Consider the following 57,105-nt stretch of genomic DNA (forward strand, 5'->3'; position numbering starts at 1 on the left):
CAGTCTTTGGGCTTCCGGCCCGCCATACAGTTATCGAGAGCCCTCCGGGGAGGCTTCTGCTCGTACACATCAGAGAGTGGTCAACTATCCACTCGTGACAGGTTCAGCCCTTCAGCTCTTGGTTAGAGAGCCTAATATGGCCTCTGCTGACTCCTGTTCGCCCATCCCGACACCTCACGGTGTCGGTAGCCAGTGGCAGGCGAACAGGCCTCCCAGGGTAAGGCGCGCGACCTTCCTCCCATCTACCCGCCGCATCTACTTCCACATCTTCTGGATAGCTATTGGGCTTCGAGTTTCATGGCCCTCTCGCCCAGATGTGGCTGCCTCATATGCGGTTCCTGTTCGTCGGGCCAGGAGTTTGCCTACAGCTTCCTTCAGATTCCGCCTCACGACGAACACCCTTGCTGTTCAGCTAACGGTTCCCGCTATCAGGGTCCGTAGGGGACTTTCACCCCCAAGTCATCCAGCCAACCACCACGGCGGACCGGATAGCGCCTAATTGGCGCTGCGCGCCATGCCTGGCGCACCACAAAAAAGCCCAGCAGAGTTATCTGCAGGGCTTTTGCGACGCTAGCTTAAAGTATCTGAATGATGCTTTAGCGGTAATAAGCGTTTGTCGTGTCGGTATGGTCAGTCACGTCACGGATGCCTGCCAGTTCGGGGATGCGATCCATTAGCGTCTTCTCTACGCCATCTTTAAGCGTGAGATCCACCGCTGCGCACCCCTGACAACCGCCGCCGAACGCTAGAATCGCCACGCGGTCTTCTGTCAGCTCGACGAGCTTAATCTCGCCACCGTGAGCCGCCAATCCAGGATTGATTTCACTGTAGAGCGTATAGTTGATACGGTCTTCCAGCGGGCTGTCTGCATTCACCTTGGGCATTTTAGCGTTGGGTGCTTTAATCGTCAGCTGTCCACCCATACGGTCGGCGTTAAAGTCGACAACCGCTTCCTCTAAAAACGCCAAGCTGTTTTTGTCGAGAAATACACCAATTTTCTCAAGCTCAAGCTTAACGTCGGTGGGCTCTTCTTCCCCAGGACGGCAATAGGCTAAGCAGGTTTCTGCATAGGGCGTACCGGGCTGAGTAATGAAGATACGGACAGCGATGCCTTCAACGTTCTGCTTTTCCAGCAGTTCCGCTAAGTAGTCTTGTGCGCTGTCGGTAATGTTAATGCCGGGCGCTTCGATAGTCGTGGTCATAAGGGATGTTATCCTCCCGTGGTAGTGGCAGTGCCACTTCACATGTCATTTATGCCTATGGTAAGCAAAACCGCGTGCCGACACAATCCCGAGTGTTTTAGTCGGCTATTGCTCTCGCCTATGAGTGCGGCTAATAAGGATGCTGCAATAACTTCACGCCCACGCTTGCTGCCCTATGGGGCGCCCTTTGGTATGATAGCCGCCGCTCAACTAATGACGACGACGATAAAAATATCCTTTCTGACTGAGACGCTGGAGATTTCCCCCTGCCATGGCTGCTAGTGATTTGACTGCTTCCCTCACCCAACGCCTTGCCCAACGCATCCTGATTCTGGATGGCGGCATGGGCACCATGCTGCAGAATGCTCAGCTCAGCGAGGATGATTTCCGCGGTGAACGCTTCCGCGATTGGCCGTCGGATTTAAAAGGTAACAATGACCTACTAGCGCTGACCTGCCCGGATGTCGTCGCTCGTATTCACCGCGATTATCTGGAAGCTGGCGCGGATATCCTGGAAACCAACACGTTTAACAGCACCCGGTTATCCCAGGCCGATTACGGCATGGAAGACCTGGTGCCCGAGCTTAACCGCGAATCGGCACGCTTGGCACGCGAAGTGTGCGATGCGGTTGCCGCCGAGACCGATATTCCACGTTACGTGGCCGGGGTGCTAGGCCCAACGTCACGCACGGCATCACTCTCTCCAGACGTTAACGACCCTGCAAAACGTAACGTGACGTTTGATGCGCTGCGCGAAAACTACTACGAAGCGGCCAGTGCCCTGATCGAAGGCGGCGCTGACCTGATCATGATCGAAACGATCTTTGATACGCTTAACGCTAAAGCCGCTATCTATGCGCTTGAAGAGCTGTTTGAGGATCTTGGCCGCCGCCTGCCGGTGATGATCTCCGGCACGATTACCGATGCCTCCGGGCGCACGCTTTCCGGGCAAACCACAGAAGCCTTCTGGAACTCCGTGCGTCATGCCAACCCGCTCTCCGTGGGCTTGAACTGCGCGCTGGGTGCTGAAGAACTCCGCCCCTATTTAGAAGAGCTCTCCACCAAAGCCGATACGTTTGTGTCTGCTCACCCCAATGCGGGCTTGCCTAATGAGTTTGGTGAGTACGACCAAACGCCTGAAGAGATGGCCGCCATCGTCAGCGAGTTTGCCCAGAGTGGTTTAGTCAACATTATTGGTGGCTGCTGCGGGTCAACGCCTGAACATATCCGTGCCATTGCCGATGCCGTGCGCTCTATGGCGCCCCGCAAAATACCCGAGCGCAGCAAAGCGTGCCGCCTGTCAGGTCTTGAGCCGTTTAATATCGAAGCCGACTCCCTGTTTGTTAACGTTGGTGAACGTACCAACGTGACTGGGTCGGCACGTTTTAAGCGCTTGATCGTTGAAGAAGATTTCACCACGGCGCTGGAAGTGGCCCTAGAGCAGGTTGAGAACGGCGCGCAAATTATCGACATCAACATGGATGAGGGCATGTTGGAGTCGAAGGAAGCCATGGTGCGCTTCCTAAATCTGATTGCAGGCGAGCCGGACATTGCCCGCGTGCCTATCATGATCGACTCCTCAAAGTGGGACATCATCGAAGCGGGCCTGAAGTGCGTTCAGGGCAAGGCAGTGGTCAACTCGATCTCGCTCAAGGAGGGGGAAGCCGCCTTCCGCGAACAGGCCACCAAGTGCCGTCGTTTTGGCGCCGCCATTGTCGTCATGGCGTTCGACGAAGAGGGCCAGGCCGATACGTTTGCGCGCAAGACCGAGATCTGCGAGCGCGCCTACCGGCTGCTCGTCGACGAGATAGGCTTCCCGCCGGAAGACATCATTTTCGATCCCAACATCTTTGCCATTGCCACGGGTATTGAAGAGCACAACAACTACGCCGTCGATTTTATCGAAGCCACCCAGTGGATTCGTGAGCACCTGCCCCATGCCATGATTTCCGGCGGTGTTTCCAACGTGTCGTTCTCGTTCCGGGGTAACAACCCTGTTCGCGAAGCGATCCATTCGGTGTTCCTCTACCACGCCATTCGTGCCGGACTCACCATGGGTATCGTCAATGCGGGCCAGCTCGCGGTCTACGACGACCTGCCCGCCGAGCTGCGTGAAGCGGTAGAAGACGTCGTGCTCAACCGCCGCAGCGATGGCACCGAACGCCTTCTCGATATTGCCGACAAGTATAAAGGCGATGGCAGCGGTGCCGCCAAGAAGGAGGATCTGGAGTGGCGCAACTGGCCGGTTAACAAGCGGATTGAGCACGCACTGGTCAAAGGCATCACCGCCTACATCGAAGAGGATACGGAAGAAGCACGTGCCCAGGCAGCCCGCCCCATCGAGGTGATCGAAGGCCCGCTGATGGACGGCATGAACGTGGTGGGCGACCTGTTTGGCGCTGGCAAAATGTTTCTGCCCCAGGTGGTCAAGTCGGCTCGCGTTATGAAACAGGCCGTGGCCTACCTGATTCCCTATATCGAAGCGGAAAAGAGCGAAGACACCCAGGCCAAAGGCAAAATTGTCATGGCTACCGTCAAGGGTGATGTACACGACATCGGTAAAAATATCGTCGGTGTCGTGCTGCAGTGTAATAACTACGAAGTGATTGACCTTGGCGTGATGGTGCCCACCGAAAAAATCCTCCAGGCAGCCATTGAACACAAAGCCGACATCATCGGCCTTTCCGGGCTGATCACCCCGTCGCTGGATGAGATGGTGCACGTGGCCAAAGAGATGCAGCGCCGCGGTATGAATCTGCCGCTGCTGATTGGCGGTGCCACCACCTCAAAAGCGCACACGGCAGTTAAAATCGAACCGCAGTACGAGCACCCCGTTATTTACGTGACGGATGCTTCCCGCGCGGTAGGCGTGGCCGGTAAGTTGCTGGCCCCCAATTTGAAATCTGCTTACGTGGCCGAGATTCGCGAAGAGTACGAAAAAGTACGCGAGCGTAACGCCAAGCGCCGCCCGAAAGCCGCCGACCTGGATTACACCCAGGCACGTAAACGGCGCTTTCGCACCGACTGGAATAGCCACACGCCGACGAAGCCGAACACACTTGGCCTGATGACGTTTGACGATTATGACCTTGAAGAGCTGGTAGAACGCATTGACTGGACGCCTTTCTTTATGAGCTGGCAGCTCACCGGGAAGTATCCAAAAATCCTCAATGACGAAGTGGTAGGTGAAGCCGCACAGAACCTATTTGCCGACGCCCAAGTGATGCTACGCAAACTGATTGATGAAAAGCGCGTGCAAGCGCGCGGCGTGATTGGTTTATGGCCCGCTAACAGCGTGGATGACGATGTCATCGAAGTTTACGCTGACGAAAGCCGCACCGAGGTAGTCGAGCGCTTACACCATATTCGCCAGCAAACCACTAAAGGTCGAGATGGCATCTGCTACAGCCTAGCCGACTTTATTGCTCCTAAAGAGAGCGGCAAAGCGGACTGGATTGGGGGCTTTGCGGTGACCACCGGGCATGGCGTGGATGAACTCTCCAAGGCCTACGAGGCCGCCGGTGACGATTACAACGCCATCATGGTACAGGCGCTGACCGATCGGCTAGCCGAAGCCTTTGCCGAGCGCATGCACGAGCGGGTGCGTAAAGAGTTTTGGGGCTACGTGCCCGAAGAGGCGCTGGATAACGATGCGCTGATTGCCGAGAAATATCAGGGTATTCGCCCTGCCCCCGGCTATCCTGCGTGCCCTGACCATACTGAAAAAGCGACGTTGTTCCGCCTGTTAAACGCCACGGAGAATACTGGCCTGACGCTCACGGAAAACTTTGCCATGTGGCCAGCGGCCGCCGTGTCGGGCTGGTACTTTGCGCACCCCCAGTCGAAGTACTTCTCTACCGGCAAAATTACTCGCGACCAAGTCGAAGCGCTGGCTGAGCGTAAGCAGATGCCGCTGGAGGAGATGGAGCGCTGGCTATCGCCGATACTCTCTTACGACCCTAGCTAAACCAGTCTAGCGTATGTCGCCGGTGGTTCGTCGTCAGGGAAAGGTCATGCGCTTGGCCTTCCCCATTATGTTGGGCATGCTCTCCCAGAGCGTGCTCAACCTTATTGATGCTGCTCTGGTAAGTCACTTAGGCCAGGAAGCACTGGCGGGGGTCGGTATCGGCGGCTATGCCATGTTTATGATGACGGCACTGGTTTTCGGGCTCTCCTCCAGCGTGCAGTCGCAAACCGCCCATGCTTCAGGTGCTGAAAAAGCCTGCACTGCCCAGCCGCTTCGAGCTGGCTTAATGATTAGCTTAGCCATTGGCCTGCCGCTCTCTTGCCTTGCTTGGTGGCAAACGCCCGCCCTCATTCAACTAATGGCACCTTCGGATGCAGTGACTCAGATCGCCCTTGAGTACTTCCGCTGGCGCGTTGTAGCGCTCACGGTGATTGCACTGACTCTTTGCCTGCGCGGCTACTGGAATGGATTGCAACAAACGCACCTTTATCTGCGTATTATCGTGTTCGTGCATGTTGTGAACGTCGCCCTCAGCGCGGCGCTGATTTACGGTATTGGGGGGTTACCAGCATTAGGTGTGAACGGCGCCGCTATCGGCACCACTCTGTCGCTTCTGCTCGGGTTATTCATCTGGGCTGTCATTACGTGGCGGCAAAGCCCCCCGCTTACTCGCCTCTTACCTTCATGGCATGGCGTGAAGGTTACTCTGAAGCTCGCGCTTCCCCACTCGTTACAGCAGTTATGGTTTGCCGCAGGCTACATGGTGCTGTTTTGGCTGCTGGGCCAGTTGGGTACATCCAGCGTGGCCGTGGGCCATGTGCTGGTGAATTTATCTCTCTTACTGATTTTGCCAGGGGTCGGCGTTGGCGTGGCCGCCATGAGCCTTGTAGGCGAGGCCCTAGGCCGTGACGATCAGCAGGCCGCCCACCGCTGGGGCATTGACGCGTTAAGTGTTGCCGGTATGCTGCTGACTGTTTTAGCGTTACCCATGCTTGTTATGCCCGAGCCCATTTTAAGCATCTTCTTTACCGATGAGTCGCTGGTGCAGTTGGGGAGACTGCCGCTGCAAATCACCGGCTTGATGATTGTGCTTGATGCTGCCGCACTGGTGCTGGCGCAGGCATTGATGGGCGCAGGTGCCCAGCGTACCGCCATGCTGCTGACGCTGGGCATGCAGTGGCTACTCTTTTTGCCGCTGGCCTGGTGGGTGGGCATTTGGCTTGGCTATGGCCTTGTAGGTGTATGGTTGACGCAGCTCTTTTACCGGCTACTCAACTCCAGCAGCTTTTTGTGGGTATGGCAGCGACGCCGCTGGCTAGCCCACGGCTTTAAAATTGACGCTTCTAAATAGCATTTAACGATAAAAAGATAATTATATATTCTTTTGTAGAATATGACGCCCGCGTTAAGGTGACGGTACATTACCGTCCGTCTCGACGTGACCATTTCGCTTTTAGCAGGATCGTGCCCCATGTACCGTTATGATATTCACGACCAAACGCTGGTTGACGAGCGCGTAGCTCAGTTCCGCGATCAGATGGAACGCTACCAAGCTGGACGTTTGGGAGAAGAAGAGTTTCGCCCGCTACGGCTGCAAAACGGCCTGTATATTCAAAAGCACGCGCCGATGCTGCGCATTGCCATCCCATACGGGATGCTAGCAGGCGCCCAACTGCGTGCACTGGCCGATATCACCCGCCGCTACGACCGCGGCTACGGTCATTTTACGACGCGCCAAAACCTGCAGCTCAACTGGCCTGCGCTGGAAGACGTGCCAGATATCTTAGCTGAGCTGGCCAAAGTACAGATGCACGCTATTCAAACCAGCGGCAACTGTATTCGTAACACCACTAGCGACCAGTTTGCTGGTATTGCCAACGATGAAGTGGAAGACCCACGCCCCTGGTGCGAGCTTATTCGTCAGTGGTCTACCCTGCATCCGGAATTCGCCTATCTGCCACGCAAATTCAAAATTGCCGTGAGCGGTGCTGCCCAAGATCGCGCGGCTATTCAAGTGCACGATATTGGCCTGCGCCTGTGGCGCAACGATGACGGCGAGCTGCGCATTAAAGTGCTGGCCGGTGGTGGTCTGGGCCGCACGCCCATGATTGGCGATGTGGTGCGCGAAGACCTGCCCTGGCAGCACCTGCTGACGTATCTTGAAGCCTGCGTACGGGTTTACAACCAGTTCGGCCGCCGGGACAACAAGTTCAAGGCGCGCATTAAGATATTGGTGAAAGCGCTAGGCATTGAAGAATTCCGCCGCCGGGTTGATGAAGAGTGGGCCTACCTGAAAGATGGCCCGCAGACCCTTAACCAAGCAGCGGTCGAGGCAGCCAAGGTGCACTTCCCTGAACCCGAGCGTCGCCCGGTAGCAGCGAGCGCCACGGAAGATTTCGACAAGCTACGCAGTGAAAACCGCAGCTTTGCGCGCTTTGTGACCAATAACGTGACCGACCACAAAGTGCCGGGCTACAAAGCCGTCACGCTGTCGCTGAAGCGCCGTGAGCACGCACCGGGGGATGTCACCGCTGACCAGATGGAAGCCGTTGCTGATTTGGCTGACCGCTACAGCTTTGGTGAAGTGCGTGTTACTCACGAGCAGAACTTGGTGCTATCAGATGTGCCGGTTGACGAGCTAGAAGCGCTGTGGAAAGAGCTGGACGCGCTCGGCATGGCCAACCCCACGGTTGGCACGCTGAACGACATTATCTGCTGCCCCGGTGGCGACTACTGCGCCCTTGCCAATGCGGTCTCTATTCCAATTGCCCAGGCGCTTCAAGAGCGGTTTGAAGACTTAGACTTCCTTTACGACCTTGGCCCGCTGGACCTGAACATTTCAGGCTGCATGAACGCCTGTGGTCACCACCACGTCGGCCACATTGGTATTTTGGGGGTCGATAAGAAAGGCGAAGAGTACTACCAAATCTCGATTGGCGGTAACTCCACCGATGATGCCTCACTGGGTAAAATCTTGGGCCCCTCTTTCTTCCGTGAAGACGTGCCGGGCGTGGTTGAGAAAGTGCTGGAAGTCTACGTGGCCGAGCGTCACGAAGATGAGCGTTTCTTGGATACTTATCGCCGCATTGGCCTAAAACCCTTTAAGGAGCGTGTTTATGCCCAGCAATGACACCCAAACCGAAGTGGTTGAACAACCCCCGGTTCATGTAGATCATTTAATTGAAAACGGTGAGCTGGCCGCTGAAAATGCCTGGTGTGTCTCATACGATGCCGAGGCGCTACCCGAGCAGCGCCCTGCGTTTGTTCCACTGGCGCTATGGCAGGCGAACCAGGACGACAACGAACTCGCCCCTCTGCTCACGAGTGACACTGAACTCACTACCGAGCTTGGCAGCACGTTGAAAGGCGCTTCTGCCATTGCCGTAGACTTTCCTGCATTCACCGATGGTCGCGGCTACACCATCGCTCGCCTGCTGCGCGAGCGTTATGGCTATACAGGCGAAATTCGTGCGGTTGGCGATGTGCTGGTGGATCAGTTGGATTACATGCGCCGCTGTGGTTTCTCCACCATGGCACTGCGTGATGACCAGCATCCAGAGGATGCCCTTCGCGCTCTGAACGCCTTTAGCGTACGTTACCAAACCGACGTTGAAGAGCGCCAAGCGCTATTTGAAAAGCGTTTAACGGCTAGCCATTAAACCGCTCTACTGCACTACAAACGCCGACAGGGGGCCAGCCCTTGTCGGCGTTTTTGCGTTTAACCACGCCGTTTCTGCTGGCGCTCGCGATTATTGGCTTTGGCGCGATCACTTTTACGCAGCATCACCCAGGTTGCGCCTAATCCCCCTTCGGAGGGCTGAGCCGATACATAGGCTTGCACCTCATCAAACTGAGTGAGCCACTTGGCAATATAAGAGCGCAGTACGTTGGCCGGGCTATCCAGCTCCCGCCCACGGCCGTGAACGACTAATACCGAGCGCAGGTCGTGCGCATAGGCCTCTTGGATGAAGGGAAACAGCATTCGCCGGCACTCTGCCAGCGGGCGCCGTAGCATGTGTAGTTGCGCCTGCACACTGTAGCCACCGTGCTTTAATTTATCGACGACCCCTTGTTGAATGCCCTCTCGGCGAAACTCAATAGGATCAAACGGGGGCAGCAGATCAACAAAGTCGTCCGATAAAAAATTACGCTCATCTAAGCGCTCTGCAGCGCTTTCACGTCTGGCCAGCTGGGCTTCTGAGGGCCGCTGACGTTGGGGGCCTGTGTCTGCACGGTTACGCTGGGGAAGTGGCTTCACATCGCCAACGAGTGCGCGGAAATCCATCTCATCACGAAGTGACTGGCTCATAACAGGCTCCTCCGATAGGGTCCGATGCTTAGTCTAATGCCTAAGCGACGATGCTTATCGTAGCAAAATCACCGACACTGCTTAAGACTTGTCTTACGGCGGTCAGTTCTTCACCCTAGATAGCCATTCGTTGCCTAGGACATCAGCATGATTTGGTTAAAGCAGTTAGTGGTAGTCTCGCTACTCTGCCTAATGGGAGTGGCCACTTGGCTATGGTTGACCATGCTTAGCCCATGGTTCTACGAACGCCCGGAAGAGCTGCCGGACATCGAACAGCGCACGCACCAGGTCTTTGTTTATGGCACGCTACGTTACTTGCCCATTCGATGGGTGGTGATGGGCACCTCAGGCTCGCCTAAGCCTGCGCGCCTAGACGGATTTGAACGCCAAGGGCTGGATCTTTCCCGCAACGCAGACAGTCATGTCGATGGCCTACTGCTGACCGTTTCGCCCGAGGCCTTGCAGCGGCTGGACCGCTACGAGCGGCTGGGCATTCGCTATGAACGCGTTGAACAGACACTCGCGGATGGTAGTACTGCCTGGGTATACGTGCGACTCCCCATGGTAAGTGAACTCGACATCCACCCTCCTGCCCACCGGATAGCTCTGGTAACATACGACTAGTTTTTTGTGGCCGTAGAGTCCCACCGACGGTCGCCCCCTCTACTGTTTAGGACACGCCATGAGTGAAGCCACGCCGTACGTATTAATTCTGTATTACTCCCGTTCAGGAGCCACTGCAGACATGGCACGCCAACTAGCTGCGGGCGTTGAAAGCATCCCTGGTATTGAGGCGCGCTTGCGCACCGTGCCAGCTGTGTCGCCAACCTGTGAAGCGGTGGATCCAGAGATCCCAGAGGAAGGGGCTGTTTATGCAGACCTGGATGACTTGCGCCACTGCAGCGCGCTAGCGTTAGGTAGTCCGACGCGGTTTGGCAATATGGCAGCACCGTTAAAGTATTTTCTCGACACCACCAGTAGCCTCTGGATGAACGGTGCGTTAATTGATAAACCCGCCAGCGCCTTCACCTCCACGTCCAGCTTGCATGGCGGCCAAGAAAGCACGCTATTGACGATGCTGGTACCGCTACTCCATCACGGCATGGTGTATGCGGGCATTCCCTACAGTGAAACCGAGCTGCTGAACACTCAGCACGGCGGCACGCCTTACGGGGCTAGCCATGTGGCAGGGGCGCGCAGTGATCGCCCGGTAGACGAGCACGAACGGGCTCTGTGCAAGGCACAAGGTAAACGGCTCGCGAAACTAGCGCTGGCAATGCACAAGATGCGCCTGGAGGAAACACCATGAGGCAGTGGTTAGAGGGGCTTGAGGAGAAACACGGGCTCGATAAATTAACTCGACAAGCTCGACAGTTAGTGATCATCAGCTTTGTGCTGCTACTACTACTGGTGATTTATCGTGGCTTCTTTGTACAGGGCGATACGTTTAACTGGCGGCCAGTCGTGGCGTTTGTGCTTCCACTGGTGCTGTTCTTGCCGTCTATTATTGGCCAGAGAGCTCGTGGGCACGCTTGGCTTGCGTTCGTCAGCCTGCTCTACTTCACCCAAGGCGTTATGTTAGCCACGCTACCGGGGCAAGGTATGCGTGGCGTTCTGGAGGCCTTAGTCGCCCTGGCGCTGTTTGCGGGCTGCATGGGCTATGCGCGCTTTCGTAGCCGCCAGCAGCGCCTTAACGGCTAATAAAACCAGAGCCAGCCACTCACGCCTGCTGCTACCAGCAACGCGCCAATCGCATAGCGCTTTTGTGCCCGGTAAGCGGCAGGCTTTTCATCGGCTGGCACGTTTGAAAAATGCTTCACACCCGTCAGCATAGCGGGCACTAAGCGTTCGCCCTGCAGGGTATGCCAAACCAAACCCACCAGATGTAAACCAATCAATATCAGCAACAGGTCGCTATTCAACGAATGCAGCCGGGCTAGAACATCACCTACTGCAGGGCCCAAAAGCCCATAAAGCGGCGCCTGAAAGAAAATATCGTCGCTCAGAAATAGTCCGCTGAGCGCTTGAAAACCCAGTGACACTAGTAGTAGCACCACCATCCACCCGCCTACCGGGTTATGGCTTGCATAGTGCGGTGCACGCCGTGTCATCAGCGCTTTGGCGTACTCGGCTGTCTTCTTCGGGCCGTATAAAAAAGTGCTAAACCGAGCGTAGGGCGAGCCTACCAACCCCCAAATAAAACGAAATACCAACAGGCCAATAATGATGTAGCCTGATTGAGCATGCACTTCGATAGGAAATAAAAACGGCTGCCCCGTGGTTTTGGTGGTGTAAAACGAAATCACCACCGCCGCCAACAGGGACCAGTGAAACAAACGAATTAACTTATCCCATACGGCTATGCGTGTCGTGCAACTCTGCATCAAGCTATCCTCTAACGTCATACTGGTAGAGTTTCTCATTTATTGCTGTTTTCTCATAGAACGATTCAGCGCGCCTGCTAACTCTTTGCTACTGCTCTTATCGTTTGCAACCACAAACTGAACAACACTTGAGCTTTATCGGTAGACCAGCGAACATGACAATAATGCAACTTATCACTGCAAGGGAGCTTCACCGATGACACGAAAAATTGCCGACGTCAGGCGTGACTATGAGGGTGGGCGTTTAGAAGAAGCGCAAACCCCAGATAACCCGTTTGTCATGTTTGATGAGTGGTTCAGCTTAGCGCTGGAAAGCGAAGGCAAGGATGGCAATGCCATGACCCTCGCCACGGTGGACAGCCAGGGTCGTCCTCATGCACGCGTTGTGCTGCTTAAGGGATTCGATGAGCAGGGCATGGTGTTTTTCACCAACTACCATAGCTATAAAGGTAGCGAGTTAAACAACGTGCCTTATGCTGCCTTGACGTTCTGGTGGCCCTCCTTATCACGCCAAGTACGCATCGAAGGCCCAGTGGAGCAAGTGTCTGCAGAAGAGTCAGACGAGTATTTTGCCAGCCGCCCGCGCGGCAGCCAGTTAGGGGCTTGGATCGCGACCCAAAGCGTGGTCATTCCAGATCGCAACTGGATTGAGGAGCGTCAAAAGCGCTTTGAACAGGCTTACGAAGGCCAGGATATTCCGCGCCCTATCCATTGGGGCGGCTACCGAGTAAATCCTGAAATGATCGAGTTTTGGCAAGGGCAACCCAGTCGTTTGCACGACCGCCTGCGCTATGAGCGCCGTGATGGCGGTGAGTGGAGCCGGTTCCGTTTAGCGCCCTAATCATCTAGCGCGACATGTCATTCAACAAATGGCCTGCCGGTATTCCAGCAGGCCATTTGTTTGAGCGTGGCTTAGGCTTAATCCGGCAGGCTCTCCAAGCGGTGCCGTTGCCACTCGCTGTCGGGTTCGTTTAGCCGTAACACTGCATCAATCACCTGCTCTTCCATGTTGTACCGACAGCGGAAGCCAAGGTGCTTCATCAGTGCCCGCATCGGGTGGTTATCCACCATGATCTTGCCGATCATTTCGAGCGTGCCGATGCTGGTGCAGTAGTCGATCATCTTCTTCATCAGCAGGCTGCCAATGCCCAGCCCCTGAAGATCATCCCGAATGATAATAGAGAACTCAGTGCGGATATTGTCTGGATCATTCCAAACCCTCACCACTCCCAGCATCTCCTTACTGCCATCATCGTGCTGATGCTCGGCAATAAATGCCATTTGCCGGTCATAGTTGATATGCGACAGGATGGAGAGGTCCCGCTGGGTAAGGTTCGACTTGTTGTGGAAGTAGCGAAAACGAATGCTCTCTTCCGATAGCTGGCGGTGGAAGGTAGTAATGAGCGGAGCATCCTCGGCGCGAATAGGCCGCACCTCCACCTGCCAGCCGTTATTGAGTGTGACCCACTCTCTGAGCTCTTCCGGGTAAGGCATGATCGCAAAGCGTGCGGGGTGCCCCAAATCCATCGCAAAATCGACTGCCAGCATGCCGTCACGGTTTAGCAGCAGCGGGTTGAGCTCCAAACCACGCAGATCCGTCAGGTCAGAGGCCATTTGTGACAGCTTAACCAGCAGTTGGCAAAGGTGCTGAATATCTCGCTCGGGGTCGGCAGAGTGCTCACGAATCAATGACGCCGCATGAGTGCGGCCCACTACATCTGAGGCGAGGCTCATATTGAGCGGCGGCAGCGCCACTTGGCGGTCGGCAAGTACGTTAACCTTGTAACCGCCAATACCGAAGACGATCAGCGGCCCAAACACGGGGTCCCGCGTGATGCCTGCACAAATTTGCATAGAGTGTTTGCCACGCTGCATGGGCTGTAAGCAGTACTCACGAATGGCGTGTTCGGGAAATTTCTCTTGTACTTTATCGCCTAACCGCCGCACGCCCTCAGCGACTTGCTCCGGCGTTTCCAAGTCTTGCAGCAGCCCAGCGGAAATTTTATGCGGGTGCTTGCGATAGCGATAAGGCCGGCAGTTACCCTCATGAACCACTTTCAGCGCCTTGGGCCCCGGAAAGCGCTCGGCGACCACCAAAGCCTCTTCTGGCGAGTGCACATAGGCGCTGGTGGCGGTAGGAATGCCGTAAGCCTCCAACACTTGCGCGGTTTCAGAGTGGGTGAGTGTCTGCCTGCCCTGCTCTTTTGCCTGCTTGATCAGTGCCCGGCATTCTGCACGTATTTCCGGGCTGGTAGAAAACGGCAGGCTGGGGGGGATTTCATGCAGCAGCGCCTGCACACGCTGGTAATCCACCATGTGCATAAACGCCTTCACTGCCTTTTCAGGCGAGGTATAGGTAGGAATCCCTGCCAGGTTGCAGACATGGCGAGCATTTAGCGCTTCTTTCAAGCCCATCCAGCTAGTGAGTAAATTACGCTTAAAGGTTTTACGCTGATCGATCAGCGCCTGAGCGGTGACCTGGGAAGGCGCTAACCTCGTGGGGGCATGCACTACCAGCACGGCATCCACATTAGGGTCAGCGGTGACGATTTGCAGCGCCTCCACAAAGCGCTCTGGCGTCGCGTTACCGCCTAAGTCCACAGGGTTTTCACCCGGCTTACTCATATCCACTTGGCTTTTATGCAGCGCCGCCTGGGTGTCTGAGCTGAACTCAGCGAGCTTGCCACCCGCGCTAATCAGCTTATCGATGGCCAGCATGGCAGGCCCAAGCCCGTTGGAAACAATCGCCAAACGGTCGCCGTGTAGTGGCTTCATGCGTGATAGCGTTTCCAGCGCATCGAGCATTTCATCCGAATCGTTTACCCGAACCACGCCCGCACGGGCGAAAGCAGCATCGAACACTACGTCGCGATTGGCGATTCCCGGTGTAGGGGGCATGCTGGAAATATCCGACTGCGGCGTGCGGCCACTTTTGATCGCCACCACCAAACGGTTACGGGAAGCATCCCGTACGGAGGTCATAAAGTGCTGGGCATCCGTTACCCGCTCCAGATGCAATAAGATGGCCTGAGCAGGGGAAAACTGGTTCACATAGTCGATCAAATCAGGCAACAGCACATCAACGCTGTCCCCCACGGTAATCAAATGGGAAAAGCCCACATCGCGGCCCGCTGCCCAGTCGATCATCGCGTTGGCCAGCATCCCTGACTGGCCTAGGTAGGCGACCCTGCCGGCTTTAACCGGCTGGCTGGCGTAGGAGGCATTGAGCTTTTTGCCGGGCACAATCAGCCCCATACACTCCGGACCAAGCACACGAATGCCTGACTCCCGGGCAGCTTGCAGCATGCGTTGGCGAATAGAGCCTTTATTGTCCTCATCACGGTCAAGGTAGGCTCCACCAGAGAGCACCAAAGCGGCTTTTACGCCAAACTTTCCGAGCTTTTTAATCAGTTTGGGGACGCCTTCAATAGGCGAACACACTACTGCAAGGTCTGGCACTTCCGGCAGCTCATCAACCGTACGCACACAGTCAACGCCAAACACCGTCTCGTAGCCCTTGAGGTTCACGGCCCAGAGCTTACCTCTAAAACCACCCTCTTGAAGGTTGCCCAAAACCAAACCACCCAAGGACTCAGGCTTTTCAGAGGCACCGAACACGGCCGCCGAACGAGGTTCGAAAAAATGATGCAAAAAACGTGTGCTCACGAATGTGCCTCCCCTGGAGTGAATGACTACTGTGTACGACTTATTGACACTGTCGCGCAAGCCCCCGTGGCGATTAAGGTTGCTTTATTGTTATCGGAGCGCTTGCATGATTACTGCCTACCTTACCCACCCCGACTGCGCATTGCACCACATGGGGCCAGAACACCCTGAAAGCCCACTGCGGCTGGAGGCAATTCGTGCGCGCCTATCACTCTCTGGGCTATTGCAACAAACCATGCAAGCCGATGCGAAAGAAGCCTACGATGAGGCCTTGGCAAGAGTACACCCCCTTCGCCACCTAAATGCGCTGGAAAAGTGCCTTCCCAAAGAGGGAATTGTCACGCTGGACAGCGACACTATGATGAACCCAGATAGCCTAAAAGCCGCCCGAGTGGCCGCTGGCGCAGTCGTTCGTGGTGTAGATCAGGTTTTCAAGCGTCAAGCAGATAACGTTTTTTGCGCCGTTCGTCCGCCTGGGCACCATGCAGAAGCTGCGGATGCGATGGGCTTCTGCTTTTACAACAATATTGCCGTGGGAGCCGCTCACGCAAAGGCCAAATACGGCGCTAAGCGCATCGCCATTCTCGATTTTGATGTGCATCAATGTAACGGCACTATCGATATTTTTAAAAATGACCCCGAAGTACTGATTTGCACTAGCTTTCAATACCCCTTCTACCCGTGGCGTTACCTGCGCAGCGAATGGCAGAACGTAGTGAACACGCCGCTAGAAGTAGGCACGGCAAGCCAGGAGTACCGTCGCGTGATAGAGCATCAGTGGCTGCCCGCACTGCACGCGTTCAAACCCGATCTCGTGATGCTATCGGCAGGCTTTGACGCACATAAAGATGACCCTATGGGCGACATCTGCCTAGAGGATGAAGATTTCTACTGGGTAACACACTTGGCTATGGAAATCGCGGCGCTCTACGCCGATAACAGAGTCGTGTCTGTGTTGGAGGGTGGCTACAACCCCACGTCATTGGCTAGCGGTGCCGAAGCACACCTGAAAGCGCTCTTGGGCCTGCCCTTCACCAATGTTCCCTAGCCGCACCCGCGGTTAGGGAGCTGTGGTACTATGCAGCCACCATGTTGGCCTCCATTCTACGTGACCGTTATGACCGCCACTTCTGAAGAGCACGCAGCGCTGCGCATCGCGTCAGGGCGCAAACCTTTTGTCGAGCCGTTGCGCCTGGGCGAGCGCCTCAAGCAAATTCGCCTTGCCAATCAGTGGACGTTGGAAGATGTGAGCCAGCGCACCGGCATTGCTCGCTCCACGCTCTCCAAAATCGAGAACGATCAGGTGTCGCCGACGTTTAGCGTGGTGCAGAAACTGATTAGTGGTCTCAATATCGACCTGCCCCAGCTCTTTACGCCACCCAAACGCGAACGCTACACCATGGGTAGGCGCGATCTCACGCGGAAAGGAAAAGGGCAGTTGCACCCTACTCCCACCTACGAGCATGAGCTGCTGGGCCATCAGCTTGCGCAAAAGCGCATGATTCCGTTTAAAACCATCGTACGGGCGCGTAGTTTCGAAGAGTATCACCAGTGGGTGCGTCACGATGGCGAAGAGTTTTTGATGGTGCTGCACGGCGACATCATGCTTTATACAGAATTCTATGCGCCGCTGGTACTGGCCGAGGGCGACAGCATCTACTTCGATAGTGACATGGGCCACGCCCTAGTCTCTACCAGCCAAGACGATGCTGTCGTGCTATCGGTGTGTACCCGAGGGGATCTGGTTTAGCGCTAAGGTTGCTTATTACAAGCAGTTCGTCGGCTTCGGCAACCCAGCAATACGAGCCAAACGTTTCGGCGGGCTGCCGGGAAATAGGCTCATTAAATAGACCGAGCGCCCTTTTTCCTCACCTAATGCTTGCTTGGTGGCTTTGACTAGCGGTCGCATCGCTGGTGCCATTTCATAGCGGGCATAAAAATCCCGCACCACGCGAATGAGCTCCCAGTGCTCCTCTGTAAGTGTTAGCTCTTCATCCTTAGCTAACAAATCGGCAACCCCCTCGTCCCAGTCCCCTTGTTCTACTAAATAGCCCTCAGGGTTGAGTTTGATTTGTTTATTAGCATCAAGATAACGGTATAAATTTTCATCACTCATTGATTTAGTACCATGACAGAATCTTAGTATGCTGCTCAGTCAGTCCGACAAAGCCTTCCATATCCACCAGGATTGCTTGGCTATTGAGCGCAGCTCCGCTTAAGCCGCGAGAAGCCGCATCCTCTTTTAGCACACACACGCTCACATCAGCCGCCGCATCCCAACCTTGCCAATCAGCATGCAGTAACGCCTGCACGGCATCTTCAATCAGTAAAATACCATCGCCCTCCGCAACGATAGAGAGCATCTGCGCGGCCGCTTCGCTGTGCGGGGGCTTGTTCAGAATATGTAACATGTCGCTGCCCGTTTAAAAATTCATGACATAGGAGTGACGCTGTACCAATGCGGGTAAGGTATCGTCGGCCACCACCGTGGCCCCATCCACTAGTTGGGCTGCTTGCAAGTTCAACGCATCCAGCGCGCTTTGAGGTACTAGCAGCTGGTCGATATCATACATCTCCAGCATATCAATGGTCGGTAGCGTTGCCTTTTGTCCTGGCGCACCGGCTGCCTGCTCTTTGAGAAGCGCCAGCACTCCCTGGCCAAGAAACAATAGACTAACCGTTTGGCCAAAAGCCGCAGCGACCAGCGCTACATCTAGCCCTTCTCTCAAGGCATTGGAGCTATAGGGGGCATGGCGAATAATCACTAGCCGTTCGTGTTCATGACTCATTGGGCGCTCTCTCTAGGCAAATGTGATTAAACGGTCACAGCGCTGCTGAAGCGTCAGCAGTTGCCCTAACCCGGTTAACTCAAATGGCGCATCCAGATTAAAGTGCGCTTGCCCATGGCGTTTTGCCTCAGCTTCACTCATTACGCCACGGCGCAGCGCCGCCGCAATGCACACGTCCAGCGTCACTCCATGCTCATAATGCAGCGCTATCCAAGCGTCGCACATGTTGAGCTCATCCTGTGGAGGTGTCATTAAGCTGGAGGCGTTATGAATCCCTTCTTGATAGAAGAATACGCCTGCCACTTGATGGCCTCGGCTAATCACCGCTTTAGCAAAGCGCAGTGCCGAATGAGGTGCCGCACTTGTGTAGGGGGCACCCATGACTAATAAGCCGTACTCCATTGCATCATCTCGTGCCAATTCAACGAAAAAAAACAGACCCTACTGAGTAGGGTCTGTCATTGATATCACTTCGATCAAGTGATCGTGTTCTTACTACCCAATCAATCGTTGCTCATGATGCCCAGAATAGACAGCAGGCTGACGAACAGATTGTAGATAGAAACGTACAGCGTCACGGTAGCGAGGATGTAGTTGGTCTCGCCAGCACGGTGCACAATTTCACTGGTTTGATAGAGAATCGCTGCAGAAGCAAACAGCACGAAGCCTGCAGAAACCATCAGCGACAGCGCAGGAATGTTGAAGAAGATGCCTGCAACCATCGCCAGAATCAACACGATGGCACCTGCCATTAGGAAATTGCTGAGGAAGCTGAAATCTTTCTTCGTGGTCAACGCAACCGCAGAGAGGCCGATAAACGTCAGGCCGGTCATAGCCAGCGCATTCATAATCAGCGCACCGCCATTAGGCAGCGTAAGGTACGCAGAAATAATCGGGCCTAGGGTGAAACCCATGAAACCTGTGAACGCAAAAGTTGCCAGCAAACCAGCCGCAGAGTTGGCCGTTTTGTGAACCAGGAACATCAGGCCGTAAGCACCGATGAAGAATACAAAGATATTCATCTGCTGAATGCCCATCGCCACTGAGGCACCCGCGGTGACGGCAGAGAACAGCAGCGTCATTGCCAGCAGCGCGTATGTGTTGCGTAACACCTTATTGGCGCTCGCACTACTCACCGAACTGTGTGTTTGCGTTCTTGCCATATTCGAATCGTTAAAAGCCATGTATCTATGCTCCCTAGTAGTCATACTATCAACGGACAAGCATGCCGTTACCTAGTTCCAGACGCAAGTCTTTGTCTTCCACGCAATCCGCACGTTTTTACGCATCTCCTCTCGGCATGCTTTAACTCCCACATCGACTTGGACACTACAATGCGCTTTAAAATCCCCACTCCCCTCTCAGTAACGGGTATTTCTACACTTTCTGCCCTTACCTTTTCCACCTTATTACTTTCCACAACGGTCTATGGCTATACCCCTAGCGGCAAAGACATCACTTACGGCCTGAATGGCGAGAGTTTTGAAGGTTATTTGGTCTCCGCTGGAGAAGACGCTAAAGGCAGCGTGCTCATCGTGCCTCAGCGCTGAGTAGCTCGCCCCTCAAACGGCAACCGGCTGCCAGCCTTCTGGCGAATAGCGCTCAAGGCCGTTATCCCCCATCCGGGTGAGCCACAGCCAGCGGTGGTTGATTAAATCGGCCACTACCGGCTGGCGTTCAATAATCGCTTCGATGCGTTCTCTGGGCGCGTCGATCACCACGGTTAAGCGCAGCGGCTCGTGATGAAGCTTCTCGCCATCGCGCAGCGACTGCTCCGGCAGGCCAATGCGCAGTTGGGGCGAATTACCTTCAATAACACCCACATGGCCACCCACCACTGAATGCAGCAGCTTATTGCCCGCGCCGTACAGCCCAGGCACCACGGTAGACGCGTAGTACTGCAGGTTGATCCAACTGGCCACCAGCATCGGTGCCATCATCAGCCCTTCTAACACCTTGCCTTCTGGATCTTGCTCTGGGTGGTAGTCGTGCAAGAACGCGCGCCCTTCCAACGCTTTCCCTTGGGTACGCGCCCGTGGCGCTAAAATAAGCGCGGCGTTATTTACCAACCCCCACTCAGGTCGTGGTTGCGACCAGTCGGCACCGCGCGTAGCGAAGGTTTTCAGGCGCTCAATAGGGTCGGCGTCATCCACCCCCAGGTCAGGTGCCCGCTCTAGACGAGTAGCCTCACCCGCCACGTGTACACCGCTTTCAAATGCGGCCAGCGCGTCTTCTAGCGCTTCGGGCATCTGCTCATCCCGATAGACGTGCACGCGGTCGGTGAGCGTGCAGTGGGTGGCGGCCAATACGTGAAAAGGGCTGGGCAACGTCATACCTGCGTGTTGTACGGCCTGCTGTACTTCCGGGTCGTTCAGCAGCGCAGCGGCCACTCGCGCATTCATGCCGCCGCCCTGCCCGCCGCAGGCCCCGCAGGTCAGCCCGGCGTGATGCGGGTTGTTTTCGCTTTGGGAGTCGTGGCCCACCAGCACCAGCAGCGACGCCGTGGGGGTTCCCAGCAGCGTTAGCAGGTTTTTCGCCAGCGCTATTTTTTCATGGCGGGCAATTGGCTCGCCGTCGTAGGTGTGAAAAAGCCCGGCGGGCGCTTCGCACTGGGGCACGGTTGCCTGTTTACGCAGGCTGTCTTTGATCAGCTTCCAGCCCCAGGCAATGCCGGTTGTTTCCACCAGGGTGAAGGTTGAAAGCGGCGCGTACTTCGCGTGGCGCACGCTTTGGCGCTGGCTCTCTTTTTGATAGCGCTGAACGCCCCGCTGCTGCGGCTGCAAAGAGCCCACCCGATAAGCAGGTTTTAACAACCCCGGCACGCGGGGCTGGGCACGCTCAGGCCCTGTAGCCGCATCGGCCACCGGCATAGCGAAGAACCCCGCGACGCCTAATGTGGCAACGGTAGGGGTGGCCTGCTCTAAATGGCGACGGAACCGCTCAGAGCGTACATCGATACAGAACGCAGCCTGTACCTTGGGAGCGGAGGAAGACTCGGCACTCGGCGCGGCTAACGTTATGGCTAGCGCCCGCTGATAGCCCAGCTCATAGGCATGCTGCCAACACCACAGCGCCTCATGCGGAGAAGTAATGCCCGCATCGGCGGTTTGCCACTGGGCAAACCACTCGCTCTGTTGGATGCTGGTGAGCTGGTCAACGCCTATCCACTCCCATGCCAGTACCATGGCAGCCAGCTGGGTAATGCCCGCCTCTGCCTGCTGGTGGGCGGTATGCCAACCAATGCCTTGGCACCAGGAAGCCCAGCCGTTAATCCGTAACAACAGGGTGTGGGCCAGTACTTCAAACGCTTCTGGGGTGAGCGCCCAATCCTCAGCTATTTGCTCAACCGCTGCTGTGGGGTCATCTGGCAGAGCTTGTAACGCCTGGCGCTGCGCTTTAGGCCAGCGCAGATCGTGTTGTGCCGACGTTTTCCAGAAGTGATAAAGCGAAGGCACAAAACGGCTTGCCCAGCGCTGTTGATGGTGATCGAAGTAGCTCGCACAGCTCTCCGCCAGCGGTTCAAACCCGTCATGCCCTGCCAGGGAATCCCAGGCGCTGCGTAGCGGCGTTACCGGCTTTGGCGGTGTTGCCAAGTAGCTCACTAAGCTCTGCTCGCTATAGGCGTAGCCGCCTTGGCGCAGCACCTGCTGCAGGTCTTGCGGGGTAATCCGGCCCGATTCCCAAGCATTACGATAAAACTCGGCAGGCATGGTCATTGGCTGCCCGGCCCGGCGGCTGAGCGCGTGGCTCACCTGCTCAATGGGCTGATGTTTCAGGCCCCACCATGGGTTCACCGCAATCCACTGGTCCAGCGGCCACACCGGGGCAATGGCGTCGGTCGCGCGCATTAGCGCATCGCGATACTGCTCTGGCGACGGCACTGACGAATGGTGTGAGGATGTGTCTACGGCAATAGGCTGACTCATGACCACTCTCCTTTTAAACCAGGGGCAAGCGATGAAGGACGCGACCAGGCACGAATGGGGGCTACCGCATCCACCGCACGCTGAAACGGCAGTGCCAGGTAAAGCCCCTGGCTAAAGTGAACGCGCCAGCGGGCTACCCAGGCAGCCTGAGGGAACAGCGTGACGGCTCCAGCGGCCAACACTAGGCTTGCCAGCATCAGTGTCCCTAAAAGTCCTGCCGTGAGTGTTAAGGGCGTGTAGGCGCTGGGCAGTGCAGGTGCCAGCACGCTGTGTAGCAAGGCATACAACGGCACCAGGGCAAGCGCCATTCCTACCAGCGCTAAACGCTTGGGTTTGGCGGTGCCCACCGGCATGCCCAACAGCGTGCTGCCCACCGCCAAGCTAAGCAGTGCACCCAGCAGCGGATTATGGCTAACCAGCGAGGGCCACAGCATCAGTACCATCGCCGCGACAGCGGCCGCAGGCAGCGCAAGAGAAAGACGGTGACGCAGCGGTGCAAGCGGCAGGCGCTCACAGCGCGAGGCCCTCACGGTACGGCCAGACGCCAAGAAAGAGTGAGCTTTGTAAAGCGAGTGCGCCAACAGGTGAGCCAGCGCCAAGGTGTACGCCCCTACGCCAATTTCGAACAGCATAAAGCCCATTTGCGCGCAGGTAGACCACGCTAGAGCATGCTTGACGGAGGTTTGGGTCAGCATCGTCATCACCGCGACCAGTGCGGTAAAACCACCCACCGCAATGAGCAGGTAGTGGCCCAGCGTTAGGCCATCAAACACCGGGAACAAACGCAGCCACACAAAGCCCCCCAGGTTAATCACCCCCGCATGCAGCAGCGCGGAGACCGGCGTGGGCGCTTCCATCACTTTGATCAACCAGCCATGCATCGGCACCTGGGCGCATTTGCACAGTGCCGCGATGGCCAGCGCCACCGAGGCGGCCTCCACCTGCCAGCCGCTAGAGGACGCCGCAGCGGCCGCAAACAGCTCAGGTAGCTGAAAGGTACCGAAACGTGCATATAAAAGCACTACCGCTACAATCAGCGCCGCATCGCCTATACGGCTAACCACAAATTTTTGCCATGCCGCCCGTTGGGCTTCCACACGCTCAGGGTAGAGCGTTAATAAGTGGTGCAGCGCCACACTCACTCCCACCCAGGCAATCAGCATCACGACCAAGTGATGGGTAAAGACCAGCAGCATCACGCTTGCCAGCACCACCAAACACCAGGGCAAAAACCGACGCTCGCCACGGTCGCCCTTTAGGTAGTTCTCTGCAAAACGCAGCAGCACCGTGCCTAACAGGCTGATGAGTAGCGCCATCCACACGGCCAAGCCATCCGGATACAAGCCCAGCGGCTGAGCGGCTTCGGGCAAGCCGGTAGGTACACCCAGCGCATCCAGCACCAGTAGCCCGCCCACCGCTAGGCTCGCGACCAGCGCACTTGCCGTTAACCAGCGGCCTATTTGCCAAGCGCGCTTCAGCGATGCGGGCGTGCTGGCCCGTGCGCTGACGCCCGCCATCACTAACAGCGAAACCGGGACCAGTAACCACAGCGCTAGCAGTGATAGCACCGTTATGTTGATGAAATGTGGCATAGCCTTTCCCCTTCAGTCGTATGCCACAAACTATGCCCAGCTCGCCACCATATAAAAAATAGTTTATTTTTAAAGAATCGTTCTTTAAAACAGAACAAATAGCCAACACGCAGCCTGAGGCCCCTCTGCCATGAAGCTCAACTACCATCACCTTTACTATTTTTGGCAAGTGGCGAAATCAGGCCACCTGACCCGCACGGCCGAAGCGCTGCACGTGTCACAGTCGTCGCTTTCCCAGCAAATTCGTCAGTTAGAGGAGCGCCTAGGCCAAGCGCTGTTTATTCGCGAAGGGCGGCAGCTGCACCTTTCCGAAGCGGGCAGGATGGCGTTTGATTACGCGGAAATCATCTTCACCCAAGGCGAAGAGCTGAGCGCGCTGTTTGCTGAAGGCGGCCACGCCCATCGCGAAGTGGTGCGCGTCGGGGCAGTGGCCACGCTATCGCGCAACTTTCAGGAAGGATTTGTACGGCCGCTGCTGGGCCGAGACGACCTAGATTTGATACTGCAAAGCGGTGGTCTGGATGACCTGCTAAGGCGGCTTTCGGCCCACAAGCTAGACGTGGTGCTCTCTAACCAACCCGTGCGTGGCGATAGTGAACACCCCTGGCGCTCCCAGCGGTTAGCGCGCCAGCCGGTAAGTTTAATTGCAGCACCCCACCTCTCGCCGCCCCCTGCTTTTCCCAAAGGCTTAAACGGCCACGCGTTTATTCTGCCTGGGGTTGAAAACGCCACTCGCCACGCCTTCGACCAGCTGTGCAGCCACTACCGGCTAACGCCCAAGATTGCCGCCGAAGTCGACGACATGGCAATGATGCGCCTACTGGCGCGGGACACGCAGCACATTGCCGTTATGCCCCCCGTGGTAGTACGTGACGAGCTGCACAACGGCACGCTAAAAGATTACGGCGCGCTGCCCGGCGTATGGGAAGAATTCTACGCCATTACCATTCAACGCCGGTTTGAATCCCCCAGCCTAAAAGCGCTGCTCACTCGCTCTGGCGAATCGCTGCTTGATTAGCGCGTAGGCAAGCGCTCTACTTAGCCAACAAGCCCGCCACACCCCGCTCGGCGGCTTCAATAGCGCCGGCAAAAGACAACGGCGAAGCGGTTTTAAGGCGCTCCACTAGGGCGCGCTCTCGCTGCTCTATGCGCTCCATCTCTTTCATAGCTTCCCGCTTGCTGTGCAGCAAGAGCGACCCGCTGGCATACGAAAGGCTAGAAAGAAGGTCAGGAGGGGAACCGACTTTTCACCATAAAACTGGAAATATATCCAGCATGACTACCTGAGAATATCTCTCAAAAAAATGGTTAGAAAAAGTGGTTAGAATACAAAAAACCAAAGCCCGTAAGTCATTGACTTTACGGGCTTTTTCAATAATGGCGGAGGGACAGGGATTCGAACCCTGGATAGGCTATTAACCTATGCCGGTTTTCAAGACCGGTGCATTCAACCGCTCTGCCATCCCTCCGGCTTATGGGTGCGTATAATAACAGCTTCTCCTTGTAAGTCAACGCCTTTTGAATAAATTAGTAGAGCCTTAAGCCTACCCGGGTAATGTCGCCGCCTTCCATTTCACTGACGACCCAGTGAATGCCGTGCCAGTCCACGTCGTCCCCCACCACTGGGTGGCCGCCTACCCGCAGAGAGACGAACTCGGCCAGGGTCATCTCCTGCTCGCCGGGGCTCAGTGTCAAGCCATAGGCTTGGGCGATATCCTGCATTTGGGCGTTGCCGTCCAAAGTAAAGGTGCCAAAGAAGGCGCGCTCTTGCTTGAGCTTGGCATCGCCATTGAACAGGCGATTCAGGGCCACCAGGTCTTCACTGCGACCAATCACGCAGACCACATCCCCCAGTTTCAGTCGGGTGCTGCCTTTGGGGTGGAGCATGACATGGTTGCGGAACAACGCCGAGATCAAGGCGCCGGAGGGAAACCGCAGCAGCCGGATAGGCACATCGTCCAAGTCCTGGTTTTCTACCGTGTAGACGAACATTTCAAAATCGTTTTCCGGCAGGATGCCCAGTGGACCGCGACGGTTGGGCATGGTACCCGCGGGTACTTCTACTTTCAGCCAGCGGGCCATGAGGGTGAGAGAGCCGCCTTGAATCAGCAGCGACATCAGCACCACCGCAAAGGCGACATTAAAGTAGAGCGACGCGTTTTCGACTCCGCCAATCACTGGAAAAATGGCGAGCACGATCGGAACGGCTCCGCGCAGGCCGACCCAGGCAATGAAGAGGGTTTCGCGCCAACGGAATTTGAAAAAGGGTTTAATGCTAATCAAGACGGCCAGCGGGCGAGCAACGAAGATCAACGCCAACGCAACGAAGCCAGCGGGCAGGGCCACGTCCCAAAGCTCGCTGGGCGTCACCAGCAATCCCAGCACCAAGAACAAGCCAATTTGGCTCAACCAGGCCAAACCATCGTGTACGGGCAGGATGAAATTGAGGTGGCGGCCTGGCTGATTACCAATCATCAGGCCCGCTAGATAAATCGCTAAAAAGCCGCTGCCTCCCAGCACGCTGGTCAACCCGAACACGCTAAAGCCAAGTGCCAGCGCCAGCATGGCATAAAGACCAGGTGCCAAGTCCAGCCAGCGGAGCAGTTTAGCGCTAAGCCATCCGCCCCCAATGCCGACGGCCAACCCAATACCAAACTGAGAAACGAAGAACAGCAACGTTTCGCTGACAGCGCCGATGTCACCGACCAGCAGCTCTACCAGCATCAGTGTTAGAAAGATCGCCATCGGGTCGTTGGTACCCGATTCGATTTCCAGCGTCGCCCCTACCCGTTCGTTAAGGTTCACTCCCCGTCCGCTTAACATGGAGAAGACCGCCGCAGCATCGGTAGACCCGACGATGGCACCTACCAGCAGCCCTTGCACCAAGGAGAGATCAAATACCCACATGGCAATGACGCCGACGATGGCGCTGGTAATGAAGACACCGAACGTCGCCAGAGAGAGCGCAGGACGAAACCCGACTCGGAATGTTTTGAGACGCGTGCGCAACCCACCATCGAGCAGAATCATGGCGAGCGCTAGATGGCCGATCGTAAAGGCCATGGAATAGTCATCGAACTCGACGCCTAGCAGGCCTTCCTCTCCGGCCAACATCCCGAGGCCCAAGAAAATCAGCAGTATCGGTACGCCCACCATGGAAGAGAGACGACTCGCGAGGATGCTGAGCGCCATTAGGGAACCACCCACTAGGAAGAACGTATAAATTGCGTCCATGTCTCTCCATCTCTACATTAATGCCGTTCTATTATTGCATATCGTTGCTGAATTTACTGAGCGTGTTCGCTAGGTTTATGCAAGGGACTAGCCAGATGCTTTGCCTGACAGCTAAACTCCGCCGTCCTACCATCGGGAGTTGAGGTTATGTTGAACGCTTTTTGGCGTGAACGTTCATTTCTAGCACTGTCACTGTTCTTTTTTTTATTATTTTCATTTTCAGCAACTTACGCAAACGAAGAGCGTGATTCAGGAAACCTCGACGCCCCTCTTTCTTTAGAAAGCGATGTAGCGCTTCCTGAAGGGCTGTGGCCCGCAGGCGATAACAGCGCAGCTGAAGTACCTGAAGAAGCGCCCAGTATGGCGGTGATTCCCCCGCCCCCTCTCGATCCGCCGCCACTGAAACAGCTAACGCTGATGCTAGATTGGTACTTAAGCCCCCAGCATGCCGCCCTCATCGTGGCGAAAGAGCGGGCCCTGTTTGCTGCCCAAGGGCTTGAAATCGAGCTATTAACCCCAGCCGACCCATCCATTGCGATTAAGCTGCTGGCGGCCGGAGAAGTTGATTTAGCGCTCACCCGCCAGCCGCTGCTACATTTACATGCCCACGATGGCGCGCCAATTACACGCATCGCCACGCTGATAGAAACACCGTTAAATGCAGTGATCGTGTCAGGTGAAGCGCCAGCACCCGCAGCGGTTGCCGACGCCCTAGCCGATTTACACTACGGTTATTCCACCCGCGAGGGGCGTGATGTGTTAGTGGAACAACTTCTGCCCCGTTCAGTGCGCCAAGTCGATGACTTCGTTGCGCCTGAAAGCGTCCATTTTGATGCCGCCGATGCACTACGTTCGAGCAGAGTAGACGCCGTGGCGGATGGTTTTTTTCATACGCTACCCCAGCAGCTCGCCTCCGATGGCATCGTCACTCATACCGTGCGCTACAGCGACATCGATATCCCGCGCCACGATGGGCTGATTCTATTAGCCAATAGCGACTCCGTTGCTCGTCAGGCCACCACCTGGTCGCGGGTGCTAATCGCTCTGGAAGAGGCCAGCAACTGGATGATTGAGCACCCTGAAGAAGCCTGGACGCTGCTGGTCACAACACACCCCGTACTGGATAACCCCATCAATCAAGAGGCGTGGGATGACCTGCTCCGCCGCGTTGCGTTAAGCCCTGCGGCACTAGACGAGCGGCGCTATGCGGCGTTTGAAAGCTACTTGCAGAGTGCGGGCGTCACAGAAAATTCAATTCCCGTCACGCGGCTGGCGGTGAACCCCCACTTACTGATGGAGCGCTAACCCGCACGCCGTAATTACGATTGCGCCGCTATAAAGGCGTCGATCGCTTGCTGAAACGCATCAGGCTGGTCGGCATGCAGCCAGTGGCCAGCGTTTTTGAGGGTGACCAGCCGCGCCCGAGGCAGCACTTCACGCAGCGCTGGCAGCATATCGTCGCTCACGTAGTGGGAATTGGCACCGCGCAGTACCAGCGTCGCGCCTTCAAACGGGGAATCACCATCGGGCTCACCGATAATGGCCTCGTAGCCGCGTTGGATTTCATCCAGGCCAACCCGCACGCCCATAATGCCCTGCTCATCGCGCACGAGGTTGGTGGCCAAAAACAGCCGCGTAGGGCGCGAATCGACGTGCTCTGCTAGCAGGGCGTCTGCTTCGCGGCGATTGGTTGGCTTGCCTTTTCGTACTTGCTCCAGGGCAGCAAACACATCGTCATGGCCGTGCTGATAGGCCACCGGGGCAATATCGGCCACCATTAGCGAGAGGCAACGCTGCGGCGCTTGGCGCGCCAGCGTAATGGCTACCTTGCCGCCCATGGAGTGGCCTAAAATATGCGCTTGCTCAATACCCAGCTTATCTAACGCTGCCAGCACATCCTGGCTCATGGCGCTATAGCTCATGCCTTCTGCGTGTGGGGAGCGTCCGTGATTACGCAGGTCCACCGCCACTACCCGGCGCTTGCGCTGCCATACTTTCAAATGCGAGCGCCAATTATCGGCACTGCCGAGCAAGCCATGAATCACGACCAGCGGCTGGCTATCCGTGTCGGCGTCAGCAGGCAGGTCAATCGCGTAAAGATCCACGGGGACATTGTCGGTCATGCTATTTCCTTATCGGTTAAGCGGTTCGCGGCGCAGCATCGTCCTGCCCTGTCCATACCACCAAACGACGCGTTAGCCATGCGAGCAGCAGGCCATAGAGGGGCAGGAAGAACAGCAGGCTAATGCCCAGCTTAATGGCGTAGTCAACGGCAGCAATTTCTACCCAGTGCTGAGCCATAAAGGGGTCAGGACTGTTATAGAAGGCGGTGGCAAAGAAGGCAAACGTATCGGCAAGATTGCCCAGAATGGTCGAGCACACAGGTGCGACCCACCACGCCCACTGGCGCAGGCGGTCAAACACCTGCACATCGAGCAGTTGCCCCAATACGTAAGCAAGGAAGCTGGCAACTGCAATGCGGGCAACAAACAGGTTCCACTCGCCGAGTGCCTCAATGCCGGCAAAGCTGCCGCGTGGGAAGATCACTGACACCACGTAAGACACCAACAGCGCCGGAAACATCACGCGTAGGATAATCGTGCGGGCTGGCCCTTTACCAAATAGGCGCACCGTTAAGTCGGTGGCTAGAAAGATAAACGGAAAGCTGAACGCGCCCCAGGTGGTATGAAACCCAAACAGCGTAAACGGTAGCTGCACCAGATAGTTACTGGCAGCAATGATGGCGATATGGAAGGCGACCATTACCATGAGACAACGGCGATGCTGAGCGTCGGTTAAAGCAAACATACAGATTGGCCTTTTTTTGGTTGATAGAGGGGTTAGGGAACCCTCGAAAAAGCGCGTTGAGCGCCACTGGGGCGCGCATTATACGCGTTCCTCACGGCAAACGCACAAAGCCGCTCATGGGGTTGGGCGGCTTTGTGCGTGGTTTGAGCGTGGCAGAGAAGATGCTTATTAGCTATCGGTGGAGGTTGCTTGATCGGCAGCACCCACGTTGCGTTCACGCATCGCTGCATGCACATCTTCCAAACTGGTGGGGTCATCAATGGTAGAGGGAATGCCGAAGGATTTTCCATCGGCGATATTGCGCAGCAGTTTGCGCAGTATCTTGCCCGAGCGGGTTTTGGGCAACCGGTTCACTACCAGCACCTGCTTAAAACAGGCGATGGGGCCGATATGTTGACGCATGCGCTCAATCAGTTCTGCTTCCAGGGTTGCTTCGTCGCCGTTAAAGCCATCTTTGGGAATCACTAGCCCCACCGGTAGCTGCCCTTTTAGTTCATCATGAATGCCGATTACCGCACATTCCGCCACTGCCGGATGCGCGCCTACTACTTCTTCCATCTCACCGGTAGAAAGGCGATGACCCGCTACGTTAATCACATCATCGGTGCGCCCCATGATGAACAGGTAGCCCTCCTCATCAAAGTAGCCGCCGTCGCCGGTTAGGTAATAGCCAGGGTAAGCGGCCATGTAGGCACTGTGAAAGCGCTGCGGATCACGCCATACACCCACCAAACACCCCGGCGGCATCGGCTGCTTGATGACGACGCTGCCCTGTTGCATGGCGGGCGCCTGTTCGCCGTCGCGGTCAAGAATCTGCACGTTGAAGCCGGGCACCGGGTAAGTGGCAGAGCCCGCCTTAGTGGCCGCTGCTTCAATGCCCGGCAAGTTGGCGGCAATCGGCCAGCCGGTTTCAGTTTGCCACCAGTGGTCGATGACCGGCACATCGAGCAGGTCATCCAACCAATGAAAAGTCGGTGGATCTAAGCGCTCACCAGCAACATATAAGTGCTGCAGGCTGCTGATATCGTACTTTTCCAACTGCTTGGCGTCAGGGTCCTCTTTTTTCATCGCCCGGAACGCTGTGGGAGCTGTAAAGAAGCTCTTCACTTTGTACTCTTCAATCAAGCGCCAAAATGCACCCGCGTCTGGTGTTTTCACGGGCTTACCTTCGTATACCACGGTGGTACAGCCACGCAGTAGCGGTGCGTAAACAATATACGAGTGCCCCACGACCCAACCCACATCCGAGGCGGTAAACATCACATCGCCTGGATTAAGGTCGTAAATCACTTCCATCGAATAGGCCAAGGCGACCGCATAGCCGCCAGTGTCTCGCACCACTCCTTTGGGCTTACCGGTAGTGCCGGAGGTATAGAGCACATACAGCGGGTCGGTGGCTTTCACGGGTACGCAATCCACAAAGGGAGCATCTGCCACGAGTTCTTGCCAGTCCACATCGCCAGGTTGTAACTCTGCACGATGCGCTTCGCGCTGAAATACCACGCAAGCATCTGGCTTGAAGCTGCTCAGCGAGATAGCTTTTTCGACAATGGGCTTATAGGGCAGCACTTTATCAACTTCGACTCCACAGGAAGCAGCAATCACTACTTTCGGTTCGGCATCTTCAATGCGAGCTGCCAGCTCGTGGGGCGCAAAGCCGCCAAACACTACCGAGTGCACCGCGCCTAAACGGGCGCAGGCGTACATGGCAATCAATGCCTCAGGCACCATGGGCATATAAATAATGACACGGTCGCCTTTGGTTACCCCCAGCTTGGCAAGACCGCCAGCAAACCGCGCCACCCGGTCGCGTAGCTCAAGGTAGTTAATGGTTTGCTTGGATTGAGTAACCGGTGAGTCCCAATAAATGGCGGGTTGATCACCGCGCCCTTGCTCAACGTGGTAGTCAATGGCGGCATAGCAAATATTCAGTTCGCCATCGCCAAACCAGCGAGCGTGCTGCTGGTCGTCATAGGTAAGGATGGTGCTAGGCGGCGTGTACCAAGGCAGCTTTTTGGCCTGCTCGGCCCAGAAAGTCTCAGGATGCTCAATAGAGTGCTGGTAGGTGCGCTGATAGAGGCTCATGGTGACCTTGTGATTATTGTGTCGGTTGATAAGCATCTTCGAAGCAAAGATGAATTGTTGACACTTTATAAAGTAACCATCAATTTCACCCTCATACTATGGGATAAAACGCGACCAAAGCCGTAGCCAAACGCAGACATTGTCGACAAAAAAGCCTTCACTACCATTGATAGAGCGTTAAACCCATATTTGGACAAAAACCGCTAAATTACTGATCATTAAACAACCCAATCCTCGCGACGCGACGATGGCCACATAATCTATAACAACGCTGTCACTACAGTGTAGGCAAGGAGATCCTCATGTCTGCTTCTACTAGCGCCGCTGAACGTCTTCTGGAACATAACTGTCATGCTATTGAAGCAGGCACTAACCTGCTCAAAGCGTTGGCGAATGAAAAACGCCTGCAGATCCTGTGTTTGTTGGCAGAAAAAGAGCTGTCGGTAACGCAAATTAATCAGCAGCTTTCATTGAGCCAGTCGGCGCTTTCTCAGCACTTGGCGATTTTGCGTCGCGACCAGTTGGTCAATACGCGGCGGGAGTCTCAAACCATCTATTATTCACTCAGCAGCGAAAGCGCCAAGGCAATTATTAACACCCTGGCGCAACACTATGCTGCCTAGTATTGGGCACTCAGTCTTGGCTACTTAGCACTCGCTGTTCAAGCGAATCTAACGACGTTGCCAGCCCGCCGCGTCGATCACGCCCAGAGCCTTCACCATGGCATGCTCCACGCCCGCCGATATCGCTAGCCCGACTTTGCGGCTAATGGTTTTCGGCGGCTCTAGCTTCACACGATACACCTGGGCTTGGGCGATACGCTCTACTAAATAGGCCTCGCTGGTTCCCACGCTATCCACCAGCTTCTGCTCTAACGCTTCACTGCCGTACCAAATCTCTCCGGTGGCAAGTTTTTCAATATCCATGTCGGGCCGGTGCTTAGCCACGTAAGTTTTAAATAGGTGGTGGGTGTTTTCTAGGTCATCGATAAATTTCTCACGCCCTTCTTGGGTGTTTTCCCCAAGTACGGTCAACGTGCGCTTATATTTACCGGCAGTAAGTAGCTCAACATCGATATCGTTGCGTTTGAGAAGGCGATGAATATTGGGCACCTGGGCGACCACGCCAATAGAGCCAATCACCGCAAACGGGGCGGCTTTAATGTGGCTGGCGGTACAGGCCATCATGTATCCACCGCTGGCGGCCACTTTGTCGATGCATACCGTGGTGGTGAGCCCCGCCTCTCGCAGCCGGTCCAATTGAGCAGCGGCTAAGCCATAGGCGTGTACCAGACCACCTGCTGATTCCAAACGCACAATGACTTCATTATCAGTGCTGGCCACCTCAATCACCGCCGATACCTCTTGGGCGAATTGCTCGGCTTGCGAGGCTTTAATATCGCCATGGAAATCCAGCACCCATACTTTTTGTTGGGCGTTTTGGGCCTCGCTCTTGTCTTTCTTGGCCGCCTTTTGCCGAGCTTTCTCTTCGTGGCGAAACGCTTTAACCAGTTTTTTACGCGCCCCCTGGGCAGTTGTGGTGACACGTAACCGCCGGTTACGCGCTCGGCGCTGATCATTCAGAGATTCAACATGCAGTTTTAGGCCATGTTCGTTGCTCTCTTTACCACGCGGCACCAGTAAAACCAGCAGGCCAGCCGCCAACATTACCAGGGTTGTTTGCAGTAAGAATGTGCCCATTTCTGCGAGCCATTCAGCCATTGTCACTCTCCTATTACGGTGTTTAAACGTTTAAAACAATTACCTTTTTTTACTATCTGGCACGCATACTCTACATACGTTGCACACGAGGCTTGATTAAAACAAATGTTTGAAATAGTCTCGTCTTAGGCATTACCTGATGTTTCCCATTAACGCTTAGGAACTTACCTATGTCATCCACTACGATTGAAAAGTTGCAGTCCCGCTTTAACCCAGAGGCTGCAAAAGGTATGAACGAGGTTTTCCAGTTTCATTTTTCTGACGCCGGTAGCCACTATCTGGATATTCAGGACGGCACACTCGGGGTACACGAAGGCGAACACGATGATCCGTCGGTCAGCCTAAGCATGAGCACCGACACGCTAAAAGGGATTATGAACGGTGACATTAACGGCATGACAGCCTTTATGACTGGCAAGCTGAAAGCCACCGGCAACGTAATGCTGGCGACTAAGCTCACCAGCTTGTTCCCCAGCCAGTAAGCCTGCCCTGCTAGCGCCATCGCGCCAGGTGGGTTTCAATTAAGTCTCGCGAAATAGAGTAAGGCGGCGGCAGCGACGGTAACTGCCGCGGCGAAAACCACGCGGCGTCGCTAATTTCCACGCCATCAATTCTGATGCGCCGCGTGGTGGCTTCGGCAAAAAAGCCAAACATCAGCGAATGCGGAAAAGGCCACGCCTGACTATGGTGGTAACGCAGTTGGTCCACATGCACGCCCACCTCTTCAAATATCTCTCGATGCACGGCCTCTTCCGCCGACTCCCCAGGCTCAACAAACCCTGCCAAAGTAGAGTAACGCCCAGGTGGAAAACGCAGGCTACGGGCTAGCAGCATCGCTTCTCCACTGGTCACCAAAGTAATGATACAGGGCGAAATACGCGGATAGTTACGATGACCGCAGGCATAGCAGTGCATCGCGAACTCTGCTTCAAGCTTGGTCGCCTTTTCGCCGCAGCGGCCGCAGAAGCGATGGTTCTCAAGCCAGGCGCCTACCTGCAAGGCCGTTGAGAGCAGGCTGAACCATGACGCGGGTAGCTCACTTAGCCACTGACGTCCATCAATCCAGTCATCGCCCGGCTTATTCTCTACCAGTAGCGCCACGGGTTCATCGTGCCAATAGCATAGTGGCTGCATCTGCTCGCTCCAGGGCTGCAACGGCTGTAACGGCGTTAATTCCCCCGTGAGCGGCGCTGGCGCAATATGGCTACGGGAGACACGGATGACCCGCCCCTCTTTGGCATGATGAGGAATTTCACGTTTAAGCATCGGCAGAGGCACCGTCTAGCGGCTCTTGAAACCAGCGCAACTGGTGCGCTTCGCATTTGGCTTGATGAGCGGCGTGCTCTTCAGCAGTTGGCCTCACCACCCGAAGTTGGCCTGGGGTTAGCGAGAGGCGCTGTATTGAAAGCCCTTCGCTCGCCTGATTTTGCTGTTTTTTGTCACCCCCACTTTCTGCATCTAACGTTAGCGCCGTTTGGCCGCCGGTCATTGCTAGGTAAACATCAGCAAGAATCTCGGCATCCAACAGTGCACCGTGAAGTACCCGGTGACCATTATCGATGTCGTAGCGCTTACACAGCGCATCCAGGCTATTACGCTGGCCTGGGTGCATCTCCCGTGCCATGACTAGCGTATCCAGAATACGGCAGTGATCTCGCACCGGGCCTAACGCGGGTGCCTGGCGGCGCTTATTGAGCATGCCTAGCTCATGGTCAATAAAGCCGACATCAAAAGGCGCGTTATGGATAACCAGCTCGGCCCCTTCAATAAACGCCCAGAACTCATCTGCGATCTCGGCAAAGACCGGTTCATTAGCCACTTTGGCATCGTCAATGCCGTGTACCGCGACCACTTCCGCGTCGATGTGGCGCTCTGGGTTGATGTACTGGTGGTAGGTGCGCCCGGTAAAGCGTCGATTAATCATCTCGACGGCACCGATCTCTACCAGTCGGTGGCCATCTTTGGGGTCAATGCCGGTGGTTTCCGTATCTAGGATGACTTGGCGCATGCCGCTCTCCTCTGGTGTTCATCGATGGCTTCATTAGCCAACTCATCTGCACGCTCATTACCAGGATGACCACTGTGCCCTTTTACCCAGTGCCACTCTACTTGATGCCGCTGGGTTTCTTCGTGGAGGGTCTTCCAGAGCTCAGCATTTTTCACGGGCTGCTTGGACGCCGTTTTCCAACCGCGCTTAATCCAATTATGGATCCACTGGGTAATGCCCTGGCGCACGTATTGTGAGTCGGTCCATAGCGCCACTTCGCAAGGCTTATTGAGGGTTCGCAGTGCCATGATGGCAGCCATTAGCTCCATACGATTATTGGTCGTATCTGCTTCATAGCCTTTTAAGGTTTTCTGATGAGGGCCGCTTTCCAGCACCACCCCCCAGCCACCCGGGCCTGGATTACCTCGGCAGGCCCCATCGGTATATACCGTCACACGGGGCAGCCCCTCGGCGGCTTGCTTACTCACGTTCACTATCCTTTTTTAGACGACGTTGACCTGCCGGATACCGCATAGGCGCACCCGTGCGTGTGGCCCCTAACGATGAGGGCGACACAGGCGCGCGTAACCCAAATTTCACACGCTGAACCGGTGCATGGCGCTGGCGACGCTGCGCTTGAATCATATAACTTTCGCCCAGAGGAAGATTATGCCGACGCCCTAACGCCTCCCAGCGCTCTCCGCAGGCGGTGCTCATCGGGCCACGAAAGCAGCAATAGTCTACGCGCTCCACCTCAAAATCGACAAACGCCAGCCAATCCTTGAGCCGGCTCGCAGAGCGCCAATGGCCGCTCCAAGGGAAGTCTGCCTGCTGCTTGCGCCAGCGCTGGGTCAGCCCGTTCAAGCCTAGCGGGTTAAAGCCAAACAGTACCAACACGCCATTATCCGCCGTAACGCGCGCGGCCTCTTGCAGCGTGTAGTGCGCATCGGAAAGATGTTCTAACCAGTGATGAATGACAACGGTATCGAGGCAACAGTCGGGGAGCGCCAAACGATCCGGTGGGCATACCAACGTCGAGTCGCTGTCTGCCAACGCAAGGCTGGGTGCCCAGCGAATCGGGTGAGCGATTGCTGACATTGTCATTAATGCCGGCCCCATACCCATCTCTAGGCTATGCCTGCCCTTACGGCCCTCAACCACCGGGCCAAGGCAGGCCCGCTGGGTTTCCCATAGCGCGCGTCCTGCCTCTGTTTGCCAGTACGCCTGCGCGTTGGTCATGCGCTGGGCGAGGCTGGTGGCCTTTGGCGAATTTGACATAAACAGCGCTTCCCTCCACAGTAACGTCTTTTTAACGTCGTTATGCGCCTAGCTTCCGCGCGCACAGCCCGTCATTTTGAACCTTAAAGGATCTCGCCCATGCTGAGCGTGACACCGATTCCTGCCCTAAGCGATAACTATATTTGGCTATTAAGACAGGATACCAGTCAAAGTGTTTGCGTGGTGGACCCCGGTGAAGCCGCGCCTGTCATCGAGTTCCTCGAGCGTGAATCGCTCACTCTGGATACCATTCTGATTACTCATCATCATCAGGACCACACTGGCGGACTAGATGCGCTAGCCAAGCGCTATTCACCCCGTGTGATTGGTCCTGACAACCCCAGCATCAAAGGAATTGATGAGCGAGTGGGCGAAGGGGACCAAGTACGCATTATGGGGCGCCTGTTTGAAGTTATGGCCACTCCTGGCCATACGCTTGATCACATTAGCTACTTTACGCCGGGTATTCCTGGCCTGCTTTTCTGCGGCGACACGCTATTTTGCGCCGGTTGCGGACGCTTGTTTGAAGGCACCCCAGAGCAGATGTTTACTTCATTGAACCGCTTTGCGGAACTACCTGAAGATACCCTGGTCTTTGCAGCACATGAATACACGCAGGCGAACCTGACGTTTGCACGTGCTGCCGACCCTGATAATGATGCTGTTACGCATGCACTGCAGGAGTGTGAGAAGGCACGGATGTTAGACCGGCCTACTTTACCCAGCACGATAGGACGCGAGCTGAAAATCAACCCCTACCTGCGCGTGGGCACCGATAGCGTGCGCCAAGCGGCAGACTCTCAGGGGGCAAACGATGATGACCTCGCCACGTTCACCACTCTACGGGAGTGGAAGAACCGTTTTTAAGAACGCTATCGAATAGAAACGAACCAAACTATGACCTATCGAACGATTCGCCAGCGCTTACTGTTAAGCGCTGGCAGTACCGTAATAATGGGCCTTTTTCTGGCCGCAGCGGCAAACTCTCAAGCCTCTGCCACTGACACAAACCGCACCTATACCACTGTTAATGACGCATCGATGGACGATGGCAACCAGAAAAATGCCAATCGTTTTCAGCCTACTGCGTTGCATCACCACTTCTGGGAAGCCCTTGTGCTTGAACCCCAGGATGCCTGGAGCTCACTACGCTCAAGCTTCCAATGGCAGGAAAAAAACTTGCCTGCCGATGCTCAGGCTAGAGTCGATGAGTGGATTGAGTACTACCGCTCCAGCCCGCATAACATCGCGGCTATTACCGAGCGCGCCACCCCTTGGCTTGCCTGGATTGCGCAGCAGGTCAGCGACCGCGGTCTGCCCGGCGAAATTGCCCTGATTCCTTTCGTTGAAAGCTCGTTCGACCCCAGTGCGCGCAGTCACTTAGGTGCTGCTGGCCTGTGGCAGTTTATGCCAGGCACCGGCGATGCCTTAGGGCTGGTGCGTAACGGCAACTATGATGGCCGTTTGGATGTAGTGACTTCGACAGAAGCCGCTCTGGATTATCTAGAGATGCAGGCAGACCAGTGGTACGAAGGGGACCTGATGCTATCACTGGCAGCCTACAATGCTGGTGCCGGTACCGTGAACCGGGCTCAGCGCCAAGCACAGAGCCAAGGGTTGGATGGCAAATACTGGGATCTTTCCCTCCCCCACGAAACCATGCAATACGTGCCTAAGCTCAAGGCAATTGCGACGATTATTAATGATCCCGAGAAGTACGGTGTCAGCCTGCCGGATATCCATCCAGACCCCGCGTTTGCGAAAGTTCAATTGGAACAGCCGGTGAGCTTAGCCCAAGCCTCCCAGCTATTAGATGTCAGCCAATCCGCGCTGGCCGAGCTAAATCCTGGCCTGCTGAATGGCAGCCTCGACCCACGCAGTGCACAGACGCTTCTAGTGCCTGAAGAAGTTGATACTCAGGTATTAGCTCAGCTTTCGCAATCAGACGATACTGCGCTGGCCTCAGCCAGCACGCCTGCCGTGCACCGCGTTGAAAGAGGCGACAATCTTTCCGCCATTGCCGCGCAGTATAATCTTGATCAGCAAGACTTAATCAGGTGGAATGCTATAGATCGCCCGGAAGCACTGCAGCCAGGACAGCTGCTGTCGCTCTCTGGTCGTTAATACTCTTTGGCTACTAACGCATCAGATCAGTAGTTTAGAATTAAGGCTTTGCAAGGTGTTCACCTAGGTTTTGTTACTACAGGAAGTTGCCAATGCCACGTGGTGTGATGTTCACTAAAACGCTTTTGCTAATAAGCGGCTTGCTGCTGAGTTTGTCGCTATCTGCTTCAGATGAGACCGTTGACACCACCACTACTGCTGTTGAAACGGTGCATGGGCTATCGCTTTACGATAGCCCGGAATTGCCGGAAGATTTCGCCTACTTTCCCCACGTTAATCCGCAAGCTCCTAAAGGCGGCTCCATTACACACACCGCCGTAGGCGGTAGCTTCGATTCCACCAATCCTTTTATTATTCGCGGAACGCCCGCCACCGGCATTTCTCAAATTTATGACACGCTGATGGCCAGCAACCCCAATGAGCCGTTTAGCCTTTATGGCTTACTAGCGAAAGGCGTGCGCCTAGATCCTGAGCGCCGCTGGATTGAGTTCGACCTACGTGAGGAAGCTCGCTTTCAGGATGGCGAGCCGGTCACTGCCTACGACGTAGTATTCTCCTTTGACTTGCTACGTGAAGAGGGTAACCCCTTCTATGCCAGCTATTATGCGGGCGTTGAGCGAGTCATCGCTATAAACGAACATCAGGTACGCTTCGAGTTCAACGATACCGAGTCTCGGGAGCTGCCGCTGATTGTGGCCCAGCTCCCCATTCTTCCCCGCCACTATTGGGAACCCCGCGACTTTAGCGCCCCAACCCTGGAAGCACACCCAGGTTCCGGCCCCTACCGGATAAGCGAAGTGGACCCAGGGCGACGCATTGTGTACCAGCGCAACGAGAACTACTGGGGCAAAGATCTACCGGTCAACGTCGGCCGTTACAACATCGACCGCGTGGTATACGAATACTATCGAGACCGGGATATCGCCTGGGAGGCGTTTAAAGCCGGGTTAACAGATTTCCGTATTGATGCCCGCGCAGCCACCTGGGCCATTGGCTACAACTTTCCCGCCTACCAAGATGGCCTGATTAAGCGCATCACCGTTCCTGATGTAAACCCGTCGATGATGCAGGCGTTTGTCTTCAACCTCCGCGAAGAGAAATTTCAAGACCCACGGGTGCGTGAAGCCTTGAGCCTGACGTTCGACTTCCCCTGGTTAAACACCAATATTTTCTATAACACCTACGCTCGCACGGAGAGCTTCTTCCAAAACTCGGAAATGGAAGCCATCGGCGAACCCTCCGAGGCTGAACTGGCGTTGCTCGAACCGTTTCGTGATGAGCTGCTGGCATCTCATCAGTCAGAGCGACTTTTCACTGATCCACTCCCCATTGAGCATCCGGTGGAGCTTCGTGAACGCTTAAGGCTAGCGCTTGAGCTTCTGCGTGAAGCGGGTTACCGCGTCGATGATGGCGTACTGGTTAATGCCGAAGGCCGCCCACTCTCGCTGGAGGTATTGCTTTACGACTCAGGCTTAGAGCGCGTTGTGCAGCCCATGCTGCGGAACATGGCGCGCTTGGGTATCCAGACTTCCCTACGCATTGTCGATATCAACCAGTACCTTAACCGCGTACGGGATTATGACTACGACATAGTGATCAGCCACTTCCCGCAATCCAATAACCCCGGTAACGAACAGCGGGACTACTGGACCAGCGCCGCCGCCGAAGCGCCGCAAAGCCGCAACCGCATGGCACTGGCCCACCCCGCCGTTGATGCCCTGGTGGAAGAGATCATTCGGGCAGAAGACCGCGAGTCACTGGATACCGCTACCCGCGCCCTTGATAGGGTGCTGCGCTGGGGCTTTTATGTGATCCCCCACTACCACTCCGGCGAGACACGCATTGCAGTATGGGATAAGTTTGGTTACCCAGAACCATTTCCCGCCTACGCCATGGATTTAGATGCCTGGTGGGTAGATAGCGAACGTGAAGCAGCGCTGCAGCGACGTAATCGTCGCCGCTAGCGTTTGTCGTTGCGGCTGACCTTCGTTTATCACAATCGCTCACAACAATAGCCTGTTTACATCATTTCGTGGAGTGCACTGTGGCACGTTATACCCTACGCCGACTGCTACTAATGATCCCGACTCTGTTCGGGATCATGCTGCTTAACTTCATGATTGTGCAAGCCGCCCCCGGTGGGCCGATTGACCAAATGCTGGCGCGTTTTGAAGGCGCTAACGCCATGGCCAGCACACGGCTAGATATGGGCGGTGCCGATGTACAGGTCAACGATGACTCCCGCGGCGCGCGCGGTATCGACCCGCGCTTTATCGAACAGTTGGAGCAGCAGTTTGGCTTTGATAAGCCTGCCCATGAACGCTTCATCGGCATGATGGCGGACTATCTCACCTTGGATTTCGGCACCAGCTTTTTTAGAGACAGGCCGGTGATTGACCTGATGATCGAGCGGCTGCCGGTGTCGATCTCCCTCGGTTTATGGACCACCCTGCTGGTCTATGTGATTTCCATTCCGTTAGGCATTCGTAAAGCCCTGCACCACGGTTCACGCTTCGACGTATGGACATCGGGGCTGGTCATTGTCGGGTATGCGATTCCTGGTTTTCTGTTCGCCATTCTACTAATAGTACTGTTTGCTGGCGGCACCTACCTGGACTGGTTCCCGCTACGCGGGCTGACCTCGCCGGATTTTGACGAGCTATCCGCTTGGGGCAAAGTGAAAGACTACTTCTGGCACATCACCCTGCCGGTTATCTCGGCGGCCATTGGCAGCTTCGCCACCCTCACCATGCTAACCAAAAATAGCTTTCTGGATGAAATCCATAAGCAGTATGTACTCACTGCCCGAGCCAAAGGCGCCGATGAGCAGCGCGTGCTGTATGGGCACGTCTTTCGCAATGCCATGCTAATTATTATCGCGGGCCTGCCCTCGGCAATGATCGGTATTTTCTTTACCGGCGCGCTGCTGATCGAGGTGATTTTCTCCCTGGATGGGCTGGGCCTGCTGGGCTTTGAAGCGGTCATGCAGCGTGACTATCCGGTAATCTTCGGTACGCTGTTTCTCTATACCGTCATCGGGCTGCTGCTCAAACTGATCTCGGACTTAACCTATGTGTGGGTTGATCCGCGTATCGATTTCGCGTCGAGGGAGTCTTAATATGCACGTTCTTACCTCACGCCTCTCGCCTATTACCTTGCGCCGACTGGCAGCGTTTAAAGCTAACCGCCGTGCACGTATCTCGCTGTGGCTCTTTGGCATCCTGTTTATCATTAGCCTGTTTGCCGAGCTGGTCGCCAACGACAAACCTATTGTGATGCAGTATGACGGCCAGTGGTACGTGCCGCTGCTGGTGGATTATCCAGAAACCGAGTTCGGAGGTTTCCTCCCTACCCGTGCCGATTACCTGGACCCGTTTATCCAGCAGCAGATCAGCGACCACGGCTGGGCGCTCTGGCCGATCATTCCGTTCTCCTATCAAACCCTGGATATGCAGATGACGCAACCCTCGCCTGCGCCGCCAGATAGCCGCCACTGGCTGGGCACCGACGACCAGGGCCGCGACGTACTGGCGCGGGTGATTTATGGGTTCAGGCTATCCGTAGCATTTGCGCTAGTGCTCACCGCTGGGTCATTGGTGATTGGCGTTTTTGCTGGCGGGGTACAGGGCTACTTCGGCGGCAAGGTGGATCTCATTGGCCAGCGAGTTACTGAAATTTGGTCGGGGCTGCCGGTACTGTTTTTATTGATTATTTTGGCCAGTTTTGTACAGCCTGGCTTCTGGTGGCTGCTGGGTATCATGCTGCTTTTCTCCTGGCTGGGGCTTGTGGATATTGTTCGTGCCGAGTTTTTGCGGGCCCGCAACCTGGAGTACGTTCGCGCCGCCAAAGCCATGGGGCTTCCTTCACGGCTGATTATGTGGCGACACGTACTGCCTAATGCCATGGTCGCCACGCTGACGTTTATTCCCTTTCTGTTCACTGGTGCCATCGGCACGTTAACCGCACTGGACTTCCTCGGCTTTGGGTTGCCACCGGGCGCTCCATCGCTGGGTGAGCTAGCCGCCCAGGGCAAAAATAACCTGCACGCCCCTTGGTTAGGGATCACCGCCTTTATGACCCTGGCGATCATGCTTTCCCTGCTGGTATTTATTGGCGAAGGCCTACGCGACGCCTTCGACCCACGCCATGTTAAACAGCGTCCTATCTCTGTCCAGGAAAATTCTGCTCAGGAAACGCCCCATGTCTGAACCCACTACCAAACCGTTACTGCGTCTTAAAGAGTTAACGGTATCTTTTGATGGCAATGTGGTCGTGGACGCTCTTTCGCTAACGGTTAACGCTGGCGAAACACTGGCCATTGTCGGGGAGTCCGGCTCGGGTAAGTCGGTTTCCGCACTAGGGGCCATCGACCTACTGCCAAGCAATGCGGAAGTGCGCGGTCAGCGCTGGCTGGAAGAGACCGACCTGACGCGGCTAAACAAGCGCGACTGGAACGGCATTCGTGGCAATCGTGTTGGGTTCATTTTTCAGGAGCCGATGACCTCGCTTAACCCGCTGCACCGCATTGGCAAACAGATTAGCGAAACGCTGCGGCTACACCAAGGCTTGAGCGGCCAAGCAGCCCGCCGCCGGGCAAAAACACTGCTTGAACAAGTCAAACTACCCCGTCCTGAAGAGCTACTGGATGCCTGGCCCCACCAACTCTCCGGCGGGCAGCGCCAGCGGGTGATGATTGCCATGGCCATTGCCAACAACCCAGCCCTACTGATTGCCGATGAGCCCACCACCGCACTTGATGTCACCGTGCAGCAGGAGATTCTCGCGCTGCTTAAAGAGCTGCGCGACCAGCACGGCATGGGCGTACTGCTGATTAGCCATGACTTAAACCTGGTACGCCGCCACGCCGACCGCGTCTGCGTGATGTATCAGGGCAAGGTGCAGGAAACCGGCAGCGTTACCGAGGTGTTTAGCAACCCACAAAGCGATTACACCAAAGCACTGATTGCCGCCGAACCCGAAGGCCGCCCTGCAGAACCCGCAAACACAACGCCTCTGCTGACAACACAGCAACTGCGGGTAAGCTTTAAGCGGCCTAAAACGGGGCTGTTTCAGCGCCAGCCTCCCGCCTTTGAGGCGTTAAAGGCCACCAACCTGACTATTGCCCCCGGTGAAACCCTGGGCATTGTTGGAGAGTCGGGGTCCGGTAAAACGACACTCGCCTCGGCGATTATGCGTTTGGTCGCCAGCCAGGGCGAGGTGCAGCTTGGCGATACACCGCTCAGCCAGCTCTCGGGTGACGCGCTGCGCCGCCAGCGCCATCGTCTGCAGATGGTGTTTCAGGACCCCTACGGTGCCCTTTCACCGCGGATGCCGGTATTCGATATTGTCAGTGAAGGCTTGCGCTTTCACTATCCAAAGCTTACCGATGCGGAAGTGGCCGAACGGGTACACCGCACCTTGTGGGAAGTCGGCTTACCGGAAAGCTGTGCGGCCCGCTACCCTCACGAGTTTTCCGGCGGACAGCGCCAACGCATTGCCGTAGCCCGAGCGATTATTTTAGAGCCGGAACTGCTGGTGCTAGATGAGCCCACGTCCGCCCTTGACCGCACCGTGCAAAAGCAGCTGGTTGTGCTGCTGCGCGAACTGCAAGCCCGCCGCCAGCTTAGCTATCTGTTTATCAGCCACGACCTTGCCGTGGTACGGGCGATGGCCCATCGGGTCATGGTGCTAAAAGATGGCGAAGTGGTCGAACAAGGCAACTGCTTGGACGTACTTGCTGCCCCTCAACACGCCTATACCAAAGCACTCATCGAAGCTGCGCACTTGCACTAAGTGCCTGCTTAACTTTTTATTTAAGCAATTTTTCGGATGTTCTGCTGCCTTTAGTCGAAACAAGATAACGGTATAAAATATAGTATTTTTACACAAACAAGATACCGCAATGGACATCTAGTCCATTGCGGTATCTCAACGGAAAAAGGTCGCTTAAAAGCTGGCGATCTCTTCCGGGGTAAGCTCCCGCCATTCGCCAGGAGCAAGGTCATCGGGCAACAATACATCACCAATCGAGCGGCGATGTAGCGCGTTAACGTGGTTGCCTAAAGCGGCAAACATGCGCTTCACCTGATGGTAGCGCCCTTCGGTAATGGTGAGTTCCGCTTGTTGCGGGGTGATAAAACGCAGCATGGCGGGCTGGGTAGGCGTTTCCTCACCTTCCAGTAAGATACCCTCAGCCACCTGTCCTATCGCCTGCTGGGCGGCCTCGCCTTCCATCGGCTCAGCCAACTCCGCTATATAGACTTTGGCACAGCGGTGGCGTGGCGAGGTAACTCGGTGCGACCATTGGCCATCATCGGTCAGTAACAGTAGGCCCGTGGTATCCACATCTAGCCGCCCTACTGGCTGCAGCCGCTCCACTTTAGGTAAGTCGATAATGTCGATTACCCGCGGGTAGAGACCGCGGCGGGCCGTACACTCCACATCCACCGGTTTATGCATCATCACGTAGCGCAGCCCCACTAGGGCGAGCCGTTCGCCGTTAAGCTTCACTTCGTCGTGTTCGGTATCTACCTGGGTGGCCGCCTGCTTGATCGGCTCGCCGTTGAGCGTCACTTCACCGTTTTTGAGCGCCCGTTTTGCGAGGCTGCGGGTTAGTGGTGTGGTCTCACTTAAAAAACGATCAAGGCGCATTATTGCCCCACTCCTGGCAGCAACGAAAAGCGGTCGGCATCTTGCCAGGCAGGAAATTTTTCACGAAAGGCATCTAGGTCCGTTTTATCTAACGTCCCCGTTTCAATAAACGGAGTATGGGCGGGATGGTCGATCAGCGGTTCGCCTTTAAAATCGACCAGCATGGAGTCGCCGCTATAGGCCAGCCCCTTGGCATCTTCACCCACGCGGTTAACACCCACCACGTAGGCGAGGTTTTCCACCGCGCGCGCCTGTAGCAAGGTTCGCCACGGATGCCGCCGAGGAGCGGGCCAATTAGCCACGCACAGGATGGCATCATACTCGAAATGCTCGCCCTCTGCTGGCTGCTGGCGCATCCATACGGGGAAACGCAGGTCGTAGCACACGCTGAGCTGCAGCTTAAAACCGTTGAGTTCTACGATGTGGCGCTGCTTGCCCATGCCATAGCGTTCATGCTCCCCGGCCATGCGAAACAGGTGGCGTTTGTCGTAGTAGCTCACTTCTCCCGTTGGCGTTGCCCACACCATACGGTTGTAGTACTGGCCGTCGTCAACAATGGCGACGCTGCCGGTCACCACGCAGCCCCTTGCCTTCGCCTGGGTTTGCAGCCAGGCAACGCTTTGGCTCTCTTTCATGGGCTGCGCCATTTCCCGGGAATTCATCGTGAAACCGGTGGCAAACATCTCTGGCAGTACAATCAGGTCAGTGTCGCGACTATCTAAATCACCCAGCAGTGCTTCTAAATGCGTGTGGTTGGCTTGGGGATCTTCCCAGCGTAAGTCGCACTGCACCAGGCTAGTTTTTAATTGACTCATGCCACGTCTCCTTTGCATCGGTGTCTTTATCAATTGTGTGCTAGATTAGCATTTTTACTTAATGAGGCTGCTATGCTTCCATCAGCTCCTCGGGACCCTGAAGCGGTCAAAGGCGTCATGTTTGGCTTAACCGCCTACACCATGTGGGGGTGTTTCCCGCTGTTTTTTGCCCTCTTTGACGGGGTTCCGGCCTTTGAGATCTTGATTCACCGCATTTTGTGGTCGTGCCTATTCCTGGTGGGGCTGATTAGCGTGTTGGGCCGCTGGTCACCGGTCGTGGCTGCATTGGTGCAGCCTAAGCGCTTGGGCCGAGTGTTAGCCTGCGCGCTGCTGATCGCCTTTAACTGGGGCATCTATATCTATGCGGTGGAGAGCAAACAGGTGCTGCAAGCCAGTTTAGGCTACTTTCTCACCCCGTTGGTGAATGTAGCACTGGGCATGCTAGTACTTCGGGAAGTCATGGCGAAGCTACAGCTTGTGGCGCTGGGCCTCGCCAGCCTTGCCATTGCGATTCAATTTATCATGCTGGGTGAATTACCGTGGCTTAGCTTGCTGCTTGCTCTTAGCTTCGGCAGCTATGGGCTGTTTCGTAAGCAAGTGCCACTGGATGGACTGTCAGGCCTCTTCGTGGAAACGCTGCTGCTATTCCCGCTGGCGCTAATGGCGCTTACCTGGATGAGCTGGCAGGGCGAGTCACATTTCCTCCACGATGCGCCCATGTCCGCGCTGTTAGTCGTGAGCGGAGTCTTAACTGCCCTGCCGTTGATGGCCTTTGCAGGCGCGGCGCGTCGCTTACGCTTGGCCACGCTGGGGTTCTTAATGTATATCAACCCCAGCATTCAGTTCCTAATTGCCTTGACGATTTTCGGTGAGCCCCTGGGCATGATCCAACTCGCTACGTTCTTGATGATCTGGACCGGTCTTGCGCTCTACTCATGGTCATCATGGCAATCACGCCCGCGTCAAGCGGTGGTTTGACGAAGCAGTCGGTAACGCTGGCTGCTCTTTATGGGCCACACTGGTTGCGGTGTGTTTTTCCGGCTGGTAGCCAACACGGAAACCGCCCCAGTGCTTGCCATTAATATAAATCGGCACTGAGAGGTCGTGCATGATCTCGCCAGTATCACGCTTGTAGGTTTGCAGTAGCAGCGGTTTCTCGTGGGCACCGCAGCGACTACCGGTAGGATCGTCGAAAATACGCTTGCTGCGGCAATACTTCAGATCGTGATCATAATCGCCAGTTGGCGGGCGGCTTACCGCAGCATTGTGGGTAGGCACGTAGCCGTTACGGTCACAAGCAATGGCATAGCTCAAGCTATACTCGGTAAGTAGTGGCTCCTGTAAGGTAGGAAGATGCTGGTCTGTAAAGGTGTCAAAGCCCGTATGGTAAAGCGGCGGCCGGGTGCCGCTGATGGCAGCGTAGTCCGGTTGGAACAACGCGCTTTCCGATAGCTCGCCACGGATAATGGCTTTTTCAAACAGCTTGCCGATGCGGTCAGCGGTTTGGCGGGCAACCAGAAAGACGGTTTGATGCCGCCCCTGTAGACGCTGCTGCGCCAGTTCGCCGTCAACACCTTCTGCGGCATCCATGAGCGCACGCGCCTGAAGGGCCAACTCGTGCATGTTGCGGTTGCCTTCATCTACATCGTCCTCCAACTGGCTCAGGCTGTCGGCCACCGTTTGGCTATGTTCTTTAGTACTGGCCATAGCATCGGCAACGCTGGTGATCTCCTGCTGGACTTGATCAAACTCTTCGGTCATCGTGGCTAAGCTGCTGCCTACTCGTTGCATCCCCTGGGAGCGTTCGCGAACCCGCGTCATCAAATCCCCCATGGTGGCCACCACGCTCTGACCGCTCTGATGCATATCTTTGACCAGCTCATCAACGCTTTGCGTCGCCGTCGAAGTCTTCAAAGCGAGGTTACGCACTTCTCCTGCGACCACAGCAAAGCCCCTGCCATGCTCACCTGCTCGAGCGGCTTCAATGGAGGCATTCAGTGAAAGCAGATGGGTCTGTTCGGCAATGCCTTCAATCATTGAGGTGACGCTGCGCACACGCTCAATTTTATCGTTGAGTGCAGTCAGCATATCCAGCGCTTGGTTAGAGCGCTCAGCCACATCGGTCATATCATGGATGATAGCAGTTAGTTCATCGTGATTATGATGGCTAGCTTGCTGAGCATTATCGGCAAGGGCAGCCACCTGGGTAGCACTGGCACTGACCTGCATAATGGCAGCATTGATAGCGCTCATACTAGAGGATGCTTCGCTAGCCATAGTCTCCTGTTTGCCCAGCCGCTGAGCCATCAAGTCAGCGTAATGGGACACTTCCGCCGAGGCAATGGCCGTGCTACTGGCACGATTCATTAACCGGTAAGCCATAGCGCGCAGCGAGCCATAGTCTCTCAGGGGTTTTAGCCCGCGCACCGATTGCTTCAACCGGTGCTGATCAGCGCTATAAACACTATATAATCCGACAGCCATCACCCCCATACCACCCAATGAAGCGCACAACACAGCGAGGTATTTCCAAGCACCTGGCTGAGACACCAGCCCGATAGAGGCTATCAGTAGTAGCAATGGCACCAGCCAACGAAGTAGTCGCATGTGAGGCACTCTTTTTTAGTTGACGTTGTTGAGTTGGAAAGCGCTGGGATGTAGGAGACCCCTCTTTCTCAGTAATCTTAACGGGTTATGCTAATGAAAGAAGTAGCACTTTGGGGGAAGAGCGATGTGTATTGCTGGCAAGGAAACGGCAAATGCCGTAATTATCGTTATAACGCGCTAAACTATTGCCTTTATTTTCAATGCTGCCCTTATGCACACTCGGCCTAAGCCATAGGAGTTTATGTTTAAGCGCTATTTGCCTATTTTTACCTGGCTGCCCCACTACCATAAGCGTTTGCTTGGAGCCGACCTTCTGGCAGGCTTAATTGTGACCGTTATGGTCATACCTCAATCGCTAGCTTATGCCCTGCTTGCGGGATTGCCAGCCGTGGTAGGCCTCTATGCGAGTATTCTGCCGCAACTGCTGTATACCTTTCTTGGCACCAGCCGCACTCTGGCGGTAGGGCCAGTCGCCATCATCGCGCTGATGACTGGGGCCGCGCTATCCTCGGTGGCTGCGCCTGGTACCCCCGAGTACCTGCAGGCTGCGCTGGTGCTCTCGCTGCTCTCAGGTGCCATTTTGGTGGCCATGGGCGCGCTAAAGATGGGCTTTTTCAGCAACTATTTAAGCCACCCGGTTATTTCGGGCTTTTTAACCGCTTCGGGAATTTTGATTGCCGTTAGCCAGTTAGGCAGCCTGTTGGGCGTTTCAAGCAGTGGCTTCACCCTGGTAGAGCGCCTGATGACGCTGCTACCTAATCTACCCACCTTCAATCCTTACACGGTTGTCATTGGCGGTGGAACGCTGCTGTTTCTGGTGCTGATGCGCCGTTACAGCAAACAAAGCTTGATAAAGGTAGGCCTTCCCGCAGCACTCGCTGATTTAATGACCAAAGCAGGGCCCGTCTTTGCGGTGGTGGTCACTACGTTGGCGGCGTGGCACTGGCAGTTGGCTTACGAGCATGGGGTAGCCGTGGTCGGCACTATTCCCAGCGGTCTGCCCGCACTTAGCTTTCCCTGGGGGGATGCGTCGTTATGGCGAGCACTATTAATACCCGCCATGTTGATTAGCCTAGTGGGGTTTGTCGAGTCGGTCTCTATGGGGCAAATGCTGGCAGCAAAACGGCGGCAGCGTATCTCTCCCAACCAGGAGCTGATTGGCTTAGGAGCCGCCAACTTAGCGGCAGGATTTACCAGCGGCATGCCTGTTACCGGCGGCTTATCCCGCACCGTCATCAACTACGATGCGGGCGCACAAACGCCTGCTGCTGGGGCCTTTGCAGCGCTCGGTATTGCACTTGTGACCATGGCGTTTACCGGCTGGCTCTACTATCTGCCCATTGCCACTCTGGCGGCCACCATCACGGTGTCTATTTTGACCCTGGTGGATATCCCCATGCTGCGCCAAACCTGGCGCTACTCCCGTAGCGACTTTGCCGCCATGGCGGTCACGATTCTATTAACACTGGTGGAAGGCATTGAAGCGGGCATTATTGGCGGGGTGACGCTCTCTATTGCGCTCTTTTTATACCGCACCAGCCGCCCTCACAGTGCGTTAGTGGGCCGAGTGCCGGATACCGAGCACTTTCGTAATGTAGAGCGGCATGATGTGGAGACGGTGAGCAACGCAGCCCTACTGCGCATCGATGAGAGCCTCTACTTCGCCAATGCCCGTTATCTCGAAGACACCGTCTACAACTTGGTGGCCAGCCGCCCAAAGCTTGAGCATGTCGTGCTGATCTGTTCAGCAGTCAACCTGATTGACGCCTCGGCCTTGGAGAGTCTGGATGCCATCAATGCTCGCTTGAAAGATTCCGACGTCAAACTGCACTTATCAGAGGTGAAAGGCCCGGTGATGGACCAGTTGAAAAAAAGCGACTTCCTGGATGCGTTAACCGGGCGGGTATTTTTAAGCACCTACGCGGCATGGCGGCAATTCTCTTAGCTTAGGAACGCATAAACCACTGAAAATCCAGGCAACCGCCTGGCTTTTTTTGTGAGCCTAAGGACTATTTTTGACTGCCCACCAGAACAGCGTTGACAGCCTCTCTAGCCTTACCTACTATCACTCGACCACTTAGCAAAACCAAATACCGCATAGCAAAACACAAAGTAGCTAAACGTAACGAACCTAAAAGTAACAATCACAATAGAAGCAACCACAATAAAGGAGCATCTCAATGCGTCCGTTTGCTCACCGCCTACTCATCGCCGCACTTCCCCTTTCTTTATTGAGTGCATCAATCAGCCATGCCAGCGAGGTAGAACTCCCTGGCACTATGGCCTGGACGGCCTACGGCACCAACTCTAGCGGTTACGCCCAAGCCGTTGCGATTGGCAATATGCTGCAGAATAAGTACGACTCTTCTGTGCGCATTCTGCCTGGTGATAACGATGTTTCCCGTATGACGCCCCTTAAACAGGGTCGCGTTGACCTGTGCGCTTGCGGTATCGCCAGCTACTACGGCGCTGAAGGGGTCATGATGTTTGCCGACCGCGATTGGGGTCCGCAGCCGCTGCGCGTGATTACCACCTCTACCGCGTCGTTTGGTCTGTCGCTGGCTGTGGCGGGTGATTTGGACGTTGAAACCCCCGCCGATTTAGCAGGCAAACGCATTGCTTATATTCGCGGTGATGATGCCCTGAACAAAGGCACTGAGGCGTACCTTGCCTTCGGCGGCCTAACCTGGGATGACGTTGAACGCGTTGACTACCCCGGCTATGCCCGCTCTTTCGACGGCATTATTGCTGGCGATGTGGACGCCTCGTTCACTACCACCGTTACACCGCCCGCTCAGCAGCTCGCGAGCAGCCCACGGGGCGTTAGCTGGCCGGTGCTTGACCCTAACGATGAAGCTGGCTGGGAACGCATGGCGGCGGTGGCACCCTACTTCCGCCCCCATGAAGTCACCGCCGGTGCAGGCGGCATTAGCGCCGACAACCCGGTACCCAGCGCCAGCTATCCCTACCCCATTGTGGTGGCGAATCAAGACCTTGAAGACAATGTCGCTTACGGTTTAATCAAAGCGATGCAGGAAAACTACGACGGCTACAAAGATAACGCGCCGGGTGCAGTGGGCTACGCGCTGGAGTACCAGGATTTACAGTGGGTAATCCCATTCCACGACGCAGTGGTGGAGTACTACAAAGAGATCGACGTGTGGACCGATGAGATGCAGGCCCACCAAGACCAACTCGTTGAGCGTCAAAACGTATTAATGCAGGCCTGGGAGCAGTTTATGCAAGACGCACCCAGCGATGCCGATACGTTTACTACTGACTGGATGGCCGCCCGCGCTACGGCGCTCACCGATGCTGGGTTCGAGCCGATCTTCGAGTAACTCGCCACGGGGCGGCGCTCGCCGCCCCTGCTGATTGATGGAACGCCCTATGACCACCGATACCGCACCTGCCAGCACGCCGCAGGTTAAAGAAAAGATCAGCCAAATCCGCGAGCTGCCTCTGGCGCTTCGTTGGGTGCCTGCCACCGTCACCGTATTACTGATGATGATGACGCTGGACTACCTGTTTAACTGGGGCTTGCTCACGTTCGTGACCGGGCTAGAAACTCAGTTTTACTATGCAGTGGTGGCACTGCTTCTGCCGCTCGTGTTTCTGCTATGGCCCATGCGCAGCAGCCAGCAGGAGCAATCGATTCCCTGGTATGACTACCTGCTTAGCGCTGTCACGCTAATTGTGGGCGGCTACTTTGTGTATAACGCTGTTCCCATTCTGGAGCGCGGCTGGGCGTTTGCAGCTCCGGATATCGCCATTTATTTCAGCTATGCCTACTGGTTATTGATTATCGAAGCCGCCCGCCGAGCCGGCGGTTTGCCGATTGCCATCATTGCCGGGGTGTTCTCGCTTTACCCCTTAGTAGCCGATATCGTTCCTGGCCCGATCCAGGCATTCCCTTCTAGCCTGCCTGAAACGGCGATGTACCACACCATGAGCACCGAAAGCATCATGGGGGTTCCGCTACAGGCGTTTGCAGGCCTGGTGATTGGCTTTCTGGTGTTTGGCGTGGTGCTGCAGAAAAGCGGCGGCGGCAAATTCTTCATTAATTTAGCCTTTGCGCTTTTAGGCCATGTACGCGGCGGCCCGGCTAAGGTGTCGATTTTTTCCAGCGGACTGATGGGCTCCATGAGCGGCAGCGTGATCAGTAACGTGCTGACCACCGGGGTACTCTCGATTCCGGCCATGCGCCGCATTGGCATGAGCCGCTCGTTTGCGGGCGGTGTGGAAGCCTGCGCCTCAACCGGTGGCGTATTGATGCCCCCAGTGATGGGCGCCACCGCCTTCGTGATGGCCATGTTCCTGGATATTCCCTACTCAGCAGTGGCGCTGGCAGCGGTCATCCCCTCGATTCTCTATTTCCTTGGTCTGTTCATTCAAATTGATGCCTATGCCGCGCGCAATGACATCAAAGGCCTGCCCGCCATCGAGCTGCCGTCGATTAAGCAAACGCTGAAAGAGGGCTGGTACTTTATCTTCGTCTTCGGCCTGCTGGTGTGGATGCTGCTGATCATGCAACGCGAAGCGGTTGCCCCATTCTATGCGACCGCCCTGCTGTTAGTGCTCAACCAGCTCTCTAAGCAGAATCGCTGGGGTTGGAAGGATGTCACCGAGACGCTCTCGTCGGCGGCCAAGCTGTTTGCTGAGCTTATCGCCATTCTGGCGGGCGTGGGTATGTTGGTAGGCGCGCTCTCCATGACCGGCCTGTCGGGCACCATTGCCAACGACTTTATCAATATCGCCGGCGGCAGCGTGCCATTGCTGCTAATTATGGGCGCGGTCACCAGCTTTGTGTTGGGCATTGGCATGACCGTTACCGCGGCCTATATCTTCCTGGCGGTGGCGCTCGCCCCTGCGCTGATTCAAGGCGGCGGTCTAGACCCCATGGCGGTGCACATGTTCATCCTCTACTGGGGCATGCTCAGCTTTATCACGCCGCCCGTGGCACTGGGTGCTTTTGCCGCCGCCACCGTGGCCGGTGCCCGCCCGATGGAAACCGGCCTGCAGGCCATGCGCCTAGGCAGCGTGATTTACTTTATCCCCTTCCTATTCGTGCTGAACCCCGCGCTGATCATGCAGGGCGAACCATTGATGATCATTGCCGTGTTTATCCAAGCGGTTATCGGCATCATCCTGTTTGCCTCCGCGATGCAAGGCTACCTGATGGGCGTGGGTCGTTTGGGTTACGGCGCGCTGCAGGAAATCGTGATTCGTGCGCTGGTACTGATCGCGGGGCTACTGCTCGCCCTACCGGGCGGCGGCATGGTACCGCTAAGCCAGTGGGAGTTGATTGGTTTAGCCGCCGTGGCGCTGCTACCCGCCGTGGTGCTTGCCCGCCTTAGCCAGCGCCATCACCAGCGTTCGCTCACTGCCAACGCTTAATGCCACCCTCGAGGATTCTTATGAGCACAAAAACAAATCTCACCCTCGTACTCGGTAGTTTAACGGCAGGCCTGCTGACGGCTGGCAGCGCCAGCGCCATGCCTAGCACGCTGAACTGGACCGCGTATGGCACCGGCACCAGTGGCCATGCGCAGATTATGGCCATCAGCCAGCTGCTACAGGAGGAGCACGGCACTCAGTCCCGCGTCATCCCGGGTGAAAACGACACCATGCGCATGACACCGCTGAAAACTGGCCGCGTGGATCTCTGCGCATGCGGCATTGCCAGCTACTACGGCTCTGAAGGCGTGATGATGTTCGCCGGGCCGGACTGGGGCCCGCAGCCCATTCGGGTGATTTCTACCTCCATGGCCAGCTTTGGGTTAGGTATGGCCGTGGCAGGCGACGTAGAGATGGATTCCATCGCCGATCTGGAAGGTAAACGTCTAGCCTACCTGCGCGGCGACGACGCGCTGAACAAAGCCGCTGAAGCCTACCTAGCTTTCGCGGGTTTGACCTGGGATGACGTCGAGCGCGTTGACTTCCCCGGCTACAACGCCGCCTTCGACGGCATTATCAGCGGCCGTGCCGATGCCGCTATTACCACCACCGTGACACCGGCGGCGCAGCGGTTAGCGGCTAGCCCTCGTGGCTTACAGTGGCCAGAACTGCCCACTGACGATGAAGCAGGCTGGGCACAGATGCTGGAGGTGGCCCCCTACTTCCAACCCCACGACGTCACTTCAGGCGCAGGTATTAACGCTGACCACCCGCTTGCCAGCGCCAGCTACCCCTATCCGATCATGGTGAGCAACGCCGATTTAGCGCCAGAAACCGTCACCGGCTTGATCACCACGCTAGTGGAGTCCTTCGACGACTATAAAGATAACGCCCCAGGGGCTAGCGGCTATGCCCTTGAGAATCAAAACATGACCTGGGTGGTGCCTTTCCACGATACCGTGGTGGCGTACTACCAAGAAAGCGGTGTATGGACCGATGAAATGGACGCCCACCAGAACGCTTTGGTGGAGCGGCAACAGCTGCTAATGGACACCTGGGAAGCCTATCAAGCCGATGCGCCCGAAGACGAAGCGGCGTTTATCGACGGCTGGATGGAAACCCGGCGGGCTGCCTTACAAGAAGCTGGGTTAAACCCCGTTTTTTGATGTTGCTTCAATCACGACGGAAATCATTACCTAAGGCCGCCTCTGCGCGGCCTTTTGTTTAGCCAACAACGTTCCGCAATGCAGAACGTTGTTTTGCATTATTGACTCCAACGGCGTCTTTCGCCATGATCACCTAATTCCGAATAACAACTTTAAATTTCATATAGCGAAATACGGGAGCCACTATGAGTGTTCACTACCAGCGACATGGCGAGGTCGGCGTCATTAGTATCGCTAACCCGCCCGTCAACGCATTGAGCCAAGCGGTGCGTAGCGGTTTGCTCAGCGCCCTTGAAGAGGGGTTGGCCGACCAGCAGGCCCAAGCACTGGTGGTGATAGCAGAGGGGCGAACCTTTATCGCCGGGGCCGATATACGTGAATTTGGTAAGCCGCCCCAGGCACCGCTGCTACCGGATGTCATTACACAGCTAGAAGCCTGCCCCAAACCGCTCATCGCATCGCTACACGGCACTGCGCTGGGAGGCGGCTTAGAAGTCGCGCTGGGTTGCCACTATCGAATTGCGCTGACAGGCACCCGCGTTGGTTTACCGGAAGTGAAGCTTGGCTTACTGCCCGGCGCAGGCGGTACCCAGCGGCTGCCCCGTTTGGTAGGTGTTGAAAGATCCCTAGAAATCATCACCAGCGGGCGCTTTGTAGACGCCGCTGAAGCGCAGGATATCGGCATTATCGATGCCATCAGCGATGCCCAAACACCGCTGGAAGCGGGTTTGGCAGCGGCAAAAGAGGTATTAGCGGGACAACAGCAGGCGCGCATCACCGGTCAGTTACCCGCTCCAGAGGCCAACCCCCTGGCCATTGCTGCCATGCGAGAGCAGCTTGAAACCAGCGTACCAGCTCTGTTCTCTCCGTTTCGCATTGTGGACGCCGTTGACGCCTGCACCAAAGCCACATCTCTGGAAGAGGGTTTGCGCCGCGAGCGTGAGCTATTTCTTGCCTGTATGGACTCCCCGCAGCGCGCAGGGCTGATTCACCTCTTTTTTGCCGCTAGAAATCCCCATGTCGTCCCTGGCGTAGACAATGCTGAGCCCTTTGCGCAGATCGCCCTCATCGGTGAGCACACGCTGTTTGAGACGTTTCATACCGCCGCCCAGCGCGCCAACATAACGCTTACCGATACCCCAAACGATAGCACCGAGCTGTGCCTGCTCGCCCCTGGCGAAGATGTCAGCACCTGCCCTTCTCAAGCCGTCACCGTAGCGCTGCAGCCACTCACCGACAGTGCCTCAGCCACACTCCTAAGCCTAGTACTTGCCGAGCGCGGCCCGTTCCATGAATTGGTGAATCACCACGCCAGCGCGACCGACCAGCAGCGGGCTGCCTTAACGCTCAAAGCGCTGCGGGCCAACGTGGTGGTTAGCAAGTCGCCTAGCGTATTG

General features: G+C 55.9%; 51 protein-coding genes and 1 tRNA gene (1 of these 52 only partly in view). 27 read left to right on the top strand and 25 right to left on the bottom strand.

Annotated features, from left to right (window positions below; translation table 11 throughout):
• Window positions 1-596 precede the first annotated feature (596 nt).
• Window positions 597-1,202, bottom strand: a complete 606-nt coding sequence (gene nfuA / locus AC13CN_RS13635; protein ID WP_054645091.1) for a Fe-S biogenesis protein NfuA — start codon at window positions 1,200-1,202, stop codon at window positions 597-599.
• A 271-nt stretch (window positions 1,203-1,473) separates the two neighbouring features.
• On the opposite strand from nfuA, the gene metH reads away from it, so the two are divergent.
• The 4 genes from metH to AC13CN_RS13655 all read left to right on the top strand — a co-directional run bounded on the left by metH (window position 1,474) and on the right by AC13CN_RS13655 (window position 8,828).
• Window positions 1,474-5,169, top strand: a complete 3,696-nt coding sequence (gene metH, locus AC13CN_RS13640; RefSeq protein ID WP_253557231.1) for a methionine synthase — start codon at window positions 1,474-1,476, stop codon at window positions 5,167-5,169.
• 13 nt (window positions 5,170-5,182) lie between these two features.
• Window positions 5,183-6,520, top strand: coding sequence for an MATE family efflux transporter (locus tag AC13CN_RS13645; protein ID WP_253557230.1), 1,338 nt, complete (start codon window positions 5,183-5,185; stop codon window positions 6,518-6,520).
• A gap of 120 nt (window positions 6,521-6,640) precedes the next feature.
• Window positions 6,641-8,299 carry a nitrite/sulfite reductase gene (locus tag AC13CN_RS13650; RefSeq protein WP_044629119.1) on the top strand — a complete coding sequence of 553 codons (1,659 nt, stop codon included), beginning with the start codon at window positions 6,641-6,643 and terminating at the stop codon, window positions 8,297-8,299.
• On the top strand, window positions 8,286-8,828 hold the full coding sequence (locus AC13CN_RS13655) for a DUF934 domain-containing protein (protein WP_054641139.1): 543 nt from the start codon (window positions 8,286-8,288) through the stop codon (window positions 8,826-8,828). The genes AC13CN_RS13650 and AC13CN_RS13655 overlap by 14 nt, the downstream gene beginning before the upstream one ends.
• 59 nt (window positions 8,829-8,887) lie before the next feature.
• Here AC13CN_RS13655 and smrA read toward each other — a convergent pair whose 3' ends face one another.
• Complete coding sequence (gene smrA, locus AC13CN_RS13660; protein ID WP_062361183.1) at window positions 8,888-9,478, bottom strand: DNA endonuclease SmrA; 591 nt, start codon at window positions 9,476-9,478, stop codon at window positions 8,888-8,890.
• 147 nt (window positions 9,479-9,625) lie between these two features.
• On the opposite strand from smrA, the gene AC13CN_RS13665 reads away from it, so the two are divergent.
• From AC13CN_RS13665 to AC13CN_RS13675, 3 genes are read left to right on the top strand one after another with little or no spacing between them, the layout of a single operon-like run.
• Window positions 9,626-10,102 carry a gamma-glutamylcyclotransferase family protein gene (locus tag AC13CN_RS13665; protein WP_054641138.1) on the top strand — a complete coding sequence of 159 codons (477 nt, stop codon included), beginning with the start codon at window positions 9,626-9,628 and terminating at the stop codon, window positions 10,100-10,102.
• 58 nt (window positions 10,103-10,160) lie between these two features.
• Entirely contained in the window at window positions 10,161-10,787 is a 627-nt protein-coding gene (gene wrbA / locus AC13CN_RS13670; protein WP_054641137.1) for an NAD(P)H:quinone oxidoreductase, read from the top strand.
• Entirely contained in the window at window positions 10,784-11,179 is a 396-nt protein-coding gene (locus AC13CN_RS13675) for a DUF2069 domain-containing protein (protein ID WP_044629124.1), read from the top strand. Before wrbA ends, AC13CN_RS13675 begins: the two co-directional genes overlap by 4 nt.
• On the opposite strand, the gene AC13CN_RS13680 is transcribed toward AC13CN_RS13675, so the two are convergent.
• Entirely contained in the window at window positions 11,176-11,862 is a 687-nt protein-coding gene (locus AC13CN_RS13680; RefSeq protein WP_054641140.1) for a cytochrome b/b6 domain-containing protein, read from the bottom strand. The genes AC13CN_RS13675 and AC13CN_RS13680 overlap by 4 nt on opposite strands.
• 196 nt (window positions 11,863-12,058) lie before the next feature.
• On the opposite strand from AC13CN_RS13680, the gene pdxH reads away from it, so the two are divergent.
• Window positions 12,059-12,703, top strand: a complete 645-nt coding sequence (gene pdxH, locus AC13CN_RS13685; protein ID WP_044629125.1) for a pyridoxamine 5'-phosphate oxidase — start codon at window positions 12,059-12,061, stop codon at window positions 12,701-12,703.
• A gap of 77 nt (window positions 12,704-12,780) precedes the next feature.
• Here pdxH and AC13CN_RS13690 read toward each other — a convergent pair whose 3' ends face one another.
• A complete protein-coding gene (locus AC13CN_RS13690) occupies window positions 12,781-15,528 on the bottom strand; it encodes a bifunctional acetate--CoA ligase family protein/GNAT family N-acetyltransferase (RefSeq protein ID WP_253557229.1) in 2,748 nt (915 codons plus the stop codon).
• A 106-nt stretch (window positions 15,529-15,634) separates the two neighbouring features.
• On the opposite strand from AC13CN_RS13690, the gene AC13CN_RS13695 reads away from it, so the two are divergent.
• Together AC13CN_RS13695 and AC13CN_RS13700 are read left to right on the top strand one after the other, a co-directional pair.
• A complete protein-coding gene (locus tag AC13CN_RS13695) occupies window positions 15,635-16,576 on the top strand; it encodes a histone deacetylase family protein (RefSeq protein ID WP_044629127.1) in 942 nt (313 codons plus the stop codon).
• Between the two features lie 69 nt (window positions 16,577-16,645).
• The gene (locus AC13CN_RS13700; protein WP_044629172.1) at window positions 16,646-17,278 is read left to right on the top strand and encodes a helix-turn-helix domain-containing protein; all 633 of its coding nucleotides are present in this window, start codon (window positions 16,646-16,648) and stop codon (window positions 17,276-17,278) included.
• Window positions 17,279-17,293: 15 nt separating this feature from the next.
• Here the strand turns inward: AC13CN_RS13700 and AC13CN_RS13705 are convergent, their stop codons facing one another.
• From AC13CN_RS13705 to AC13CN_RS13725, 5 genes are all read right to left on the bottom strand, one after another.
• Window positions 17,294-17,644 carry a TusE/DsrC/DsvC family sulfur relay protein gene (locus AC13CN_RS13705; protein ID WP_054641136.1) on the bottom strand — a complete coding sequence of 117 codons (351 nt, stop codon included), beginning with the start codon at window positions 17,642-17,644 and terminating at the stop codon, window positions 17,294-17,296.
• A 4-nt stretch (window positions 17,645-17,648) separates the two neighbouring features.
• Entirely contained in the window at window positions 17,649-17,939 is a 291-nt protein-coding gene (gene tusB / locus AC13CN_RS13710) for a sulfurtransferase complex subunit TusB (protein ID WP_054641135.1), read from the bottom strand.
• Window positions 17,940-17,951: 12 nt separating this feature from the next.
• On the bottom strand, window positions 17,952-18,317 hold the full coding sequence (locus AC13CN_RS13715) for a sulfurtransferase TusC (RefSeq protein ID WP_054641134.1): 366 nt from the start codon (window positions 18,315-18,317) through the stop codon (window positions 17,952-17,954).
• 12 nt (window positions 18,318-18,329) lie between these two features.
• Window positions 18,330-18,719 carry a sulfurtransferase complex subunit TusD gene (gene tusD, locus AC13CN_RS13720; RefSeq protein ID WP_054645090.1) on the bottom strand — a complete coding sequence of 130 codons (390 nt, stop codon included), beginning with the start codon at window positions 18,717-18,719 and terminating at the stop codon, window positions 18,330-18,332.
• A 101-nt stretch (window positions 18,720-18,820) separates the two neighbouring features.
• Complete coding sequence (locus tag AC13CN_RS13725) at window positions 18,821-19,501, bottom strand: Bax inhibitor-1/YccA family protein (RefSeq protein ID WP_054641133.1); 681 nt, start codon at window positions 19,499-19,501, stop codon at window positions 18,821-18,823.
• A gap of 150 nt (window positions 19,502-19,651) precedes the next feature.
• Between AC13CN_RS13725 and AC13CN_RS13730 the strand changes: the two genes are divergently transcribed.
• A complete protein-coding gene (locus AC13CN_RS13730) occupies window positions 19,652-19,867 on the top strand; it encodes a hypothetical protein (protein WP_044629133.1) in 216 nt (71 codons plus the stop codon).
• 12 nt (window positions 19,868-19,879) lie between these two features.
• On the opposite strand, the gene AC13CN_RS13735 is transcribed toward AC13CN_RS13730, so the two are convergent.
• Together AC13CN_RS13735 and AC13CN_RS13740 are read right to left on the bottom strand one after the other, a co-directional pair.
• Window positions 19,880-22,243, bottom strand: coding sequence for a putative inorganic carbon transporter subunit DabA (locus AC13CN_RS13735; protein ID WP_253557228.1), 2,364 nt, complete (start codon window positions 22,241-22,243; stop codon window positions 19,880-19,882).
• A complete protein-coding gene (locus AC13CN_RS13740) occupies window positions 22,240-23,835 on the bottom strand; it encodes an NADH-quinone oxidoreductase subunit L (RefSeq protein ID WP_063610146.1) in 1,596 nt (531 codons plus the stop codon). Before AC13CN_RS13740 ends, AC13CN_RS13735 begins: the two co-directional genes overlap by 4 nt.
• A gap of 130 nt (window positions 23,836-23,965) precedes the next feature.
• On the opposite strand from AC13CN_RS13740, the gene AC13CN_RS13745 reads away from it, so the two are divergent.
• Complete coding sequence (locus AC13CN_RS13745; protein WP_054645082.1) at window positions 23,966-24,853, top strand: LysR family transcriptional regulator; 888 nt, start codon at window positions 23,966-23,968, stop codon at window positions 24,851-24,853.
• 16 nt (window positions 24,854-24,869) lie between these two features.
• Here AC13CN_RS13745 and AC13CN_RS13750 read toward each other — a convergent pair whose 3' ends face one another.
• From AC13CN_RS13750 to AC13CN_RS13760, 3 genes are all read right to left on the bottom strand, one after another.
• Window positions 24,870-25,001, bottom strand: coding sequence for a hypothetical protein (locus AC13CN_RS13750; protein WP_255319071.1), 132 nt, complete (start codon window positions 24,999-25,001; stop codon window positions 24,870-24,872).
• 212 nt (window positions 25,002-25,213) lie between these two features.
• Window positions 25,214-25,304: transfer RNA gene (locus AC13CN_RS13755), tRNA-Ser, on the bottom strand.
• Between the two features lie 58 nt (window positions 25,305-25,362).
• On the bottom strand, window positions 25,363-27,069 hold the full coding sequence (locus AC13CN_RS13760; RefSeq protein ID WP_054641126.1) for a potassium/proton antiporter: 1,707 nt from the start codon (window positions 27,067-27,069) through the stop codon (window positions 25,363-25,365).
• 147 nt (window positions 27,070-27,216) lie between these two features.
• Between AC13CN_RS13760 and AC13CN_RS13765 the strand changes: the two genes are divergently transcribed.
• Window positions 27,217-28,374: an ABC transporter substrate-binding protein gene (locus AC13CN_RS13765; protein ID WP_062361169.1), complete on the top strand. Its 1,158-nt coding sequence runs from the start codon at window positions 27,217-27,219 to the stop codon at window positions 28,372-28,374.
• Window positions 28,375-28,388: 14 nt separating this feature from the next.
• Here the strand turns inward: AC13CN_RS13765 and AC13CN_RS13770 are convergent, their stop codons facing one another.
• From AC13CN_RS13770 to AC13CN_RS13780, 3 genes are all read right to left on the bottom strand, one after another.
• Window positions 28,389-29,192: an alpha/beta fold hydrolase gene (locus tag AC13CN_RS13770; protein ID WP_054641125.1), complete on the bottom strand. Its 804-nt coding sequence runs from the start codon at window positions 29,190-29,192 to the stop codon at window positions 28,389-28,391.
• Window positions 29,193-29,208: 16 nt separating this feature from the next.
• Window positions 29,209-29,877, bottom strand: coding sequence for a 7-cyano-7-deazaguanine/7-aminomethyl-7-deazaguanine transporter (locus AC13CN_RS13775; protein ID WP_044629142.1), 669 nt, complete (start codon window positions 29,875-29,877; stop codon window positions 29,209-29,211).
• Window positions 29,878-30,045: 168 nt separating this feature from the next.
• Window positions 30,046-31,998, bottom strand: a complete 1,953-nt coding sequence (locus tag AC13CN_RS13780) for a propionyl-CoA synthetase (protein WP_084354645.1) — start codon at window positions 31,996-31,998, stop codon at window positions 30,046-30,048.
• 266 nt (window positions 31,999-32,264) lie between these two features.
• On the opposite strand from AC13CN_RS13780, the gene AC13CN_RS13785 reads away from it, so the two are divergent.
• On the top strand, window positions 32,265-32,585 hold the full coding sequence (locus AC13CN_RS13785) for an ArsR/SmtB family transcription factor (protein ID WP_044629143.1): 321 nt from the start codon (window positions 32,265-32,267) through the stop codon (window positions 32,583-32,585).
• A gap of 48 nt (window positions 32,586-32,633) precedes the next feature.
• Here AC13CN_RS13785 and sohB read toward each other — a convergent pair whose 3' ends face one another.
• Entirely contained in the window at window positions 32,634-33,683 is a 1,050-nt protein-coding gene (gene sohB, locus AC13CN_RS13790) for a protease SohB (RefSeq protein WP_074210568.1), read from the bottom strand.
• 170 nt (window positions 33,684-33,853) lie between these two features.
• On the opposite strand from sohB, the gene AC13CN_RS13795 reads away from it, so the two are divergent.
• Entirely contained in the window at window positions 33,854-34,165 is a 312-nt protein-coding gene (locus AC13CN_RS13795; protein ID WP_074210567.1) for an SCP2 sterol-binding domain-containing protein, read from the top strand.
• A 10-nt stretch (window positions 34,166-34,175) separates the two neighbouring features.
• Here AC13CN_RS13795 and nudC read toward each other — a convergent pair whose 3' ends face one another.
• From nudC to AC13CN_RS13815, 4 genes are read right to left on the bottom strand one after another with little or no spacing between them, the layout of a single operon-like run.
• The gene (nudC, locus tag AC13CN_RS13800) at window positions 34,176-34,949 is read right to left on the bottom strand and encodes an NAD(+) diphosphatase (RefSeq protein ID WP_074210566.1); all 774 of its coding nucleotides are present in this window, start codon (window positions 34,947-34,949) and stop codon (window positions 34,176-34,178) included.
• Complete coding sequence (gene dnaQ, locus AC13CN_RS13805; RefSeq protein WP_172514477.1) at window positions 34,942-35,691, bottom strand: DNA polymerase III subunit epsilon; 750 nt, start codon at window positions 35,689-35,691, stop codon at window positions 34,942-34,944. The genes nudC and dnaQ overlap by 8 nt, the downstream gene beginning before the upstream one ends.
• Complete coding sequence (gene rnhA, locus AC13CN_RS13810; protein WP_058577914.1) at window positions 35,673-36,158, bottom strand: ribonuclease HI; 486 nt, start codon at window positions 36,156-36,158, stop codon at window positions 35,673-35,675. The genes dnaQ and rnhA overlap by 19 nt, the downstream gene beginning before the upstream one ends.
• The gene (locus tag AC13CN_RS13815; protein ID WP_172514478.1) at window positions 36,151-36,948 is read right to left on the bottom strand and encodes a class I SAM-dependent methyltransferase; all 798 of its coding nucleotides are present in this window, start codon (window positions 36,946-36,948) and stop codon (window positions 36,151-36,153) included. The genes rnhA and AC13CN_RS13815 overlap by 8 nt, the downstream gene beginning before the upstream one ends.
• A gap of 99 nt (window positions 36,949-37,047) precedes the next feature.
• Between AC13CN_RS13815 and gloB the strand changes: the two genes are divergently transcribed.
• The 6 genes from gloB (at window position 37,048) to AC13CN_RS13845 (ending at window position 44,865) form a co-directional block, all read left to right on the top strand.
• Window positions 37,048-37,815, top strand: a complete 768-nt coding sequence (gene gloB, locus AC13CN_RS13820) for a hydroxyacylglutathione hydrolase (RefSeq protein ID WP_172514479.1) — start codon at window positions 37,048-37,050, stop codon at window positions 37,813-37,815.
• Between the two features lie 30 nt (window positions 37,816-37,845).
• Window positions 37,846-39,072, top strand: coding sequence for a transglycosylase SLT domain-containing protein (locus AC13CN_RS13825; RefSeq protein ID WP_172514480.1), 1,227 nt, complete (start codon window positions 37,846-37,848; stop codon window positions 39,070-39,072).
• Between the two features lie 92 nt (window positions 39,073-39,164).
• Window positions 39,165-41,036 (top strand): extracellular solute-binding protein, encoded by a 1,872-nt coding sequence (locus AC13CN_RS13830; protein ID WP_172514481.1) that lies wholly within the window; start codon window positions 39,165-39,167, stop codon window positions 41,034-41,036.
• A gap of 80 nt (window positions 41,037-41,116) precedes the next feature.
• Window positions 41,117-42,190, top strand: coding sequence for a microcin C ABC transporter permease YejB (locus AC13CN_RS13835; RefSeq protein WP_172514482.1), 1,074 nt, complete (start codon window positions 41,117-41,119; stop codon window positions 42,188-42,190).
• 1 nt (window position 42,191) lies between these two features.
• Window positions 42,192-43,280 (top strand): ABC transporter permease, encoded by a 1,089-nt coding sequence (locus tag AC13CN_RS13840; protein ID WP_044629154.1) that lies wholly within the window; start codon window positions 42,192-42,194, stop codon window positions 43,278-43,280.
• Window positions 43,273-44,865 carry an ABC transporter ATP-binding protein gene (locus AC13CN_RS13845; RefSeq protein WP_228168457.1) on the top strand — a complete coding sequence of 531 codons (1,593 nt, stop codon included), beginning with the start codon at window positions 43,273-43,275 and terminating at the stop codon, window positions 44,863-44,865. The genes AC13CN_RS13840 and AC13CN_RS13845 overlap by 8 nt, the downstream gene beginning before the upstream one ends.
• Window positions 44,866-45,018: 153 nt before the next feature.
• Here AC13CN_RS13845 and AC13CN_RS13850 read toward each other — a convergent pair whose 3' ends face one another.
• Together AC13CN_RS13850 and AC13CN_RS13855 are read right to left on the bottom strand one after the other, a co-directional pair.
• Window positions 45,019-45,723: a pseudouridine synthase gene (locus AC13CN_RS13850; protein WP_172514484.1), complete on the bottom strand. Its 705-nt coding sequence runs from the start codon at window positions 45,721-45,723 to the stop codon at window positions 45,019-45,021.
• Window positions 45,723-46,538, bottom strand: coding sequence for an amidohydrolase (locus AC13CN_RS13855; protein ID WP_044629157.1), 816 nt, complete (start codon window positions 46,536-46,538; stop codon window positions 45,723-45,725). The genes AC13CN_RS13850 and AC13CN_RS13855 overlap by 1 nt, the downstream gene beginning before the upstream one ends.
• Window positions 46,539-46,610: 72 nt before the next feature.
• Between AC13CN_RS13855 and rarD the strand changes: the two genes are divergently transcribed.
• A complete protein-coding gene (gene rarD / locus AC13CN_RS13860) occupies window positions 46,611-47,516 on the top strand; it encodes an EamA family transporter RarD (protein ID WP_172514485.1) in 906 nt (301 codons plus the stop codon).
• Here the strand turns inward: rarD and AC13CN_RS13865 are convergent.
• Window positions 47,490-49,145, bottom strand: coding sequence for a methyl-accepting chemotaxis protein (locus AC13CN_RS13865; RefSeq protein ID WP_172514486.1), 1,656 nt, complete (start codon window positions 49,143-49,145; stop codon window positions 47,490-47,492). The two genes, rarD and AC13CN_RS13865, sit on opposite strands and share 27 nt — an antisense overlap.
• Window positions 49,146-49,386: 241 nt before the next feature.
• Between AC13CN_RS13865 and AC13CN_RS13870 the strand changes: the two genes are divergently transcribed.
• The 5 genes from AC13CN_RS13870 to AC13CN_RS13890 all read left to right on the top strand — a co-directional run.
• Window positions 49,387-51,090, top strand: coding sequence for a SulP family inorganic anion transporter (locus tag AC13CN_RS13870; protein WP_172514487.1), 1,704 nt, complete (start codon window positions 49,387-49,389; stop codon window positions 51,088-51,090).
• A gap of 235 nt (window positions 51,091-51,325) precedes the next feature.
• Complete coding sequence (locus AC13CN_RS13875) at window positions 51,326-52,486, top strand: TAXI family TRAP transporter solute-binding subunit (RefSeq protein ID WP_044629161.1); 1,161 nt, start codon at window positions 51,326-51,328, stop codon at window positions 52,484-52,486.
• A 49-nt stretch (window positions 52,487-52,535) separates the two neighbouring features.
• Window positions 52,536-54,542: a TRAP transporter permease gene (locus AC13CN_RS13880; protein ID WP_062361144.1), complete on the top strand. Its 2,007-nt coding sequence runs from the start codon at window positions 52,536-52,538 to the stop codon at window positions 54,540-54,542.
• A 20-nt stretch (window positions 54,543-54,562) separates the two neighbouring features.
• On the top strand, window positions 54,563-55,708 hold the full coding sequence (locus AC13CN_RS13885; RefSeq protein ID WP_172514488.1) for a TAXI family TRAP transporter solute-binding subunit: 1,146 nt from the start codon (window positions 54,563-54,565) through the stop codon (window positions 55,706-55,708).
• A gap of 185 nt (window positions 55,709-55,893) precedes the next feature.
• Window positions 55,894-57,105, top strand: the 5' portion of a protein-coding gene (locus tag AC13CN_RS13890) for an enoyl-CoA hydratase/isomerase family protein (RefSeq protein ID WP_228168460.1). It continues 237 nt past the right edge of the window; the window shows 1,212 of its 1,449 coding nt (coding positions 1-1,212); its start codon is at window positions 55,894-55,896; the stop codon falls past the right edge of the window.

This window comes from Vreelandella sp. L-25 (assembly GCF_056857535.1).

Excerpts from the sequence above, each read along its gene's own strand:
- AC13CN_RS13850 (WP_172514484.1), bottom strand. The coding sequence starts at position 45,723 with ATGCGCCTTGATCGTTTTTTAAGTGAGACCACACCACTAACCCGCAGC.
- AC13CN_RS13875 (WP_044629161.1), top strand. The coding sequence starts at position 51,326 with ATGCGTCCGTTTGCTCACCGCCTACTCATCGCCGCACTTCCCCTTTCT.
- AC13CN_RS13870 (WP_172514487.1), top strand. The coding sequence starts at position 49,387 with ATGTTTAAGCGCTATTTGCCTATTTTTACCTGGCTGCCCCACTACCAT.
- AC13CN_RS13715 (WP_054641134.1), bottom strand. The coding sequence starts at position 18,317 with ATGAGTCATGAACACGAACGGCTAGTGATTATTCGCCATGCCCCCTAT.
- AC13CN_RS13725 (WP_054641133.1), bottom strand. The coding sequence starts at position 19,501 with ATGGCTTTTAACGATTCGAATATGGCAAGAACGCAAACACACAGTTCG.
- AC13CN_RS13735 (WP_253557228.1), bottom strand. The coding sequence starts at position 22,243 with ATGAGTCAGCCTATTGCCGTAGACACATCCTCACACCATTCGTCAGTG.
- pdxH (WP_044629125.1), top strand. The coding sequence starts at position 12,059 with ATGACACGAAAAATTGCCGACGTCAGGCGTGACTATGAGGGTGGGCGT.
- AC13CN_RS13830 (WP_172514481.1), top strand. The coding sequence starts at position 39,165 with ATGCCACGTGGTGTGATGTTCACTAAAACGCTTTTGCTAATAAGCGGC.
- wrbA (WP_054641137.1), top strand. The coding sequence starts at position 10,161 with ATGAGTGAAGCCACGCCGTACGTATTAATTCTGTATTACTCCCGTTCA.
- AC13CN_RS13695 (WP_044629127.1), top strand. The coding sequence starts at position 15,635 with ATGATTACTGCCTACCTTACCCACCCCGACTGCGCATTGCACCACATG.
- AC13CN_RS13865 (WP_172514486.1), bottom strand. The coding sequence starts at position 49,145 with ATGCGACTACTTCGTTGGCTGGTGCCATTGCTACTACTGATAGCCTCT.
- AC13CN_RS13675 (WP_044629124.1), top strand. The coding sequence starts at position 10,784 with ATGAGGCAGTGGTTAGAGGGGCTTGAGGAGAAACACGGGCTCGATAAA.
- AC13CN_RS13705 (WP_054641136.1), bottom strand. The coding sequence starts at position 17,644 with ATGAGTGATGAAAATTTATACCGTTATCTTGATGCTAATAAACAAATC.
- AC13CN_RS13680 (WP_054641140.1), bottom strand. The coding sequence starts at position 11,862 with ATGCAGAGTTGCACGACACGCATAGCCGTATGGGATAAGTTAATTCGT.
- AC13CN_RS13765 (WP_062361169.1), top strand. The coding sequence starts at position 27,217 with ATGTTGAACGCTTTTTGGCGTGAACGTTCATTTCTAGCACTGTCACTG.
- AC13CN_RS13770 (WP_054641125.1), bottom strand. The coding sequence starts at position 29,192 with ATGACCGACAATGTCCCCGTGGATCTTTACGCGATTGACCTGCCTGCT.
- AC13CN_RS13775 (WP_044629142.1), bottom strand. The coding sequence starts at position 29,877 with ATGTTTGCTTTAACCGACGCTCAGCATCGCCGTTGTCTCATGGTAATG.
- dnaQ (WP_172514477.1), bottom strand. The coding sequence starts at position 35,691 with ATGCGCCAAGTCATCCTAGATACGGAAACCACCGGCATTGACCCCAAA.
- metH (WP_253557231.1), top strand. The coding sequence starts at position 1,474 with ATGGCTGCTAGTGATTTGACTGCTTCCCTCACCCAACGCCTTGCCCAA.
- nudC (WP_074210566.1), bottom strand. The coding sequence starts at position 34,949 with ATGCTTAAACGTGAAATTCCTCATCATGCCAAAGAGGGGCGGGTCATC.
- AC13CN_RS13645 (WP_253557230.1), top strand. The coding sequence starts at position 5,183 with ATGTCGCCGGTGGTTCGTCGTCAGGGAAAGGTCATGCGCTTGGCCTTC.
- nfuA (WP_054645091.1), bottom strand. The coding sequence starts at position 1,202 with ATGACCACGACTATCGAAGCGCCCGGCATTAACATTACCGACAGCGCA.
- rarD (WP_172514485.1), top strand. The coding sequence starts at position 46,611 with ATGCTTCCATCAGCTCCTCGGGACCCTGAAGCGGTCAAAGGCGTCATG.
- AC13CN_RS13655 (WP_054641139.1), top strand. The coding sequence starts at position 8,286 with ATGCCCAGCAATGACACCCAAACCGAAGTGGTTGAACAACCCCCGGTT.
- AC13CN_RS13650 (WP_044629119.1), top strand. The coding sequence starts at position 6,641 with ATGTACCGTTATGATATTCACGACCAAACGCTGGTTGACGAGCGCGTA.
- AC13CN_RS13750 (WP_255319071.1), bottom strand. The coding sequence starts at position 25,001 with ATGAAAGAGATGGAGCGCATAGAGCAGCGAGAGCGCGCCCTAGTGGAG.
- AC13CN_RS13785 (WP_044629143.1), top strand. The coding sequence starts at position 32,265 with ATGTCTGCTTCTACTAGCGCCGCTGAACGTCTTCTGGAACATAACTGT.
- AC13CN_RS13745 (WP_054645082.1), top strand. The coding sequence starts at position 23,966 with ATGAAGCTCAACTACCATCACCTTTACTATTTTTGGCAAGTGGCGAAA.
- AC13CN_RS13740 (WP_063610146.1), bottom strand. The coding sequence starts at position 23,835 with ATGCCACATTTCATCAACATAACGGTGCTATCACTGCTAGCGCTGTGG.
- AC13CN_RS13760 (WP_054641126.1), bottom strand. The coding sequence starts at position 27,069 with ATGGACGCAATTTATACGTTCTTCCTAGTGGGTGGTTCCCTAATGGCG.
- AC13CN_RS13700 (WP_044629172.1), top strand. The coding sequence starts at position 16,646 with ATGACCGCCACTTCTGAAGAGCACGCAGCGCTGCGCATCGCGTCAGGG.
- AC13CN_RS13815 (WP_172514478.1), bottom strand. The coding sequence starts at position 36,948 with ATGTCAAATTCGCCAAAGGCCACCAGCCTCGCCCAGCGCATGACCAAC.
- smrA (WP_062361183.1), bottom strand. The coding sequence starts at position 9,478 with ATGAGCCAGTCACTTCGTGATGAGATGGATTTCCGCGCACTCGTTGGC.
- sohB (WP_074210568.1), bottom strand. The coding sequence starts at position 33,683 with ATGGCTGAATGGCTCGCAGAAATGGGCACATTCTTACTGCAAACAACC.
- AC13CN_RS13825 (WP_172514480.1), top strand. The coding sequence starts at position 37,846 with ATGACCTATCGAACGATTCGCCAGCGCTTACTGTTAAGCGCTGGCAGT.
- tusD (WP_054645090.1), bottom strand. The coding sequence starts at position 18,719 with ATGGAGTACGGCTTATTAGTCATGGGTGCCCCCTACACAAGTGCGGCA.
- AC13CN_RS13665 (WP_054641138.1), top strand. The coding sequence starts at position 9,626 with ATGATTTGGTTAAAGCAGTTAGTGGTAGTCTCGCTACTCTGCCTAATG.
- AC13CN_RS13780 (WP_084354645.1), bottom strand. The coding sequence starts at position 31,998 with ATGCTTATCAACCGACACAATAATCACAAGGTCACCATGAGCCTCTAT.
- AC13CN_RS13840 (WP_044629154.1), top strand. The coding sequence starts at position 42,192 with ATGCACGTTCTTACCTCACGCCTCTCGCCTATTACCTTGCGCCGACTG.
- AC13CN_RS13845 (WP_228168457.1), top strand. The coding sequence starts at position 43,273 with ATGTCTGAACCCACTACCAAACCGTTACTGCGTCTTAAAGAGTTAACG.
- tusB (WP_054641135.1), bottom strand. The coding sequence starts at position 17,939 with ATGTTACATATTCTGAACAAGCCCCCGCACAGCGAAGCGGCCGCGCAG.
- AC13CN_RS13855 (WP_044629157.1), bottom strand. The coding sequence starts at position 46,538 with ATGAGTCAATTAAAAACTAGCCTGGTGCAGTGCGACTTACGCTGGGAA.
- AC13CN_RS13795 (WP_074210567.1), top strand. The coding sequence starts at position 33,854 with ATGTCATCCACTACGATTGAAAAGTTGCAGTCCCGCTTTAACCCAGAG.
- AC13CN_RS13880 (WP_062361144.1), top strand. The coding sequence starts at position 52,536 with ATGACCACCGATACCGCACCTGCCAGCACGCCGCAGGTTAAAGAAAAG.
- AC13CN_RS13885 (WP_172514488.1), top strand. The coding sequence starts at position 54,563 with ATGAGCACAAAAACAAATCTCACCCTCGTACTCGGTAGTTTAACGGCA.
- gloB (WP_172514479.1), top strand. The coding sequence starts at position 37,048 with ATGCTGAGCGTGACACCGATTCCTGCCCTAAGCGATAACTATATTTGG.
- AC13CN_RS13730 (WP_044629133.1), top strand. The coding sequence starts at position 19,652 with ATGCGCTTTAAAATCCCCACTCCCCTCTCAGTAACGGGTATTTCTACA.